This is a genomic window from Janthinobacterium sp. BJB401 (genome assembly GCF_013372745.1).
GTDB lineage: Bacteria > Pseudomonadota > Gammaproteobacteria > Burkholderiales > Burkholderiaceae_D > Janthinobacterium > Janthinobacterium rivuli.
Genome location: NZ_JABXFH010000015.1, coordinates 56,375 through 112,811, shown reverse-complemented (window position 1 = coordinate 112,811; position 56,437 = coordinate 56,375). Strand labels below are relative to the sequence as shown.

Sequence of the window (56,437 nt, the reverse complement as noted above, 5' to 3'; positions counted from 1 at the left end):
GAGGTGTTGACGGGCGGCGCAGCCGCAGGCAAGACTTGCGCGCCGCCAGCGCGCATGGCAAAGCATGGCGCTGGCGGGCAATCCGGGTCAGTAGCCGGTCGCGATCGGAAAGAGGGGAGGGCGCGCAACCGGACTGGCCGCGCGAGACACCGCACCTTGCTCAGCAAGGCACGGAGGAAAGAAAGTTCCGCGTTGCTTGCTGTTTAGCTGCCGAGGCAATCACCGATACAAGATCGGCTACTGTCACTAGAACAAGTACTCACGTGGGACTCCGTAAATGAATAATGAGGGCATCTTATGGATGGGCTGCCCAGGTGTCAACTGAAGAAATCTTAGGTTTCCAAAGTGTAATGTGACAATCTGTGATTTTTTGCCGTTTGGCAATCCATTATGTTTGAGTACGGTGATTGGCTGGAAGTAGCCACGGTAAACTCTATGCAAATACAGAAAAACACATGTCTATGGAATTGATCGTTGGGGCGATAATCGCCGGCCTTGTCGTCATCTTCTTTGTCGGCAAGCACTTTTCTAAAAAGCGGCCCAAAGAAACACATTTCGAATGTGCCCGTTGCGGTACGCTTGCATGCCACACCGATCGAACGATTGAAGCCTGGCGCAACAACAAAACCACGTTCTTCTGCCAGTCCTGCCATATCAAATGGCTACATGCAAGGACGCCACGCGAGCGTGAGCGCGGCACTTCTCCTGCGGGCTCCAGACCGGGATCCAGATCAGGATGTCTTGGCGTTGTTGTGCTGTTTGCCGTCGTTCCGCTTGCTGGCTTTTTATTGGTGCACGCGTATGCCTGACCCAGTTTTCGCGCAGTGAGCCTCGCCGAAAATCATGTGGCCTCCACCTTATGCCACATCAGGCCGCTTGCGCCGCCATCGCCAGCGAATCGGACAATATCTGCCATAGCGCAGCATGTCGCTGCTGCAGCGCGGCGCCACCCGCATAGATCAACTCCACATGCAGGCTGTCGACGATGCCCAGGTAGGCTTGCGCGTACAGGTCGACGTGCTGCGGCGGCAGGGATGGCGCCAGGCGGCCCAGGCTGGCCACGTAATGCCGCTGCAATTGCGCCAGCAAGGCTTCGTAGCCCGTGCCGACTTCGATGCGCAGGGGCGCTGGCGGCAAATACGCCGTGCGCAGCAAGAAGCGCAAATGGGCCGAATCCGCGTAGCGCTGGGCCATGCGGTCGCAGTACACGGCGCCAGCTTGCTGGCCGCCGGGCGTGGCCAGCGCCGCTTCGTCGGCGAAGCACGCATCCATGAAGGCTTGCTCTTCAGCCAGCGCGTCGGCAAACACGTCCAGAAACAGGGCGTCCTTGCCGGCGAAATGCGAATACAGCGAAGCCTTGCGCATGCCCGCCTGCGCGGCGATGTCGCTAAGCGACGAGGCATCGTAGCCGTGCTCCGAAAAGTGGACGACGGCGACGGCACAGATGTTATCGGCCGAAGCCGAGCGTTTTTTCATCATTGGGGTGAGAGTGGGTGAGGCGTCAGTGCGCTCCCAGACTGCTGGCATGGACCGGATGGACGCGCGCAGTGGCCAGGGTCAGCCATGATACCAGCAGGCCGGCCACGGTCAAGAACAGCAGCCATGGCAACGGCCCCCGTTCGGACAGGCTGGCCGCCAGCGGCGTGGCCAAGGACGACAAGCTCATCTGGATGGCGCCCAGCAGGGCGGCCGTGGAACCGAGCGCGCGCTGCTGGGAAACCATGGCCATGGCCATCAGCGCCGCTTCCGCGATGCCCAGACCGAACAGGGCCACGAACATGCCAGGCACGACGGCCATTATTCCCCCTCCCGCCCAGGCACCGAGCAGTGCCAGTCCAGCGCCGCCCAGCATGGCCACGCTGCCCGCCACGCTCAGGCGCGCCACGCCATGCTTTTCCACCAGGCGGGCGCTGGCCATCGCGCCCAGCAGCACGGCCACGCCCGTGGCACCGAAGACCAAGCCGAAATTGCTGGCGGACAGGCCGAAATCGCGCTGGTACACGAGCGATGCGCCACCGATATACGCAAACAGGAAAAAGAAAGCGGCGGACAGGGCCAGCGCGGGCAGCAGGAAGGCGCGGTCCAGTGCGATGCGCGCATAGGTGCGGTGCATGCCTTGCGGTGAAACGCGCTTCTTCAGCGGCAAGGTTTCCGGCAGGAACAGCGCGCTATTGAGCAGGGTCACGGCGCCCAGCGCGGCCAGGGCCAGCATCCCGGCGCGCCAGCCGTAGTGCGCGTCGAGCAAGCCACCCACGGCCGGCGCCAGCACGGGCGCCAGGCCCACGATGGTCATCAACAGGGCAAACAGCCGCGCCGCCTGCACGCCATCGGCCACGTCGCGCACCATGCTCATCACTACAACCAGTGTCAGCGCCGCGCCCAGACCCTGTAAGGTGCGCGCCAGCAGCAGGGTGGCCAATTGATCCGCCTGCGACGCCCAGACGGCCGCAAGTATATACAGGGCGATGCCGGCCAGGAGCGGACGGCGCCGGCCCAGCATGTCGGTCAGCGGACCGCACAGCAGCTGCCCGCCGCCCAGGGCCAGCAGGAAAACGGTCAGGCTCAGTTGCACGTTCGCATACGAGGTGTGCAGCTCGCGCGCCATGGCGGGCATCGAGGCCAGATACATGTCGATGCCGGCCGGACCGAGCACGGCCACGAGGGCCAGGGAAGCCGCCAGCCCGAGACTGGCGGCGGGGAGAGTGGTTTGCTGCTGCATTGCGCTTCCTTCGTGTCGTCAAAAAACGGGGCATGGACGCCGCCGTGTTTTTTATTGTACACTTACTGCCTACCGGTAGGTAGCTTGCTCAATCAATGAAAAGGATGAGAACGATGAAAAAAGAATCAATGGCGGGAGAGCTGGCATGACGGAAGTGGGAATTGCGCTCAGCGGCGTGGCCGTGGCGCTGCTGTTTGCCGCCTGGAGTTCGCACCGCGCCCGCTGCGAACGGCGCGATGTCATCTTGCTGACGATACTCGGCACGACCCTGGGACTGCCGGGCGCCGTCCTGCTGGCGTTGTAGGTCACGTAGGTCGGATTAGCGTAGCGTAATCCGACAACATTGTTGGCGAGGCCGGTGGTGGTGTCGGATTACGCGCTCACGCGCTAATCCGACCTACGATGAAAAAAGGCAGGCCGTGTGGCCTGCCTTCTTGTCGTCGACACGCCCGCCTAAGCGGGCGCGTGGCGCTTACTCTTCTTCGTAAGAGCTGATGGGGGCACAACCGCAGAACAGGTTGCGGTCGCCGTACACGTTGTCGGCGCGGCCGACCGGTGGCCAGTATTTGCGCTGGCGCAGCGAGGCGACTGGGTAGGCGGCGATTTCGCGGCTGTACTTGCGTTCCCAGTTGTCCGACATCAGCACCTGCGCCGTGTGCGGCGCGTTTTTCAATGGGTTGTCGTCGTGGTCGAATTCGCCGCTGGCGACCTTGGCGATTTCAGCGCGGATGGCGATCATGGCGTCGATGAAGCGGTCGATTTCCACTTTCGATTCGCTTTCCGTCGGTTCGATCATCAGGGTGCCCGGCACGGGGAAGCTCATGGTCGGCGCATGGAAACCGAAGTCCATCAAACGCTTGGCCACGTCTTCGTTGCTGATGCCGGTGGCGTCCGTGATCGGGCGCAGGTCCAGGATGCATTCGTGCGCGACCAGGCCGTCGTGACCCGAGTACAGCACGGGGTAGTGCGGCGCCAGGCGGCGCGCGATGTAGTTCGCCGCCAGAATCGCCGTCTCGGTCGCTGCGGTTAATCCCTCCGCGCCCATCATGGCGATATACATCCACGAAATCGGCAGGATGCTGGCCGAACCGAATGGCGCGGCGCTGACGGCGCCGATGCCGGCAGCGTCGCGCTGGTAGCCCGAGGAACGCTGGTTCGGCAGGAATTTCGCCAGGTGGGCGCCCACGCCGATCGGGCCGACGCCTGGTCCGCCGCCGCCGTGCGGGATGCAGAAGGTTTTGTGCAAGTTCAGGTGGGACACGTCGCCGCCAAACGAGCCGGGAGCGGCCACGCCGACCAGCGCGTTCATGTTGGCGCCGTCGATGTAGACCTGGCCGCCGTGCGAGTGGATGATCTCGCACAGTTCCTGGATGCCTTCTTCAAACACGCCGTGGGTCGATGGGTAGGTGACCATCACGCAAGCCAGGTTGGCGCTGTGCTTTTCCGCTTTCGCTTTCAGGTCGGCCAGGTCCACGTTGCCGTTGGCGTCGCAGCTGGTGACGACGACCTGCATGCCGACCATATTGGCCGATGCCGGGTTGGTGCCGTGCGCCGACGACGGAATCAGACAGATGTTGCGGTGGCCTTCGCCGCGCGATTCGTGATACGCCTTGATCACCAGCAGACCCGCGTATTCACCCTGCGAGCCAGCGTTCGGCTGCAGCGAGACGGCAGCGTAGCCGGTCAGCGCGCACAGCATTTCTTCCAGCTGCGAGATCATTTCGCGGTAGCCGACCGTTTGCGCGTCTGGCGCGAACGGGTGGATGTTCGAAAACTCGGGCCAGGTGACGGGAATCATTTCGCTCGTCGCGTTCAGCTTCATGGTGCACGAGCCGAGCGGGATCATGGTGCGGTCCAGCGCCAGGTCCTTGTCGGCCAGGCTGCGCAGGTAGCGCAGCATTTCGTGTTCCGAGTGGTAGCTGTTGAAGACCGGGTGCGTCAGATACGCGCTTTCGCGCGCCAGATTCGCCGGCAACGCGCTGGTCACATTTGCTTCCACGCTGTCCAGGCTTGGTGCGGCAGGTGCGTTGACCAGGCCGTGCGCGAACACTTTCCACAGCAACGCGATATCGTCGCGCGTGGTGGTTTCATCGAGCGACACGCCGACATGGGTGTTGTCGATCTTGCGCAGGTTGACGCCGTGGTGCATGGCCGTCGCGTGCAGTTGCGCCGCATCGGCCACGTTGATGGTCAGGGTGTCGAAGTAGCTGGCGTTGACGACGCCATAACCGAGGGTCTTCAGGTTCGCCGCCAGCACGCCGGTGAACCGGTGCACGCGCTGGGCGATCTGCAGCAGGCCGGCAGGGCCGTGGTAGACGGCGTACATAGAGGCCATCACGGCCAGCAGCACTTGCGCCGTGCAGATATTCGACGTCGCTTTTTCGCGGCGGATGTGCTGCTCGCGCGTTTGCAGGGCCAGGCGGTACGCCTTGTTGCCTTGCGCATCGACGGTCACGCCGACCAGGCGGCCCGACATATTGCGCTTGAATTCATCGCGCGTGGACAGGAAGCCCGCGTGCGGGCCGCCGAAACCGAGCGGCACGCCGAAGCGCTGGCTGTTGCCGACGACGACGTCGGCGCCCCATTCGCCCGGAGGCGTGAGCATGGTCAGGGCCAGCAGGTCGGCCGCGACGATGACCATGGCGCCATTCGCGTGCAGTTTTTCCACGCCGGCGCGGTAGTCGCGCACGACGCCGTTCACGCCAGGGTATTGCAGCAGCACGCCGAAGCAGGCGTCCAGCGATTCGATTTCCGCCGGGTCGAAGGTACGCACTTCGATGCCGATCGGCTGGGCGCGCGTTTGCACCACTTCCAGCGTTTGCGGCAGCACGTCATTGGCGACGTACAGCACGTTCGACTTCGACTTGCCCACGCGCTGGATCAGGGTCATCGCTTCGGCGGCGGCCGTGCCTTCGTCCAGCATCGAGGCGTTCGAGATGCCCATGCCGGTCAGGTCCGTGATCACTTGCTGGAAGTTCAGGATCGCTTCCAGGCGGCCTTGCGAAATCTCCGGCTGGTAAGGCGTGTACGCCGTGTACCAGGCCGGGTTTTCAAAGATGTTGCGCAGCACGACGCCAGGGGTGAACGTGTTGTAGTAGCCCTGGCCGATCAGGGATTTGAGCACCTGGTTCTTGCCGGCGATGGCTTTCAGGCGCGACAGCGCTTCCTGTTCCGGCATCGGCTGCGAGTAAGCACCCAATGGCAGGGCGCCCTTGTTGCGGATGTTGGCCGGCACCAGGGCGTCGATCAGCGCGGCGCGCGATGGATAGCCGAGGGTCGCCAGCATGGCTTGCTGTTCGGTGGCGGAAGGGCCGATGTGGCGGGCGATGAAGGCATCGCGTGCTTCGAGTTGGGTCAGGCTGGTGCGGGTCATGATATAGAGGCCAAAAAAGACTGAAAAACCGGGATGCGGCGCGCGGGCGCGGCGGCGGGGCATAGCTACAAAATTAAATGCAAACGGGCCGCAAACGCGGCCCGTGAGTCAAACGCGATTACGCGCTGGTGGTGGCGCCATAGGCGGCAGCGTCGAGCAAGCCGTCCAGGGCCGACACGTCGGCTGGCTTGATCTTGAACAGCCAGTTGGCGTAGGCGTCGGCGTTGATCGACTCTGGCGAGTTGACGACGTCGTCGTTGACGGCCACGACTTCGCCGGCGATCGGCGCATAGATGTCGCTCGCTGCCTTGACCGATTCCACCACGGCGGCGTCGTCGCCGGCGCCGTAGGTATTGCCCACGGTTGGCAGTTCGACGAAGACGATGTCGCCCAGGGCGTCCTGCGCGTACTCGGTGATGCCGACGGTGATCGTGCCGTCGCCTTCAAGGCGTACCCATTCGTGGGAAGCGGTGTACTTCAGGTCTGCAGGAATGTTCATGTGTGGCTCCAGATGGTAAGTGTTCGTTATTGATTATGTTTATTCGGTCTTGCGGGCGGCTCTAAAACGCTTACGCAGCCAGGATTTTACCGTTACGCACGAAAGGCAGCTTGACGACCGAAGCGGCCAGTTGCTTGCCGCGGATTTCCACGTGCACGCTGTCGCCTACCGCTACGCCGTTGGGCACGCGCGCCAGGGCGATCGCTTCCTGCATGGTCGGGCTGAAGGTGCCGCTGGTGATTTCGCCCGTGGCGTCATTGCCGGCGATGATGACTTTCTGGTGGGCGCGCAGCACGCCGCCTTTTTCACGCAGGATCAGGCCGACGAATTGCGCGTTCTGGCCCTTGGCCAGCAGGGCGGCCTTGCCGATGAAGTCGCGCTCGCTGACCAGGTCGATGGTCCACGCCAGGCCCGCGTCGAGCGGGTTGACGGTTTCGTCCATGTCCTGGCCGTACAGATTCATGCCCGCTTCCAGGCGCAGGGTGTCGCGCGCGCCCAGGCCGGCCGGCTTGACGCCGGCGGCGATCAAGGCGTTCCACAGCGCTTCCACCTGGGTGGCGGCCACGCCGATTTCAAAGCCGTCTTCGCCCGTGTAGCCGGTGCGCGCCAGCATCACTTCGCCGAAGGCCGTATCCTTGATGATGACGACGTTGAACGGCTTGATGGCTTCGGAAGCGGCTTGCGTTTCCGGCAGCACTTGCCATACCTTGGCGCGCGCGTTCGGGCCTTGCACGGCGACGAGGGCCATCGGATCGTTGGCGTTGCGGCGTTCGGTGATCGTCAGGCCGCTGCTGGTGGCGGTGTTTTGCTGCTGCATCCAGGCCACGTCTTTTTCAGCCGTGCCCGCGTTGACGACGAGGCGGAACCAGTTTTCGTTGAAGAAGTAGACGATCAGGTCATCGATGACGGTGCCTTCGGCATTCAACATGCACGAGTACAGCGCCTTGCCCGACACTTGCAGCTTGTCAACATTGTTGGCCAGCAAGCCGCGCAGGAAGGCGCGCACGTTCGGGCCTTCGATATCGACCACACACATATGGGACACGTCGAACATGCCGGCATCGCCGCGCACGGCGTTGTGTTCTTCGATTTGCGAGCCGTAGTTGACAGGCATGTCCCAGCCGCCGAAATCGACCATGCGGGCGCCGAGGGCACGGTGGGCGTTGTTGAGTGGGGTCGCTTTGAGCGTCATGGATTCCTCGGGACGAAGGTAATAGGGGAGTTAACAAAACATAGAATAGCCAAACACGGCTTTCCAGCGTGATCACTGACCCCCCTGTCCTTTGTACCTGAGAGATTACGGGGGCTTGCCCCGTGCGCCCCTTCGGTGGGCCGCCGGCAATAGCCGCGGCCGCTCTCCAGAGTTGAGCTAAAGATGTCGCCAAAGCAACAGCTTCAGTCCGCCTGATCGGTCCTTTTGCCTGAGAGTTTTTGGGTAGTGCCCCTTCGGCGGCAACGCTGGGTTGCCCTCTCCCGATCAAGTGGGAGGAATATATGCCAGCAGGGTGTTTCTGTCAATCTGAAAAGACGTTGCCAAATTGCAGCAAAAGCCCCGGTTTGCGGGGCTGGGAGGGGCGCTGGCCCGCTGCAAAAGGGCGCCCGGCCGCGCGGGAATGCGCTATGATGAAATTCTGGCTTTCTTGCGGGTGCCTGCCATGAACACTACACAAAGCGAGACGCAAAACAACACCGAGCAGCACGGTTACTTTACCCTCTCGGGCGACGTCAACAGCGATATGGTGCGGCGCGTCTTCAACGCCGTGGCCGACATCACGGAAGACAAGCTCACCACCGCGCACATTTTGATACAGTCCAACGGCGGCTATGTCAGCGATGGCATCTGTCTGTACAACTTCCTCAGCAAGTTGCCGCTCGACATCGTCACCTATAACGCGGGCGCCGTGGCCTCCATCGCCGTCACCCTGTTCCTGGCGGGACGGCGCCGCCATGCCAGCGACACGGCCCGCTTCATGGTGCACAAGTCGCATGCGACAGCCTCGCCCGGTTCGCGCCCCGATGCGCTCAGCATCATCGTCGAAGGCTTGCGCGCCGACGACATGCGCACCGAGCGCATCCTGCGCGGCCACGTCAACCTGACGGAAGAACAGTGGCAGGTGCACGCGTATTCCGACCTGCACTTGACGGCCGACCAGGCGCTGGAAGTGGGCATGATCGAATCGATCCGCGACTTTGCGCCGCCCAAGGGCAGGCGCCTGACGAATATCTGACGCCCTCAGGCTGTCCAGGCGGAGGGTGTTGGCGTGGGAATTTTGTAATCGAATGTAATTCTTCGCTGCAGCACAGCAAAAGCCGCGCGGAACAGGGCAGAGTCGTGGCATAGTGCAAGCTGATCATGAAATAAGCGCATGCACGATGACTTGGTGGAATGGGATTTCTTTTGCGGCCGACATGTCCGTGATGGGGCCGGCTGGCGTGGCGATCGCCCTGTGGCTGCTCGTCTCGCGCCAATGGCGTCTGGTGCTCAGCTGGAGCCTGTGGTATGGCGGCGGCCTGGCCCTCGTGGTGCTGTCCAAGCTGGCTTTCATGAGCTGGGGTGTGGGCAGCAGCGCGCTCGATTTTACGGGTTTCAGCGGCCACGCCATGCGCGCCGGCGCCGTGTTTCCCGTGCTGATGTACGTGTTGCTGCAGCGGGCCGAACCGCGCTGGCGCCATGCCGGCGTGCTCGTCGGCGTGGCCTTTGCCGTGCTGGTGGCCATTTCGCGCGTGGTCGTGCATGCGCACAGCGTGTCGGAAGCCGCCAGCGGCTGCGTGCTGGGCCTGGCGCTGGCGCTGGGCTTCATGTGGAATGCCCGCGGCGCCGTCCATTTCGCCGTCAGCCATGCGCTGGCACTGGCCAGTCTGGTGCTGATGGTGGTGCTCAGCTTCAAGGCCGAACCCATGCCGACCGAGCAATGGCTGCAAAAACTCGCCCTGGTGTTGTCCGGCCATGAGCGCGTTTTTTCCCGTGAAGACTGGAAACTGGCGCAGGATGGCCGCCCAGCCCCTTGAGATGGTGCCGGCTGGCACTTGACGCTGCTGTTTTTGGCCAGAAAAGTATCAGGAAATGGTATGATGAACCACTTTTTTGCGGTGAGTGGCCAGGCCTCCACCGTGCACCTGAACTGAGTATGAACCGGGTTCACCCATAATATAACCGCCAGCATAGGCCAGGAACTCTAAAACACGTGCGTCTCTCTTCCATCAAGTTGTCGGGATTTAAGTCTTTCGTCGATCCCACCAATTTCCAGGTGCCAGGCCAGCTCGTGGGCGTGGTCGGGCCGAATGGCTGCGGCAAGTCGAACATCATCGACGCCGTGCGCTGGGTGCTGGGCGAATCGAAAGCGTCGGAATTGCGCGGCGAATCGATGCAGGACGTCATTTTCAATGGCTCCACCCACCGCAAGCCGGCCGGGCGCGCTTCCGTGGAACTGGTGTTCGACAATAACGATGGCAAGGCGTCCGGCCAATGGGGCCAGTACGCCGAGATCGCCGTCAAGCGCACCCTGACGCGCGACGGCACCTCCACCTATTACATTAATGGCCAGCCCGTGCGCCGGCGCGACATCCAGGATATTTTCCTCGGCACCGGCCTCGGCCCGCGCGCCTACGCCATCATCGGCCAGGGCATGATTTCGCGCATCATCGAATCGCGCCCGGAAGAATTGCGCGTCTTCCTCGAAGAAGCGGCCGGTGTCTCCAAATACAAGGAGCGCCGCCGCGAGACGGAAAACCGCCTGCAGGACACGCGCGAGAATTTGCTGCGCGTGGAAGACATCTTGCGCGAACTCAATGCCAACCTGGAAAAGCTCGAAGCGCAGGCGGCCGTGGCCACGCGTTTCCACGCCTTGCAGGCGGACCAGGAAGAAAAGCAGAAACTCTTGTGGCTGCTGCGCAAGAACGAGGCGCAAAACGAGCAGACGCGCTATTTCCGCGAAGTGGAACAGGCGCAGACGGATCTGGAAGAACAGACAGCCAAGCTGCGCAATGTCGAGCTGACCCTGGAGCAGATGCGCCAGGCGCACTTTGCCGTGGGCGACCGTTTGCATACGGCGCAGGGTCATCTGTACCAGACGAATGCGGAAATCGGCAGCCTGGAAGCGCAGATCAAGTTCGTCATCGAATCGCGCGCCCGCCTGCAGGCACAGCTGGCGACCCTGACGGCCCAGCGCGACCAGTGGAACAGCCAAGGCGGCGAATACCAGGAACAGATCGAAGAGGCGGAATTCCACCTCGAAGAGCTGGCCGCGAAGGTGGAGCAATCGCAAATGATGGCCGAGCAGAAGGGCGAGCAATTGCCCGAGCTCGATGCCGCCTGGCGCGCCGCGCAAAACAAGAGTACGGAATCGCGCGCGCGGATTATGCAGGCCCAGCAGCAGCTGGAACTGGAATCGGCGCATCAGCGCAACGCCTCGAACATCCTGGCCAGCCTGTTGACGCGCCGCGAGCGCCTGCAGCAGGAAAAGAACAGCCTCAGTTTGCCCGACAGCAGCCATCTGGAAAACCTGAAACTGCAGCTGGAAGAAAAGCAGCAGACGCTGGAAGAACAGGGTTTCTACCTGGAAGAAGCGCTGGAGCAGCAACCGAAGCTGGAGCAGGAGCGGGCCGAAGCGCAGGCGCAGGTGAATGCCGAAACGGCCGCCAACGCCCAGTTGGAAGCGCGTCTTTCCGCTTTGAAACAATTGCAGGAACGGGTACAGACTCAAGGCAAAGTCCAGCCATGGCTGAAAAAGCACGAGCTCGACACCTTGCCGCGCCTGTGGCAAAAGCTGCAGATCGAAGCGGGCTGGGAAGCGGCCATGGAATCGATCTTGCGCGAGCGCACGTCGGCCTTGCAACTGTCGAATATCGACTGGGCTAAGGCATTCTTTGCCGACGCGCCACCGGCCAAGCTGGCCCTGTACGCGCCTTCCACCGTGGCGCCGCTGCCGCAGCCGGAAGTGCCGGGCCTCAAGCCTTTCCTGAACTTATTGAAACTCAATGATCCGGGCTTGCGCGGCTTGCTGCAGGATTGGCTGCACAACGCCTACGCCGTGGAAGACGCGGCCGAAGCGCTGGCCGAACGCAGCAAATTGCCGCCGGGCGGCTATTTCGTCACGCGCGCGGGCCACGTGGTCACGGCCACCAGCGTGCGCTTCTATGCGGCCGATTCGGAGCAGGAAGGCATGCTGGGCCGCCAGCAGGAAATCGACAATATCGGCAAACAGTTGCGTGCCCAGCAATTGCTGGCCGAAGAGGCGCGCGCCCGTTCCGTGCGGGCCGACGCGGCCGTGGCTACCCTGACGCGCAACCTGTCGGACTTGCGCCTGCGCATACAGCAACTGACATCGTCCGTGCATACCCTGCAACTGGACGTGGTGAAACTGTCGGAAGTGGAAGCGCGCTTCAACCAGCGCAGCACGCAGATCGGCGCGGACCTGGCGGAAATTGCCGCGCAGGAAGCGGAGCAGATGCAGACCAAGCTGGAATCGGAAGAAAAATTCGAACAGCTGGACATGGAGCTGGGCAACTTGCAGGAAGCGCACGAAGACGGCCATACGGACTTCCTGCAGAAGGAACAGCGTCTGGCCGAAGCGCGCGAAGCCTTGCGCGACCTGGAACGAAACGCCAAGGATACGGAATACGCGGAAAAAGCCCACCGCGCGAAGATCGAGGAATTGCGCCGCAACATCGCCACGGCCAGTACGCAGGCCCAGCAAGTGACGGCCAGCCTGCAGGCGGGCGAACTCGAGCTGGCCAACCTGGAAAGTGGCGCGGCCGCCGACGGCTTGCAGGATCTGTTGGAGCGCCGCACGACGCAGGAGCGGGCGCTGGCGGACGCGCGCCACGAACTCGATCAAATTACGCAGCAGCTGCGCCTGTCCGAAGATGCGCGCACGCAATCGGAACGCAGCCTGCAGCCGCAGCGCGACAAGATCATGGAAATGCAGCTCAAGGAGCAGGCCGCGCGCCTGAACCAGGAGCAATTCGCCCAGCAATTGCTGGAGTCGGGCGCCGACGAGGCTGCGTTGACGGAAAAGTTGCACCCGGACATGCGTCCATCGTATCTGCAGGGCGAAGTCACGCGTTTGACGAACGCCATCACGGGCCTGGGCGCCGTCAACCTGGCCGCGCTGGACGAGCTGGCACAGGCGTCCGAGCGCAAAAATTTCCTCGACGCCCAGAATGCCGACCTGACGGAAGCGATCAATACCCTGGAAGACGCGATCCACAAGATCGACAAGGAAACGCGCGACTTGCTGCAAGACACGTTCGACAAGGTCAACCATCACTTTTCCGAGCTGTTCCCGATTCTGTTTGGCGGCGGCCAGGCGAAACTGACCATGACGGGCGACGAGATTCTCGATTCCGGTGTACAAGTCATGGCGCAGCCTCCCGGCAAGAAAAATGCCACCATCCACCTGTTGTCCGGTGGAGAGAAGGCGCTGACCGCGACCGCATTGGTGTTTTCCATGTTCCGCCTGAATCCGGCGCCGTTCTGCCTGCTCGACGAAGTCGATGCACCGCTGGACGATTCGAACACGGAACGCTTCTGCCGCATGGTCAAGCGCATGTCCGACCAGACCCAATTCCTTTTCATTTCGCATAACAAGATTGCGATGGAAATGGCCCATCAATTGATCGGTGTGACGATGCAGGAGCAGGGCGTATCGCGCATCGTGGCGGTGGACATGGAGTCCGCCGCAAATTTTGCAACCGAGGCACAAGCAGCATGACAGACCTTCAAATTACCTTGTTCGGCGCCGGCGGCGTCTTTATCGTCGGCGTTTTTTCGTACAACAAATGGCAGGAATACAAGGCCAAGAAAAGCGTGGAACGGGCCTTTTCCACCGACCACGACGACGTGCTGATGCGCGAGGGCGACGCCCCCGCAGTGGAAGCCCAGGAACCCGTGCTGCGCCAGGAGCCGCGCTTCGATGCGGCGCCCGCCGCCAAGGCCGAACCGTCATTTGGCGCGCCGCCAGCGGCCCCTGTGTCAGACGCCCCCGTGCATGCGGAACCGTCGCTGGCCGATGCCGATCCTGTCCCTGCCACCCCTGCCGCGCCGGCGCAGCAGGAAGTCAGCGCCGCCAGCGAACAGGCGACCAGCCTGGTCGACCCGCTCATCGATTGCCTGCTGCCTTTGTCGCTGGAAGCGCCCGTGCGTGGCGACAAGATCCTGCCCGTGCTGCAAACCCTGCGTCTGGTGGGCAACAAGCCCGTCCACTTCATCGGTTTGCACGTGAATGGCGACTGGGAACCGATCACGCATGGCGGTGTCTACACCAAGATGCAGGGCGGCGTGCAGCTGGCTAGCCGCAGCACGGCCCTGAATGAACTCGAATACTCGGAACTGGTCACGCGCCTGCGCGGCGTGGCTGACGAGATCGGTGCCGAGCCGGAAGTGCCCGACATGATGGAAGTGATGGCCGAAGCGCGCAATCTGCACCGCTTCGTGGCCGGCCATGACGCCCAGCTGGGCGTGAACCTGCACACGAATGGCGCGCCATGGGCCATTTCCACCTTGCTGTTCGCCCTGGAAAAGCAGGGCTTCGACGTGCGTCCGGACGGCCGCTTCGTCATGCCCGATGGCGAGGGCGGCTATCTGTTCTCGCTGTCGACGAATGTCACCTTGGCCGAGGAAACGACGCCGCGTTTGACCCTGCTGCTGGACGTGCCTTGCGTGGCGCCTGCGCGTGACGGTTTTGGCGCCATGGTCGCTTGCGCGAAGGCACTGGTGGGCCGCCTGGACGCGACCATCGTCGACGATTACAACCAGGCCCTGTCCGATGCGGCGCTGGCCGAGATCGCCGGCCAGGTGCAAGAGTTTTACCAGGAAATGGACGCGGCCGACATTCCGGCCGGTTCCACCCGCGCCCTGCGTTTATTTAGCTGAAGAATCCCGCAACAATGACTGATCCGATCAACCAGGACGCCGCCCTGCGGAATGCCGCCCAGCGCGTCCTGGATCTCACCGCCGAACTCAATCGGCATCTGCACGCCTACCACGTGCTCGACAATCCCACCATTCCCGACGCCGAGTACGACAAGCTGTTCGTCGAACTGCAAACGCTGGAAACGGCCCATCCCGACTTGCGTACGCCTGATTCGCCCACCTTGCGCGTGGGCGCGGCGCCGCTGCCGCAATTCGAGCAAGTCACGCACACGGTGCCGATGTTGTCGCTGAACAATGGTTTCTCCGACGACGATATCGTCAATTTCGACCGCCGCGTACGTGAAGGCCTGGGCCTCGATGGGCAGGACGTCGCGTATGCGGCCGAAGTGAAATTCGACGGCCTGGCCATCAACCTGCGCTATGAAAACGGCCTGTTCGTGCAGGCGGCCACGCGCGGCGACGGCGCCACGGGCGAGGACGTGACGGCGAATATCCGCACCATTTCCGGCATCCCTTTGCGCCTGCATGGCGACAAGATTCCTGCACTGCTCGACGTGCGCGGCGAAGTGATGATGTTCAAGGGCGATTTTGCCCGCCTGAACGAACGCCAGCGCGAGGCCGGGCAGAAGGAATTTGCCAACCCGCGCAATGCGGCCGCCGGCAGCCTGCGCCAGCTCGATTCGCGCATTACGGCGCAGCGCAAGCTGCGTTTCTATGCCTACGGCATCGGCGCTCTCGATGGCGCCGCCATGCCGGTGTCGCATTCGGCCTTGCTGGACTGGTACGAAACCCTGGGTATCCCCGTGTCAAAAGAGCGCAAGGTGGTGCAGGGCGCGCAGGGCTTGCTTGCCTACTACGCCGATATCGGCGCGCGCCGTCCCGCCTTGCCGTATGAAATCGACGGCGTGGTCTACAAGGTGAATGCGACGGAAGACCAGCAGGAGCTGGGCTTTGTGTCGCGCGCGCCGCGCTTTGCGCTGGCGCACAAATTCCCCGCCGAAGAGGCGCTGACGCAAGTGCTGGGCATCGATATCCAGGTGGGACGCACGGGCGCCATGACGCCCGTGGCGCGCCTGGCGCCCGTATCAGTCGGCGGCGTGACGGTGACGAACGCCACCTTGCACAATGAAGGAGAGGTTCAGCGCAAGGATATTCGGATTGGCGACACGGTCATCGTGCGCCGCGCAGGCGATGTCATACCTGAGGTGCTGGCGATGGTGCCCGACAAGCGTCCGGAAGGAACTGTTGCCTTCGTGATGCGTGATACTTGCCCGATTTGCGGCTCGCACGTGGTGCGCGAAGAGGGCGAGGCGATTGCCCGCTGCTCGGGTGGCCTGTTCTGCTCGGCGCAGCGCAAGGAAGCGTTCCGCCATTTCGCGGGACGGCGCATGATGGATATCGAAGGACTGGGGGAACGTTATATCGATACCCTGGTCGAACTGGAATACGTGCATGGCCTCGCTGACCTGTACAGCCTGACCCTGGATAAATTGCTGGAAATGAAAGTGCGCGCCGACGAGCGCGATGGTTCGACGCCAGAGACAGTGCAACAAGGCAAGATTCCCACCAAGTGGGCGGAAAACCTGCTGGCCGGCATCGAGGCGAGCAAGCGCCCGCCGCTCGAGCGTTTCCTGTTCGCGCTGGGCATCCGCCACGTGGGCGAATCGACGGCCAAGACCCTGGCCGAGTGGCTCGGTAGCCTGGCGTATGTGCGCAAAGCGCCGGCGGCTTTGCTGCGCGTGCTGCCCGACATCGGCGGCACGGTGGCCGAATCGATTGCCGACTTCTTTGCCGAGGAAAAGAATCAGCAGGCGCTGCAGGCTTTGCTCGATGCCGGTGTCACGCCGCAAGGCGAACATGCGCCCAGCGCCAAGCTGCGCACGCAGCTCGAGGAAATCAAATTGCTGGCAGCCATCGGCATCCCGAAGCTGACGGAGCCGCGCAGCAAGCAGCTGGTGGAGCGGGGCGTGACCCTGGCCAGCCTGGCCGCGCAAGGCGCCAGCTTCCACGCTGGCTTGCCCGCCGCCGTGGCCGAAGCGCTGGCGCAATGGCTGGCCGATGAGAGCAATGTCAAGCTGCTGGTTCAACTGGACGCCCTGCGCAATGAATTACTGTCACAATTACCTGAAATGCCAGCCGCTGGCGGCAAGCTGGACGGCAAGACCTTTGTTCTGACGGGCACCTTGCCCAATATGAGCCGCGACGAGGCCGCGGAGCTGATCGAGGCGGCTGGTGGCAAGGTCAGCGGTTCTGTATCGAAGAAGACAGGCTATGTCGTGGCCGGTTCTGACGCTGGCAGCAAGCTGGCCAAAGCGCAGGAACTGGGCGTGGCCATCCTCGACGAGGCTGGTTTGCTGGCCCTGTTGGCGCAGGACTAACCATTCAACATACTACAAAAGACCCATGAAAAAAATCAGAAAAGCAGTCTTTCCCGTCGCCGGCCTGGGCAGCCGTTTCTTGCCCGCGACCAAGGCGCAACCGAAGGAAATGTTGCCCATCGTCGACAAACCATTGATCCAGTACGCGGTGGAAGAGGCCGTGGCGGCCGGCATCACGGAAATGATCTTCATCACGGGCCGCAACAAGCGCGCCATCGAAGACCATTTCGATACGGCTTACGAGCTCGAGTCGGAACTGGAAGCGGCCGGCAAGCGCCAATTGCTCGACATGGTGCAAAACGTCATTCCCAAGCACATCAATTGCATTTACATCCGCCAGTCGGCGCCGCTGGGCCTGGGGCATGCCGTACTGTGCGCCCGTCCCGTGATTGGCGACGAGCCGTTTGCCGTCTTGCTGGCCGACGACTTCATGGATGTGGAAGAGGGCGTGCGCCCCGTGCTGGCGCAGATGACCGATGTCTTCCAGTATGAAAATTGCTCGCTGCTGGCGGTGCAGGATGTGCCGCGCGCGGAAACCAAGCAGTACGGTATTGTCTCGGCAAAGAATTATCAGCCCGACCTGGAACTGGTCTCGGCCATCGTGGAAAAGCCCGCGCCCGAAGAGGCGCCATCGACCCTGGCCGTGGTGGGCCGTTATGTGCTGACCAGCCGTATTTTTAGCCACCTGGAAAATATCGGAACGGGCGCCGGCGGCGAAATCCAGTTGACGGACGGCATCGCCGCCCTGATGCGCGAAGAGCGGGTGCTGGCTTACCGCTACCAGGGACAGCGTTATGATTGCGGCTCCAAGCTTGGCTACTTGAAGGCAACGACGGCGATGGGCATGAAGCACCCTGAAACGGGCGCGGCCTTCCGCAGTTACCTGCAAGAACTGCAATCGGCACTGGACGCAAAATGACCGTACGTGAAATCCTCAAGATGGGCGATCCGCGCCTGCTGCGCATGGCCGAGTCCGTGCGTGAATTCGATACGCCCGAACTGCATGCCCTGATCGCCGACATGTTCGACACCATGCATGCGGCCAATGGCGCGGGCCTGGCGGCGCCGCAGATCGGCGTCAACCTGCAGCTGGTGATCTACGGCTTCAAACAGAACCTGCGCTATCCTGACGCGCCGCAAGTGCCGGAAACCGTGCTGATCAACCCTGTGCTGACGCCTTTGTCGGAACGTAAGGAAGAGGGTTTTGAAGGCTGCCTGTCCGTGCCCGGCCTGCGCGGCAGCGTGCCGCGCTGGAGCGAGCTGCACTACGAAGGCGTGGACCAGTTTGGCCAGCCCATCAGCCGCGACTGCGACGGCTTCCATGCGCGCGTGGTACAGCATGAGGTGGACCACTTGCACGGCATTTTGTATCCGATGCGTATCGTCGATTTTACGCAATTCGGTTATACCGAGGTGATGTTCCCCGATCTTGACCCAAACGACGACGACTAGGCGCCCGATACTTGTCGACGATAAAACAATGGCCGCGCAGCATGAGCTGGGCGGCCATTCTTAATGCGTGAAGCAAACCTGGCGAACCTAGCGCACCTTGCGGCTGCTGCCCAGGTCATCGAGCAGCATCTTTAATTCATCCTGCATGGCCTCCGTCAGGTTCAGGAAGCGGCAGCCGATCTGCACTTGCTCGCCCAGCAGGAAGGAGCGGAAGGTGCGCGACAGGCGGATTTCCAGGTCGGCGATCATGACCTTGTTCGGTCCCAGTTCCAGGCGCACGCGCGACAGCTTGCGCCCCACGTACAGGCCGATCGTGTCGCGCGGATGGGCGCGCATGCCGATGCCGCCGGCCGAGAAATCATACAGCTGCAATTCATACGGACGTCCCTCGAGCACGAAGGCGGCCAGGTAGTAGACGCCCAGCGGCGTTTCCAGGCGCGTCGATTCGCGCCGTTCCAGCACCAGGCAATGACTGGGGAAGTTGGTCAGGTACACGTTCGGGCGTTCGGGATACGCTTGCCATTCGCCATTGATGGTAAATTGCAGCTTGGCGCTTTGCACCCACGATACAAATGTGGCGCCGCCTTCGGGCAGGGTCGCGCCTTCATTGAGTTCCAGCACGAATTGCGGCAAGTCGTCGTCGACGGACAAAATGCGCGCCATGATGACGTCTTCGCCGCCTGTCGGGTAGATGGAAATGGCGTCGCCGTTGTCAGCCAGGCTGCACAGGGTTTCGCCGATATCCCACGGATCGCTCATATGGTGCGGCTTGGTGCCTGGCGCCATCGGCTCGGCCACGTCAGCCAGGCTAGGCGCGCCTTTGCGCAGGGGATTGGGGATGGGATCGTTCACGACAGCGTATCTCTTTTGTTCTAATGGGGAATAGTGTATAGGTTTAAAGCAATATTTACTAAGTAAATCACAATAATTGTTTTTATATCACTATATTCCTGTTGTAGTCTTGCATGGCACCTTGACGTCGTAGCTTAAAATTGTTCGTCCGCGCTCAGATAACGCCATTGGCCTGTCGGCAAGTCGCCCAGCTTGACCTTGCCGATGCGCACGCGTTTCAGTCCCAGCACTTTCAGGCCCACGGCTTCGCACATGCGGCGGATCTGGCGTTTCTTGCCTTCGCGCAGGGTAAAGCTCAGCTGGTCTTCGTTTTGCCAGCGCACCTTGGCCGGCAGCAGCGGTTTGCCGTCGAGCCACAGGCCGTGGTTGAGCTTTTTCAGCTCGCTGTCGGGCAGGGTGTCGCCCTTGGTGTAGCTCACGCGCACCAGGTATTCCTTGTCGATATCGGTATCGTGGCCGATCAGCTGCTTGGCCACGCGGCCGTCCTGCGTCAGGACCAGCAAGCCGACGGAATCGATGTCCAGTCGGCCGGCCGCCACCAGGCTGCGCAGCTGGGTCGGGTGGAACTGTTCCGGGCTGCGGTCTTCCGCCCAGCGGTTTTCCGCCTTGATCAGGGCCACGGCGGGCGTGTAGCCGTCTTCGGCCTGGCCGCTGACGTAACCGACGGGTTTGTTGATCAGCACGGTGACGCGCTTCGATTGCTCGGCTGCCGCCTGGCGTTCCACGGTGACTTTCTGGCTCGGGTAGACCTTGCTGCCCAGCTCGGACACCACCTTGCCATCCACGCGGACCCAGCCGCGTGCGATCCATTCATCGGCTTCGCGGCGGGAAGACAGGCCCAGTTCGGACATGCGTTTGGACAAGCGTAATAATTCTTCGGTCATGTTGTTTCAGTTTCAGTAAAGTAGGCGCTGCGCGGAAAGTCTACACTTTCAGCGCATCGAGTAAATCGGTTTCCAGCAATATCTGGTTGCGGGCATTGTTGAGCGCGGGGCCGTCGACGAGGAAGACGTCTTCGACCCGCTCGCCCAGGGTCATGATCTTGGCCGTGTGCAAGTTGATGCGGTACTTGGTTAGCACGTTGGCGATCGCATACAGCAAGCCCGTGCGGTCGTTGGCCGCCACCGACAGTAAATAATATTGACCCTTTTCATCGGGCCGCAAATCCACGGTCGGCTGGAAAGGGAAGGTGCGCGACAGGCGCGACAGCCGTCCCTTGCCCGGCGGCGGCAGCGGCGTTTGCGACTGCAGCAGCTCGCCCAGCTCATGCTCGATCAGGCTGATGATGTCGCGGTAGCTCTTGGCGAAGTTCTGCTCGGTGACGAGGAAGGTGTCGAGCGCATAGCCGTTTTTCGTCGTGTGGATCTTCGCGTCGAGGATGCTGAAATTCTTGCGGTCGAAATAGCTGCAGATGCGCGCGAACAGGTCGGGCTGGTCGGGAATGTACACGGCCACCTGCAAGCCTTCGCCGATGGGCGCCAGGCGGCATTTTACCACCGGCAACTTGCTGTCGAGTTTGTCATACAGCGAGCGCGTCTGCCAGGCGATGTCGGACGCGTCGTGGCGCAGGAAATACGCCACATCCAGCTGCTGCCACAGTTTCAGATGGGCATCGGGCGGCAAACCGTACAGGCGCAGGGTGGCCAGCGCTTCCTGCTGGCGGTTTTTGAGTTCGCGGTCGGCCGTGTGCGGCTCGCCGCCCAGCACGCGCAAGGTGATCTTGTACAGGTCTTCCAGCAGCTTGCCCTTCCAGGCGTTCCACACTTTCGGGCTGGTGCCGCGGATGTCGGCCACCGTCAGCAGGTACAGGCCTGTCAGGTGGCGCTCGTCCTTGACCACTTTCGCAAAGGCCTGGACGACGTCGGGATCGGACAGATCCTGCTTTTGCGCCACTTGCGACATGGTCAAATGATTTTCCACCAGGAATGCCACCAGTTCCGTGTCTTCTTCCGACAGACCGTGGTCTTGGCAGAACTGGGTGGCGTCGGCCACGCCCAGCTTCGAGTGGTCGCCGCCGCGGCCCTTGGCGATGTCGTGGAACAGGGCTGCCACGTACAGCAGCCACGACTGCGAGAAATCGGCCATCAGCTGGCTGCAGAACGGGTATTCGTGCGCATGTTCGCTCATCGTGAAGCGGCGCATGTTGCGCACCACCATCAAAATGTGCTGGTCGACCGTGTACACGTGGAACAGGTCGTGCTGCATCTGGCCCACGATGCGGCGGAAATTCGGCAGGTAGCGCCCCAGGATGCTCATCTCGTTCATGCGCCGCAGCGCATGGATGATGCCGACCGGGGCTTGCATGATGCGCAGGAAGAGGGCGCGGTTGACGGGATCCTGGCGGAAGGCGGCGTCGATCTTGAAGCGCGCGTGCCACAGGGCCCGCGTGGCGCGCGAGGTCATGCCCTTCAGGGCCGGGCGCTCCGTCATCAGCACGAAGACTTCCAGCATGGCCGATGGGTATTGCTCGAACGTATCATCGGCGCTGATGTCGATCAGGCTGTTGACTTCATTGAAGCGTTCGTTGATGGGCACGGCCACATCGTCTTGCGGAAACAATCGCGCTTCGATGTTCTGCAGCAAAATCGTGTTGAGCTGGGTTACCGTCTTGGCGGCCCAGTAGTAGCGTTGCATCAGAAATTCGCTGGCGCGGCGCATGTGCGGCCCGCTGCCCGTCGCCTGCAGTCCCAGCGATTCGGCGATCGCCGTCTGCACGTCGAACACGAGGCGGTCTTCGCGCCGGCCTGCGTGCAGGTGCAGGCGCACGCGGATATCCTTGAAGGCGCGTTCCTTTTCCATCAGCTGGCGCGCTTCCGTCAGGGTGATCAGGCCGCCCGTGGCCAGGGTGCGCCACGAGTTCGCCAGGCCGGCCGCCTTGGCCACCCACAGGATCACTTGCAAGTCGCGCAGGCCGCCCGGGCTTTCCTTGCAATTTGGTTCCAGGCTGAAGGCCGTATCCTCGTATTTGGCGTGTCTCTGGCGCATTTCCGCCGTTTTTGCCTGAAAGAACGCCTGCGGGTCCATGGCCGCGTCGTAGCGCTGCTGCAATTGCGCGAACAGGTCCGCGTTGCCGCACACGAGGCGCGCTTCGAGCAAGCTTGTTTGCACCGTGATGTCGGCCTTCGATTCGATCAAACACTCATCGACCGTGCGGATGCTGTGGCCGATTTCCAGGCCCAGGTCCCACAGCAGTTGCACCAGTTCCTCGAGCTTTTCCTGCGTGGCGGCGTCGGGCGCCTGTTGCAGCAGGATCAGCAGGTCGACGTCGGAATACGGAAACAGTTCACCGCGACCATAGCCTCCCACGCCCACCAGGGCCGTGCCGGGCGGCAAGCCGGCCTCCTGCCAGGCACGCGCCAGCACGCCATCGACGCTGTGGCGCAGGCTGCGCAGCAGTTTTTCAGGCTTGCCGTCGGCCTGGAAGGCCGCAATGACGACCTGGCGGTCGGCTTTCAGTTGCTGTTTCAGCTGTTCCCGAATCTGCTTTTTCATCTGGGCCCTGGGGTGGCGGTGCGTGGGATGGAGAATCAGGCTTTGTTCAGGATCAAGGCGGGTGGTGGCGGCATGCCGGGCGAGACGGTCAGCACTTCATAGCCCGTTTCCGTCACCAGTACCGTGTGTTCCCATTGCGCGGACAGGCTGCGGTCCTTGGTTTTGATGGTCCAGCCGTCGTTCATTTCGCGGATTTCGCGGCGGCCCGAGTTGATCATCGGTTCCACGGTAAAAATCATGCCCGCTTCCAGGCGCTCCAGGGTACCTGGCTTGCCGTAGTGCAGCACTTGCGGCTCTTCATGGAAGACCTTGCCGATGCCGTGGCCGCAGAATTCGCGCACCACGCTGTAGCCGGCCTTTTCGGCGTGCTGCTGGATGGCGTGGCCGATATCGCCCAGGTGGGCGCCCGGCTTGATCTGGTCGATTCCCAGCCACATGCATTCATAAGTGATTTCCGACAGGCGCTTGGCCAGGATGGTCGGCGTGCCGACGAGGAACATGCGGCTGTTGTCGCCGTGGTAGCCATCCTTGATGACGGTGATGTCGAGGTTGACGGAGTCGCCGCTCTTGAGGACCTTGTCGCCGGGAATGCCGTGGCAAATGACGTCGTTGACGGAGGTGCAGATGGCTTTCGGGTAGGGCGTGTAGCCAGGAGGACAGTAGTTCAGCGGGGCAGGGATGGTGCCTTGCACGTTGACCATGTATTCGTGGCACAGGCGGTCCAGTTCGCCGGTCGTGACGCCGACCTTGACGAAAGGCGTGATGTAATCGAGTACTTCGGCGCCGAGTTTGCCGGCAACGCGCATGCCTTCGATGTCGGCGGCGGTATTGATACGGATGGTGGACATGGTGTAATTCGCAATCTGCAAGATGTTCGGGTGAAAAGCACAGACGAATCTCAGCGTATGAGGAAAAGTCTGCAAATATGTCGAAATTATAAACGAGGCGCCCGGCATCCGCCGCCTCCATCCTGTGGCTGGCAGGCGTTTTTTGCGGGAAAACCGATGGTCGATACGCGTTGCACCAGCGTGGTGCAACGCTTGCCGTCGCTGCGCGCGCGATTTGCGGCGTGGGCTTGATGAAATGGGCATTTCAGTGTAGAATCCCGGGTTGCTTGAATTCTCTTTTAAGCAATGCAGTAAAACAGTGTCTTTAATTTATATAAACACGCGAATCCGGTCGACAAGGGTGCCTGTATGGTGACTGATCGGATTCCAGACCCAACCCTGGAGTTAATAATGTCCGTAACAATGCGCGAAATGCTGGAAGCCGGTGTCCACTTTGGTCACCAAACCCGTTTTTGGAATCCAAAAATGGCACCGTTCATCTTCGGCCATCGCAACAAGATCCACATCATCAACCTGGAAAAAACCATGGCGATGTACCAGGACGCAATGAAGCACGTGCGTCAACTGGCTGCAAACCGTGGCACCATCCTGATGGTTGGCACCAAGCGTCAAGCTCGCGAAATCATCGCTGCTGAAGCACAACGCGCTGGCGTGCCTTTCGTTGATCAACGTTGGTTGGGCGGCATGCTGACCAACTTCAAAACGATCAAAACCTCGATCAAGCGTCTGAAAGACATGGAAGTGATGATCGAAGACGGTTCGATCGAGAAGCTGTCGAAAAAAGAAGCGCTGATGTTCTCCCGCGAAATGATCAAGCTGCAAAAATCGATCGGCGGCATCAAGGACATGGGCGGCATTCCTGACGCAATCTTCGTCGTCGACGTCGGCTACCACAAAGGTGCGATCACCGAAGCAGCTAAACTGGGTATCCCGGTCATCGGCGTTGTCGATACCAACCACTCCCCAGAAGGCGTGAACTTCGTGATCCCAGGTAACGATGACTCCTCGAAAGCCATCATGTTGTACGCTCGCGGTGTTGCTGATGCAATCATCGAAGGCCGTGCAGCTGCCGGTAACGAAGTTGTTGAAATGGTTAAAGCAGCCGCTGGCGACGAATTCGTCGAAGTTAACGAACAGGCTTAATGGCCAGGCTATCGCAAGATAGCCGTTTGTAAGCACAGCAGTAAGGGAAAAGGGGTGGCAGCAGCTCCCCCTTTTTTTTAACAAAAAAACGATAGTGACCGCTGGCGAGGCATGCATGCCCGGCCGCGACTATCGACTCACCGAATCAGGAGAAACACATGGCAGCGATTACAGCAGCGATGGTAGGCGAATTGCGCGGCAAAACCGACGCACCAATGATGGAATGCAAAAAAGCACTGACCGAAGCCGAAGGCGACATGGCTCGTGCGGAAGAGATCCTGCGCGTCAAACTGGGCGGCAAGGCATCGAAAGCATCGGCACGCATTACCGCTGAAGGCGTCGTGGCAACCTACATCGCCAACGGCGTAGGCGCCCTGGTCGAAGTGAACTCGGAAACCGACTTCGTTGCGAAAAACGACGATTTCCTGGCACTGGCCAACAACGCTGCCCGTCTGGTAGCGGAACACAACCCGGCTGACGTCGCTGCCCTGCTGGCTCTGCCACTCGACGGCAAGACCCTGGAAGACGTGCGCGCTGCCCTGATCGGCAAAATCGGCGAAAACATGACCATCCGCCGCTTCCAGCGTTTCGAAACCAGCGCCAAGCTGGCTTCGTACTTGCACGGTTCGCGCATTGGCGTGATCGTCGAATTCGACGGCGCCGATGAGCAAGTGGGTAAAGACGTGGCCATGCACATCGCTGCCATGAAGCCAGTGTCGCTGTCGTCGAACGAAGTTCCTGCGGAACTGATCGAAAAAGAGCGCTCGGTTGCACAACTGAAAGCCGAAGAAGACGCAGCCAAAGCGGCCGCCGAAGGCAAGCCAGCGCAATCGCCGGAAATCCTGGCCAAGCGCCTGGAAGGTTCCGTACAGAAGTTCCTGAAAGAAGTTTCCCTGCTGAACCAGGCTTTCGTGAAAAACGACAAGCTGTCGGTTGAGCAAATGCTGAAGGCGGCTAACACCAGCGTCAAAGGTTTCGCCATGTACGTAGTGGGCGAGGGCATCGAGAAGAAGCAAGACGACTTCGCAGCAGAAGTCGCAGCACAGATGGCTGCCTCCCAGGGAGCGTAAGTAAAGCGGGCCGAGAGGCCCGTTTTTTTGGCCCGCCCGCACCTGTCGTGCCGGGCGGCGGCATGGGCAGCTTCCTCCCGCCTATCCGGCGCTGCAAGGCGCTGCGCCATGTCATACTCGAATAACCTCATTTATGGAGCCCCAGCTCATGTCAAAACCAGCCTACAAGCGCGTCCTCCTCAAGTTGTCCGGCGAAGCCCTGATGGGCGATGATCCCTACGGCATCAACCGCGCCACGATCGAGCGCATGGTGGCCGATGTGGCCGAGGTGGCGAAGTTGGGTGTGGAACTGGCAATCGTGATTGGCGGCGGCAATATTTTCCGCGGCGTCGCGCCTGGCGCGCAAGGCATGGACCGTGCCACCGCCGACTACATGGGCATGCTTGCCACGGTGATGAATGCCCTGGCCCTGGCCGATGCCATGCGCCACGTCGGCATTACCGCGCGCGTCATGTCGGCCATCGGCATCGAGCAAGTGGTCGAGCCGTACGTCCGCCCGAAAGCCCTGCAATACCTGGAAGAAGGTAAAGTGGTGGTCTTCGCCGCCGGCACCGGCAATCCGTTCTTCACCACCGACACGGCAGCTGCCCTGCGCGGTGCCGAGATCAGCGCCGAGATCGTCCTGAAGGCCACCAAGGTCGACGGCGTGTACACGGCCGATCCGCAGAAAGATCCGAACGCCACCCTGTTCCACACGATTACGTTCGACGACGCCATCGCCAAGCACCTGCAAGTGATGGATGCCACGGCATTCGCCCTGTGTCGCGACCAGAAACTGCCAATCAAAGTGTTTTCGATCACCAAGCCAGGCGCGCTGATGCGCGTCATCATGGGCGAAGACGAAGGCACGCTGGTTCACGTATAAGGGAAGCGGAGCGCCGAGAAACCGCTCATGGCTGCGTTGCAGCGCCTCGCCGTACATTAAGTACTGTCTTCGGCGCTGCGCCTTGCCCTGAACGGTTTTCGGCACTCCCGACTGCGCGAACATTTACACTGCAGTGAATAATTGTAATACCCATTTATTATCAAGATATAGGAGGGCGTATGTCCTTAGCTGACGTTAAAAAGAACACCCAGGAACGCATGACGAAGTCGCTGGAAACACTGCGGGCCGATCTGGCCAAAGTGCGTACCGGCCGCGCCCATACGGGTATCCTGGACCACGTGATGGTCGATTACTACGGTTCGCCGACGGCGCTGACCCAGGTCGCCAACGTGACCCTGATCGATGCGCGTACCATCGGTGTGCAGCCGTACGAAAAGAAGATGGCCAACACCATCGAAAAAGCCATCCGCGACGCCGACCTGGGCCTGAACCCGTCGGCACAGGGCGACCTGATCCGCGTTCCGACGCCGCCGCTGACGGAAGAGCGCCGCAAGGAAATGGTCAAGCTGGTCAAGAGCGAAGCGGAAGACGCGAAGATTGCCGTGCGTAACATTCGCCGCGATGCGAACGAGTCGCTGAAGAAACTGGTCAAGGAAAAAGCCTGCTCCGAGGACGATGAGCGCCGCTCGTCGGAAGAAGTGCAGAAGCTGACGGACAAGTTTATCGCCGACATCGACAAGATGGTCGTCGACAAAGAAAAAGAAGTGCTGACGGTCTAGTTTTCAGTCCTTCGACGCTGCCCGGAAAAGCATGGCTTTTCCGGGCAGTGCTATTTGGCGCATAATAGCTATCTTTTATTTTTGGTATTCTTGTTTTCATGATCTATTCGAGTTCGACAACGGCAGTACCTGAGGTCGGTACGGTGCCGCGCCATGTGGCAATCATTATGGATGGCAATGGTCGCTGGGCAACCAAACGCTTCCTGCCCCGCGTGGCTGGCCACGTCAAGGGCGCCGACGCCGTGCGCGGCATCGTCGAGACTTGCCTCGAACGCGGTGTCGAGTACCTGACCCTGTTTGCCTTCAGTTCTGAAAACTGGCGCCGCCCGGAAGAAGAGGTGTCGATGCTGATGCGCCTGTTCGTCACGATGCTGGAACGCGAAGTGGTCAAGATGCATGCCAACGATATCCGCCTGAAGGTGGTGGGCGACCTGTCGCGCTTCAATGAGCAGCTGCAAACCCTGATCGCCAATGCGGAGCGCAAGACGGCGAACAACACGCGCCTGACGGTGTCCATCTGCGCCAATTACGGCGGCCGCTGGGACATCATGCAGGCAGTCAACAAAATGACGGCCGAGGCGGCAGCCAATGGCCAGCCCGCCGCACACGCTTACACGGAAGAGCAACTGGCGCCGCACCTGGCCATGGCCTACGCACCCGAGCCCGACCTGTTCATCCGCACCGGCGGCGAGCAGCGCATTTCCAATTTCCTCCTGTGGCAACTGGCGTACACTGAGTTGTTTTTCACCGAGACTTTCTGGCCCGACTTCAATGACGAGTGCCTCGACGCGGCAATCGCGTCTTACCAGCAGCGCGAACGGCGCTTTGGCCGTACCAGCGCGCAATTAACTGAAAAGACAAACTGATGCTGAAAACACGGATAATCACCGCCCTGGTCTTGTTGGCGGTCTTGCTGCCGGTTCTGTATCTGAATTATTTCCCCGCCTTCGCCGTGATCGCCACGGCGTTCTTCGGCGCCGCCATCTGGGAAAGTTTCCGCATTTTCAAAAATCGCCAGGCGCTGCTGATTGCCGCCATCTGGACTGCCGCCTTCGCGTATACGTTCTTTGTCGGCAACGGCATGGCGCAGCTCAATTTCTGGTTCGCCCTGTGCGTGGCCATCTGGCTGATCCGCTTCGTGCCCTCGCTGGCGACGGGCTTGCCGCCCACCGAAGGCCTGGGCAATACCTTGCTCAGCCTGGTGTACCCGGTGACCATCGTCGGCTGTTTTGTTGCCATCATCGCCCTGTTCCTGCATAGCCCCTTGTTCCTGCTGTCCGTCATGGCCCTCGTGTGGATCGCCGATATCGGCGCGTACTTCTCGGGCAAGGCTTTCGGCAAGCGCAAGCTGGCGCCAAGCATTTCCCCAGGTAAATCCTGGGAAGGCGCCATCGGCGGCGGCATCGCCGTGCTCGTCATCTCCGCCATCACCATCATGGCCGCGCCATCGCTGCCGGTCTTGCAAGACACCTTCGCCGTGCAGTTGCAATTGCGCCGCGGCTGGCCGGTGGCCTTGCTGGTGCTGCTGCTGATCGTCGCCGCCAGCATCGTCGGCGACCTGTTCGAATCCCAATTGAAGCGCCGCGCCGGCATCAAGGACAGCAGCAACCTGCTGCCTGGCCATGGCGGCGTACTCGACCGTATCGATGCCTTGATCCCGGTCCTGCCATTTGCCGCCCTCGTGGCCAGCTGGCTTTAAGGAAACTCATGCAATACATCACCATCCTTGGCGCGACCGGCTCGATCGGCGTGTCCACCCTGGACGTGCTCGCGCGTCATCCCGAGCAATACAGCGTGTATGCGCTAAGCGCACACAGCCGTGTGGCCGAACTGGCCGCCCAGTGCCTGCAATTCCGTCCCCAGCGCGCCGTCGTCGGCACGGCGGATGCCGCCCTTGAACTGACGCGCTTGCTGCGCGGACAGGGCGTCGATACGCAGGTCGAGTACGGCGTGGAGGCCCTGTGCGCCATCGCCAGCGCGCCGCAAGTGACGGGCGTGATGGCGGCCATCGTCGGCGCGGCCGGCCTGGCGCCCACCCTGGCGGCGGCGCGTGCTGGCAAGAAAGTATTGCTGGCCAATAAAGAAGCGCTGGTGATGTCCGGCCAGCTGTTCATCGATGCCGTGCACGATAACGGCGCCGTGCTGCTGCCGATCGACAGCGAACACAACGCCATCTTCCAATGCATGCCGCACGCCCATGGCCGCGCGCCGGGCGCCGCCGGCGTGGCGAAAATCGTGCTCACCGCTTCCGGCGGTCCCTTCCTCACGCGCGACGTCGAGACGCTGGACGCGGTCACGCCGGACCAGGCCTGCAAGCATCCGACCTGGGCCATGGGACGCAAGATTTCCGTCGATTCGGCCACCATGATGAACAAGGGCCTGGAAGTGATCGAGGCGCACTGGCTGTTCGGCGCGCCGGCCGAGCAGATCGAAGTGCTGATCCACCCGCAAAGCGTGATCCATTCGATGGTGTCGTACATCGACGGTTCCGTGCTGGCCCAGCTGGGCAATCCGGACATGCGCACGCCGATCGCGCACGCGCTGGCGTATCCGCAGCGCATCTCTTCCGGCGTGGCGCAACTGGACCTGGCGCAAGTGGCGACCCTGCAGTTCGAGCGTCCCGATTTCCGCCGTTTCCCTTGCCTGGCGCTGGCGTTCGACGCCTTGCGCGCGGGCGGCACGGCTCCGGCCCTGCTGAACGCGGCCAATGAAGTGGCCGTGCAAGCGTTTCTTGACGAACAGATCGGTTTCCGCCAGATCGACCGGGTCATCGCGCACGTGATCGAGACGGTGCCGCACGCCGCCGCGTCCAGCATCGAAGCCGTGATGGAGCAGGACCGCCTGGCCCGAGCGGCCGCGCAAGCGTACATCGCCCAAAGGCTGGCCGCATGACCTTGATTACCACCTTGCTGGCGTTCATCGTTGCGCTGGGCTCGCTGATAACCTTGCACGAGCTGGGGCATTACCTGGTGGCGCGCTGGTGCGGCGTCAAAGTGCTGCGTTTCTCGATCGGCATGGGAAAAGTGGTGTATTCGCGCAAGTTTGGCAAGGACCAGACGGAGTGGGCGATTTCCGCGCTGCCGCTGGGCGGCTATGTGAGCATGCTCGACAGCCGCGCGCAAGACCTCAGCGATTTGCCGGAAAGCGAATTGCGCCGCGAATTCACGCGCCAGAGCGTGTGGCGCCGCATCGCCATCGTGGCCGCCGGCCCGTTGGCCAATTTCCTCGTCGCCATCGTGCTGTATGCGGGCCTGTTCATGCATGGCATCGAAGAGCCATCGAGTAAACTCGGTCCCGTGGCCGAAGAGACGGCCGCCCATGCTGCCGGCTTGCGCAGCGGCGATACGGTTGAAGCGGTGAATGGCAAGGCCGTGGCCAGCTGGTCCGAGCTGCGCTGGGAATTGATCCAGGCTACCCTCGACAAGCAGCCGGCGCGCATCGAAGTGCGCCGTCCTGACCGCGGCCAGCAGGAAGCGATCTTGCCGACGGCCAGCCTGACGGAAACGGACCTGGAAGGCGACGTGCTGGGCAAGCTGGGCCTGACCCTGGCCCGTTCCGCGCCCACCCTGATGGAAATCATGCCCGGTGGCGCCGCCGCGCGCGCCGGCCTGCAGAAAAACGACCAGATCCTGGCCATCGACGAACAGCCCGTGCACGACGTGGCGGCCGTCATCGCCACCCTGAGCCAGGCGCCGGGCAAGACCTTGCAATTGCAACTCCTGCGCCAGGGCCAGGATCTGACCCTGTCCATCACGCCGGACGCCGTGCCCGGTGCCGGGGCGGAGGGAGCTGTAACAGTTGGTAAGATACAAGCAAAGCTGGGGCAGGTGCCGGATATGATCACCGTGGCCTCCGGACCGTTCGCCGCCGTGGGCAAGGCGTCCACCAAGGTCTGGGATACCAGTGTCATGAGCCTGAAAATGCTGGGCAAAATGATCACCGGCCAGGTCTCGCTGAAGAATGTGACGGGGCCCATTACCATCGCCGATTACGCGGGCCAGACGGCGCGCATCGGCCTGGTAAGCTACCTGAGCTTCATTGCCTTCATCAGTATCAGTCTGGGCGTGATGAATTTGCTACCCATTCCTGTTCTGGATGGCGGGCATTTGCTGTATTATTCGCTGGAAGTTTTGACCGGACGCCCCTTGCCGGAGCGCGTAGGCGAGATTGCCCAGCGCCTGGGGATCGGTTTGTTGCTGACCTTGATGGTGCTTGCCGTCTTTAATGACGTGTTGCGATTGCTGAATTAGGGCGGTGGTTGATGCCATTGCGTGAGTCGCACAAGCAATCTTTTGTGTATGTTGTCCATTGATTTACCCATTGAATAACCCCAATGAAATTACATTCTGCTCGTTTTGCCTTGCCTTCCTTTCGCCGCAGCCTGATCGGCGCCGCCGTCATGGCCATCTGTTCCGGCCACGCGCTGGCCGTCCAGCCATTTACTGTCAAGGACATCCGGGTCGAAGGGATCCAGCGTACCGAAGCGGGCACCGTGTTTGCCTACCTGCCGGTGCGGGTCGGCGAAACGTTCTCCGACGAGAAGAGTATCGCCGCCATCAAGGCCCTGTATGCGACGGGCATGTTCAAGGATGTGCGCCTGGAAGCCGAGGGCGACGTGCTGGTGGTGCTGGTCGAGGAACGTCCGGCCATCGCTTCCGTGGCATTTACGGGTACCAAGGAATTTGAAAAGGATGTGCTGGTCAAGGCATTGAAGGAAATCGGCGTGGGTGAAGCCAAGATTTTCGACAAGGCATCCGTTGACCGCGCGGAACAGGAACTCAAGCGCCAGTACCTGTCGCATGGCCTGTACGGCGTGAAGATCACCACCACCGTCACGCCGATCGAGCGCAACCGCGTCAACGTGGTGTTCGCCGTCGACGAGGGCGACGTGGCCCGCATCAAGCAGATCAATATCGTCGGCAACAAAGCCTTCACCGACAAGGAGCTGCGCGAGCAGCTGGCCTTGAACACGGGCGGCTGGTTCAGCTGGTACACCAAGGCCGATCAATATTCGAAGACCAAGCTGACGGGCGACATCGAGTCGCTCAAGTCCTACTACCTGGACCGCGGCTATATCGAGATGCAGGTCGACTCGACGCAAGTGTCGATCACGCCCGATAAAAAAGACATTTATCTGACGATCAATATCACCGAAGGCGAGAAGTACAAGATCGCCGGCACCAAGTTCGAAGGCGAGATGTTCGGCCGCGAAGAAGAACTGAAAGCCCTGAACCTGATGCGCGAAGGCGAGATCTATTCGGGCGCGCGCCTGACGGCCACGAACAAGCGCATCCAGGACCGCCTGGCCACGTTCGGCTATGCCTTTGCCAACGTCAACGCGAATCCGGAAATTAACCGCGAAAAGCATGAAGTCGGTTTCACCTTTTTCATCGATCCGGGCAAGCGCGTCTACGTGCGCCACATGAATATCGCCGGCAACACCACCACGCGCGATGAAGTCATCCGCCGTGAATTCCGCCAGTTCGAATCGTCCTGGTACGACAGCAACAAGATCAAGCTGTCGCGCGACCGTGTCGACCGCCTCGGCTACTTCAAGGACGTGACCATCGACACGCCGGAAGCGCAGGGCACGACCGACCAGGTCGACGTCAACGTGACGGTGGTGGAAAAACCAACGGGTAACTTCCTGATCGGCGGCGCGTTCTCGCAATCGGAAAAATTCACGCTGTCGGCGTCGATTTCGCAGGCCAACTTCGCCGGTAGCGGCAACACGGTCGGCATTGAACTCAATACCAGCCATTACAGCCGCACCATCGCGTTTTCGCAAACCAATCCGTACTACACGGACGATGGCATTTCGCGCAGTTTTGAAGTCTACCTGCGCACGACGGAACCGCCGGCGCTGAACATCGGCAGCTACAAGATCAAGCAAACCGGTGGCCGCGTCAGTTTCGGCGTGCCGTTCTCGGAAGTCGATACCGTCTTCTTCGGTATCGGCGGCGAGCGCTCGCGCATCGAGACCGATATCACCAGCCCGATCCGCTTCAAGCAGTACGTGGTCGACAATGGCGGCCCGTCCGACGGCATCGGTTCGGCCACGACGAACTCCATTCCGCTGACGGCGGCATGGCAGCGCGACAGCCGCGACAGCGCCCTGACGCCATCGATCGGCCGCTACCAGCGCGTCAACCTGGAGGCTGACCTGATCGGCGACCAGAAGTACTTCCGTGCCATCTACGAGCACCAGTATTTCCGTCCGCTGTTCAGCAAAGTCACCCTGGCGCTGAAGGGCGAGCTCGATTACGGCCACGGCATCGGCAAGCACGTGTATCCGGTCTTCAAGAACTTCTACGGCGGCGGCATCGGTTCGGTGCGCGGCTACCTGAGTTCCTCGCTGGGCGCGGTCGAACCGAGCACCAACGATGCCTTGGGCGGCGCTTCGCGCCTGATCGCCAACGCGGAACTGCAGATGCCATTCCCCGGTTCGGGCAATGACCGCAGCTTGCGCTGGTTCGGTTTCCTTGACGGCGGCCAGGTCTACCAGGAAGGCGAAAAAATGCGTCTGTCGCAATTGCGCTATTCTGCTGGCTTGGGCATCAGCTGGATTTCACCGGTGGGCCCGCTCAAACTGAGCTATGCCAAGCCGCTGAACGCCAAGCCGACGGATCGCCTGGAGCGCTTCCAGTTCCAGATGGGCACCGGTTTTTAACCGGCCATCTGAACCGGGGCGAGAGCTTTTACTTTTTGACCATGGAGTATCATGAACACCGCATCCGCTACCCTGCCCAAGACCCTTGCCGTGATCGCATTGTGCTGGAGTTCGCTGTTGCCGGTGCAGGCGCAGGCTCAGGAGTCGAAGATCGCCTGGATCAGCAGCGAACGTATTTATAACGAATCGAGACTGGCCAAGCTGGCCAGCGCCAAGCTGGCCGAAGAGTTCCGCTCGCGTGAAAAGGCCGTGCAGGAACTGGCCAGCCGCTTCAAGGTCGCCAACGAAGCCCTGGAAAAGGACATGCCGACCCTGAGCGAGGCGGAGCGCGCCAAGCGCCAGCGCGAGTTTTTCGAGCTGGACAAGGAGCTGCAACGCCGTCAGCGCGAGTTCCGCGAAGACCTGAGCCAGCGCACGAACGAAGAGCGCAGCGCCATCGCGGAAAAAGCCAACACCATCATCCAGCAGATGGCGCATATCGAAGGATATGACATCGTGCTGCAGGAAGCCCTGTGGGCCAGCCCGCGCATCGACATTACCGACAAGGTCTTGAAGGCGCTGGACAAGTAATATTAGAATAGAGGTAATTAGATGGGCACTCGACTAGGTGAATTGGTCGAACGCTTCGGCGGGCAGTTGGCGGGCGATCCGAACCTGGAAGTTACAGGCATCGCACCGCTGGCCGACGCCGGCGCTTCGCACATCAGCTTTCTCAGCAATAGCAAATTCCGCGCACAGGCGGCCCAGAGCGGCGCTTGCGCGCTGATACTCACGCCGGCCGACGACGCGCTGATCGGCGACGAGTACGCCGGCGCGCGTATCGTCACCCCGAATCCCTATGTGTATTTCGCGCGCGCGGCGCAGTATTTCGCCGCCCTGCACGAGATCAAGCCGCCCGTGGGTATCCATGCCAGCGCCATCGTCGATGATGGCGCGCAGGTCGACGCGACCGCATCGGTCGGACCGCGCGCCGTGATCGAAGCGGGCGCCGTGATCGGCGCCGGCTGCGTCATCGGGCCTGGCTGCGTGGTGGGACGCGACGCCGTCATCGGCGCCGGTACCCAGTTGTTCGCCAACGTCACCTTCCACGCGCGCTGCGTGATCGGCCAGCGCGGCATCATCCATTCGGGCGCCGTCATCGGCACCGATGGATTCGGCTTCGCCAACGAAGGCGGCGTGTATATCAAGATTCCGCAGACGGGCAGGGTGGTGATCGGTGACAATGTCGACATCGGCGCCAACACCACCATCGACCGTGGCGCACTGGCCGACACCATCATCGAAGATGGCGTCAAGCTCGATAACCAGATCCAGATCGGCCACAACTGCCACATCGGCGCGCACACGGCCATGGCCGGCTGCGTCGGCGTGGCCGGCAGCGCTATCATCGGCAAGTACTGCACCTTTGGCGGCGCCGCCATGGTGCTGGGCCACCTGACCATCGCCGACCGCGTCCACGTGGGCTCGGGCAGCATGGTCTCGCGCTCGATAGCGGAGCCGGGCCAGTACACGGGCTTCTATCCGCTGGCCAAGAACGCCGACTGGGAAAAGAGCGCCGCCATCGTGCGCAACCTGTCAAGCATGCGCGAGAAGATCCGCGCGCTTGAAAAAACAATTAAAACACTGACCACGCAAGACGAAAAATGACTACTGAAAAAAAGACCCTCGACATCCTCGCCATCAAATCGCTGCTGCCGCACCGCTACCCGCTGCTGCTGGTTGACCGCGTGCTGGACTGGGAAGCGAACAAAACCATCACCGCCATCAAGAACGTGACGGTCAACGAAGAGTTCTTCCAGGGCCATTTCCCGCACAAGCCGGTCATGCCTGGCGTGCTGATGATCGAAGCGCTGGCGCAGACGGCGGCACTGCTGTCGTTCCTGTCGATGGGCGTGAAACCGGACGAAAATTCGGTGGTGTACTTCGTCGGCATCGACAATGCGCGCTTCAAGCGTCCTGTCGAACCGGGCGACCAGCTGAAGATGGATGTGGAAATCCTGCGCGTTTCGCGCGGCATCTGGAAGTACAAGGCCGTCGGTACGGTCGACGGCAAGGTCGCGCTGGAAGCGGAACTGATGTGCACCATCCGCAGCGCGCAGGATGCGAGCCAATCTGCGAGCCAGCCAGCGGGGCAGTAATGGCGGCCATCCACTCCACGGCAGTCATCGATCCGAAGGCCGAGCTCGACAGCTCGGTCGAGGTGGGTCCGTACACCATCATCGGTCCGCACGTGCGCATCGGCGCTGGCACGAAGGTTGGCCCGCACGTGGTCATCGACGGCCACACGACGATCGGCAGCGACAACCACCTGTTCCAGTTTTCTTCCATCGGCGCGCAGCCGCAGGATAAAAAATGGGCGGGCGAGGCGACGCGCCTGGACATCGGCGACCGCAACACCATCCGCGAATTTTGCACCTTCAACACGGGCACCGTGCAGGGTGGCGGCGTCACGCGCCTGGGCAATGACAACTGGATCTCGGCGTATGTGCACCTGGCGCACGATTGCCTGGTGGGCAACAACACGATTTTTTCGAACAATGCCCAGCTGGCGGGCCACGTGGAAATCGGCGACTGGGTCATCATGAGCGGCTTTGCCAACGTGCACCAGTTCTGCAAGATCGGCGCGCACGCCTTCGTCGGTATGAGCACCAGCCTGACGCAGGACGTACCACCGTTCGTCCTGTTGAACGGCAATCCGGCGCAAGCCCACGGCGTCAATATCGAAGGCTTGAAACGCCGCGGCTTTACGCGCGAGCAGATCAACGGCATCCGCACCGCGTATAAACTCATCTACCGCTCGGGACTGACCCTGGAAGAATCCAAGGCTGCCCTGTTCGAAGAAGAGGCGGCGTCGTCGCCCGAGGTGGCGCAACACATTCGCGCCATGCGCGAATTCCTTGGCGTGGCGTCGCGTGGCATCGTCCGCTGACCAAGCCAGCGGCCTGCCGGTCGCCAACGTCGCCATCGTCGCCGGCGAGGTGTCGGGCGACCTGCTGGCCAGCCGGCTGCTGTCCGGCCTCGTGCCGCAGCTGCCCGGCGCGCGCTTCCACGGCATCGGCGGCGAGCACATGGCCAGGCAGGGTTTTGTTTCCGACTGGCCGCTCGACAAGCTGACCGTGCGCGGCCTGTTCGAGATCATTCCCCGCTACCGCGAGATCAAAGGCATCCAGAACGCGCTGCGCGACCAGCTGCTGGCCGAGCGTCCCGCCGTCTTCATCGGCGCCGACTACCCGGGTTTCAACCTGGGGCTGGAACAGCAACTGAAGGAAGGCGGTATCCCCACGGTGCACTACATCGGGCCGCAGATCTGGGCCTGGCGCGGTGGCCGTATCAAGAAAATCATCAAGGCCGTCTCGCACATGCTGGTGATCTTTCCGTTCGAGCAAGAGATCTACCGCAAGGCGGGCGTGCCCGTCACCTATGTCGGCCATCCGCTGGCCGAAATGATTCCGTTGCAGCCCGACGAAGCGGCCGCGCGCCGTGCCCTGGGCTTGCCGGAAGACGCGAATGTCGTGACCCTGATGCCGGGCAGCCGCGCGGGCGAACTCAAATACAATACGGTGGCTTTCGTGACCGCCTGCAAATTGCTGCTGGCGCGCGACCGCTCCCTGCGTTTCGTCGCGCCCATGGCCGGCGAAAAACAGCGCCAGTACTTCCTGCAATTGATCGCGGAAGCGGGCTTGCAGGACGTCGAGATACTGCTCACCGACGGTGGCTCGCACACGGCCATCTGCGCCGCCGATGCGGTGCTGGTGGCGTCCGGCACGGCGTCGCTGGAAGTGGCGCTGTACAAGAAGCCCATGGTCATCGCCTACAAGATGATGCGCGCTTCGTGGGAGATCATGCGCCACATGGGCTACCAGCCGTGGATAGGTTTGCCGAACATCCTGGCGCGCGACTACCTGGTGCCCGAGCTGCTGCAAAACGCGGCCAGCCCCGAGGCGCTGGCCGAGGCCATGTGGCAGCAGCTGAGCGACGTGCCGGGCCGTTTGCGCCTGGTGCAGCGCTTCACGGACATGCATCACAGCCTGCTGCGCGACAGCGCGCAGGAAAGCGCGAATGCCGTCATGCAGGTCATCGCCGCACACCGCAAGTAAGCACCGTTTCAATCGCAGTTCCTACCAAAGATTCAACGTGAAAAATATCTATCCCGGCCTGTTTGACGACTTGCCATTCTCGCTCGATGAAATCATCTGTGGCGTCGACGAGGCAGGCCGCGGTCCGCTGGCCGGCCCCGTGTTCGCCGCCGCCGTGATCCTCGACCCGAATCAGCCGATCGACGGCTTGCGCGATTCGAAAAAACTCAGCGAAGCCAAACGCGACCTGCTGGCGCCGCAGATCAAGGCCAAGGCCCTGGCCTGGGCCATCGCCGAAGCGTCGGAAGAAGAGATCGACCGCCTGAACATTTTGCAGGCATCGATGCTGGCCATGCGCCGCGCCGTCGAGGCGCTGGCGACCGTGCCGACCCTGGCCCTGATCGACGGCAACCGCTGTCCCGTGATGCCGATACGCGGCATGGCCATCGTCGGTGGCGACGACAAGGTCGATTCGATTTCGGCCGCCTCGATCCTGGCCAAGACGGCGCGCGACGCGGCCCTGGTGCATCTGCACGCGGCCTATCCCGAGTACTGCTTCGACCAGCACAAGGGCTATGGCACCAAATTGCACCTGGAACGCCTGCACCTGCACGGCGCCTCGCCCGTGCACCGCCGCTCGTTCGCGCCCGTGCGCAACGTGATCGCCCTGTTTGGTGGACAGGAGGTGGCGGCATGAAGACGATTACCTCGCGCGACAATGCGCAATACAAGGATTTGCTGAAACTGGCGGGCAGTTCGCAGGCGCGCCGCAAGTCGGGCCGCACCCTGCTCGATGGCGTGCATCTGTGCCAGTCGTATCTGCAACTGCGCGGCATGCCGGAGCAATGCATCGTCAGCGAAAGCGCCTTGCGTAACCCCGAAGTGATGGAGATCGTCGGCCAGCTGGAAAGCCAGCGCGCGCATGTACTGGGCTTGCCCGACGCGCTGTACAACGCGGTGAGCCAGGTCGAACACGGCGTGGGCGTGATGTTCCTCATCGAGACGCCGGAGCGGGCCGTCACGCAGCCGCTGAGCGTGTCGGCCGTGCTGCTCGATAACCTGCAGGATCCGGGCAACGTGGGGTCGATTTTGCGCAGCGCGGCCGCCGCCGGCATCACGCAGGTGTACTGCAGCGCCGGCACGGCCTTCTGCTGGTCGCCGAAGGTGCTGCGCGCGGCGATGGGCGCACACTTCGTGCTCGACATCTTTGAAAACGTCGACCTGGCGGCGCTCGTTGCCGGCGCGAAGGTGGCGACCCTGGCCACCAGCGGCTACGCCACGCAGCAGCTGTACGACGTCGACCTGCGCCAACCGGTCGCCTGGCTGTTTGGCCATGAAGGGCAGGGCGTCGCCGACGATTTATTGTCGATGGCGACACACCAGGTGGTCATTCCCCACCTGGGCCAGATCGAATCGCTGAACGTGGCCGCCTGCGCCGCCGTGTGCTTCTTCGAGCAGCTGCGCCAGGGCCAGGCCTGAACAGGATAGTCATGTCTTTCCCTGTGCTAGCCGATGGCGCCGCTCGTGACGAGGCCTGGTGGCGCCAGGTGGCCGCGTTGTATCCCGCGCCGCCGGACGCCATCGTCAATCTCGAACACGGCTATTTCGGCGCCATGGCCGCACCCGTGCAAGCGGCGTTCGAGCAGGCCGTGCGCTACACCAACGAGCAACTGAGTCCCTTCGTGCGCGGCGAGTTCACGCGCACGCACGTGGATATCCTGCGCCAGCGCGTCGCGACGCTGATCGGCGCGCAACCGCACGAGATCCTGCTGACCCGCAGCGGCACCGAATCGATGCAGGTGCTGATCACGCAATACCATGGTCTGGCGCCAGGCGATACGGTGCTGTGGAGTAATCTCGATTATCCGGCCATGCGCACGGCCATGCGCTGGCTGGCGCAGCGCCGTGGCGTCACCAGCACGCAAGTCACATTGAGCCTGCCCATCGGCGATGACGAGATCATCGCCCGTTATGCGCAAGCCATGCGCCAGGCCGTCAATCCAAAATTGCTGCTGCTGTCGCAGGTGACGCCGGCCAACGGCCAGCAACTGCCGGTGAAAGCCATCATGGCGCTGGCGCGCGAACACGGCATCGACGTGCTGCTCGACAGCGCCCATGCGCTGGGGCAGGTCGACGTGGACGTGCAAGCCATGGGCGTCGATTTCGCCGGTTTCAATCTGCATAAATGGCTGGGCGCGCCGGCGGGACTCGGTGTCGTGTATATCCGCGCATCGCAGCTGCACAAGATCGAGCCGCATTGTGGCGACGATGATTATCCGCTGGACGATATCCGCAGCCGCCTGCACATGGGCATGCCGCCGATCGGCGCCATCCTGGCCGCGCCTGCAGCGCTGGACTTTCATGCGCGACTGGGCGGCACGCCGGCCAAGACCGAACGCCTGGCCTGGCTGCGCAATTACTGGGTCAGCCGCGCCGCGCAACTGCCCGGCGTGCGCATGTTGTCGCCGCTGGACGCCAGGCGCGGCACGGCGCTGGTCGCCTTTGCCGTTGACGGCATGGACGCGCGCGCACTGCAGCATGCCTTGCTGCAGCGTTTTGGCGTCTTTACCGTGCAGCGCAATATCGGCGCTACCGATGTCGTGCGCGCCACGGTGGCCGTCACGACCACCACCGGTGAACTGGACCAGCTGGTCGCCGCGCTGACGGTGCTGGCCAGCGAGGCGTTCTAGTACTCGCGGCGGTTCGGCTTAATCTCTTGCAAAATGGTCGTGGAGATCTCCTCGATCGACTTGGTGGTCGACGACAGCCAGCGGATGCCCTCGCGTTTCATCATTTTTTCCGCCTCGTTGACCTCGTAACGGCAGTTTTCGATGGCCGCATACTTGCTTCCAGCCCTTCTTTCGTTGCGTATTTCCGACAAACGTTCGGGCGTAATGCTCAATCCGAAAATTTTATTCTTAAATTCCAGTAAGGCGGAAGGCAGCTTGTCGCGCTCGAAATCGTCGGGAATCAGCGGATAATTGGCCGCCTTGATACCGTATTGCATGGCCAGGTACAGGCTGGTCGGGGTCTTGCCAGAGCGCGATACACCCACCAGAATGACATCGGCCGAGGACAGGTTCTTGTGCGACTGGCCGTCGTCATGCGCCAGCGAATAGTTGATCGCCTCGATGCGGTTCTTGTATTCCTCGCTGTCGACGATGTTGTGCGAACGGCCGATGGTATGGGTCGACATCACGCCCAGCTCCTGCTCCAGCGGGGCGACAAAGGTCTGGATCAGGTCCATGTGCATGCCGCTGGACTTGCGGATCACGGCCGACAGGTCGTTCTTCACCAGGGTCGAGAAAATGATCGGGCGCTGGCCGTCAGTGGCGAAAGCTTCGTTGATCTTGCGCGCCGCCTCGTAGGCCTTGTCCATGGTATCGATGAAGGGCAGGCGGATCTGGCGGAAGCGCAGATCGAACTGCGTCAGCACCGAGTGGCCGAACGTCTCGGCGGTGATGCCGGTGCCGTCGGAAACGAAGAAGACGGTGCGGGCCGCGGAGGGCAGAGGAGGGCGTGGTTCTTGTGTCATGGGTTTTCGGATCAAGATTGTGCGTCGTCAATTTGCGCCGCACAAGGTAAAATGGCTGCAACGGTATGATTGTGCTGCACGACGCCAAGAATAACAAGAAGACTGTCTGTGCGCCGCGCGTAAAGATTTCTATCATCAGTAAGGGTGTCATTATGACCAACGCAGTATCGCAACAGCAGGAAGACAAGGACGCGGTGTATGTTGCCTCGTTCGAGCATTTGCGCATGACGGATGTCGAATCCGTCGGCGGCAAGAACGCCTCCCTGGGCGAAATGATCAGCCAGCTGGCGGAAGCCGGCGTGCGCGTGCCCGGTGGCTTCGCCACCACGGCGCAGGCATTCCGCGATTTCCTGTCGTATAGCGCCAATGGCGGCTTGCCGCTGGCCGAACGCATCGCCCAGCGCCTCGAAGGGCTGAACATCGATGACGTGCGCTCGCTGGCGCAAGCCGGTGCCGAGATCCGTCAGTGGATCGTGGAAACGCCGTTCCAGCCACGCCTGGCCGCCGAAATCGACCAGTTCTACGCCAAGCTGGTGGCCGATTCCGATACCGAAATGTCGTTTGCCGTGCGTTCCTCCGCCACGGCGGAAGACTTGCCGGACGCTTCTTTTGCTGGTCAGCAAGAAACCTTCCTGAACGTGGTCGGCATCGACAACGTGCTCGACGCCATGAAACAGGTGTTCGCGTCGCTGTACAACGACCGCGCCATCTCGTACCGCGTACACAAAGGCTTTACCCACGCGGAAGTGGCCTTGTCGGCCGGCGTGCAGCGCATGGTGCGTTCCGACCTGGGCGCGGCCGGCGTGATGTTCACCATCGATACGGAATCGGGCTTCAAGGACGTGGTCTTCGTCACCTCCAGCTATGGCCTGGGCGAAACCGTGGTGCAGGGCGCCGTCAATCCCGACGAATTCTATGTGCACAAGCCGATGCTGGAAAAAGGCAAGTCGCCCGTGATCCGCCGCAATATCGGCTCGAAGCTGCTGAAGATGGAATTTACGAACGAAGCCAAAGCTGGCCGTTCCGTGAAAACCGTCGACGTGCCCGTCGAAATGCGCAACCGCTACTCGCTGAACGACAGCGAAGTGGTGGAACTGGCCAAATACGCCGTCATCATCGAAAACCACTACGGCCGTCCGATGGACATCGAGTGGGGCAAGGATGGCCGCGACGGCAAGCTGTACATCCTGCAAGCACGTCCCGAGACCGTCAAATCGCAGCAAAAGGCGACCGACGTGCAGGAACGCTTCAAGCTGAAAAGCACCGGTACCGTGCTGACTTCGGGCCGCGCCATCGGCCAGAAGATCGGCGCCGGCCCAGTGCGCGTGATTCACGACCCGGCCGACATGGAGCGCGTGCAGCCAGGCGACGTGCTCGTTGCCGACATGACGGATCCGAACTGGGAACCGGTCATGAAGCGCGCTTCGGCCATCGTCACCAACCGTGGCGGCCGTACCTGCCACGCTGCAATTATTGCGCGTGAACTCGGCGTGCCGGCCGTCGTCGGCTGCGGCAATGCCACCGACGTGCTGAAAGACGGCACCTTCGTCACCGTCGTCTGCTCGGAAGGCGACGAAGGCAAGATCTACGACGGCTTGCTGGAAACGGAAGTGTCGGAAGTGTCGCGCGGCGAATTGCCGAAGCTCGACACCAAGATCATGCTCAACGTGGGCAACCCGCAGCTGGCGTTCGACTTCCAGTCCGTGCCGAATGCCGGCGTGGGCCTGGCGCGCCTGGAATTCATCATCAATAACAATATTGGTGTGCATCCGCGCGCGATCCTCGAATACCCGAACATCGACGCCGACCTGAAAAAGGCCGTGGAATCGGTGGCGCGTGGCCATGCTTCGCCAAAAGCGTTTTACATCGACAAGCTGGCCGAAGGCATCGCCACCATCGCCGCCGCGTTCTGGCCGAAAAAAGTCATCGTGCGCCTGTCCGACTTCAAGTCGAACGAGTACAAGAAGCTGATCGGCGGTTCGCGCTACGAGCCGGACGAGGAAAACCCGATGCTGGGCTTCCGCGGCGCGGCGCGCTATCTGTCGGCCGACTTCTCCGAAGCGTTCAACATGGAATGCGAAGCGATGAAGCGCGTGCGCAATGACATGGGCCTGACGAACGTGGAAATCATGGTGCCATTCGTGCGCACTCTGGGCCAGGCCGAGAAAGTCATCGACCTACTGGCGAAAAATGGCCTGAAGCGCGGCGAGAACGACCTGCGCGTCATCATGATGTGCGAAGTGCCGTCGAACGCCATCCTGGCCGACCAGTTCCTCGACCATTTCGACGGCTTCTCGATCGGTTCGAACGACCTGACCCAGCTGACCCTGGGCCTGGACCGCGATTCCGGCATGGAATTGCTGGCCGCCGACTTCGACGAACGCGATCCTGCCGTGAAAGCCCTGCTGGCCCTGGCCATCAAGGCGTGCCTGGCACGCGGTAAATACATCGGCATTTGCGGCCAGGGTCCTTCCGATCATCCTGACTTCGCCGTCTGGCTGATGGAGCAGGGCATCGAATCGATGTCCCTGAATCCCGACTCGGTGATCGACACCTGGCAAAAGCTGGCTGCGCTGAAAGCGTAAGCATCTTTATCGCCCTCTGAAAACCCGCTGCCGCTCACCTGGCAGCGGGTTTTTTTATGCCCGTCACGCGGCGCACGGCAGTATTCGATGGGCTTGCGCCAGATCAGCTAAAATGATTCCACCAATACATTGAAACGGGAGTTCTCATGGCAAGCAAGAAACCGAGCAAAGTGGCAAAGATCGACATCGGCATTTCCGAGGCGGACCGCGCGCAGATCGCGGAAGGCCTGTCCGGCCTGCTGGCCGACAGCTACACCTTGTACCTGATGACCCATAATTTTCACTGGAACGTCAAGGGGCCGATGTTCAACACCCTGCACCTGATGTTCATGACGCAATACACGGAGCAGTGGGCCGCGCTGGATCTGATCGCCGAGCGCATTCGCGCCCTTGGCTATCCGGCGCCGGGTACCTACAAGGAATTCGTCAAGCTGGCCTCGATCAAGGAAATCGACGGCGTGCCGCCAGCGCTGGACATGGTCAGCCACCTGGTGTCGGCGCAGGAAGCGACCGCGCGCACGGCGCGCCGCCTGTTCCCTTTGCTGGAAAAGGCCAATGACCAGCCGACGGCCGACCTGATCACGCAGCGCCTCGATTTGCACGAAAAAACGGCGTGGATGCTGCGCAGCCTGCTGGAAGAGTAATGCCGGGCCTGCGGCGCTAATTCGTCCCTGCCTATTGACGCCATCAGGAATTGCGTTAGACTGCTTGTATATAGGTGTTTGGCAAGAATAATATCAGGCAGTCATACGCATTAAACCCCGTCGCTTATATAGGCTGCGGGGTTTTTTATTTTCGGATTCGCAAAGATGGAGGCATCATGGCTGAATGGGTAGGCTGGTTTGTGGCGGCAGGCGCGGTATTGATCCTTGAGCTGTTTACGGGCACGTTTTATTTGCTGATGATCGCCATCGGCATCAGTGCCGGAGGACTGGTGGCGCTGGCGGGCGGCAATGGTGGCTGGCAAGCCCTGACGGCGGCCATTGTGGGCGTGGCGGCCACCCTGTTATTGCGGCGCAGCCGTTTTGGCAAGGCGGCGCGGCGCGATGCGGCGCAGGACCCGAATGTGAATCTCGATATCGGCCAAAGCGTGGCGGTCGCGCATTGGGTCGATGGCGCGGCGCGCGTCATGTACCGCGGCGCCTTGTGGGATGTGGAACTGATTCCCGGCAGCGATACGCAGGCCGGTCATTACACCATACGTGCCGTGCGTGGCAGCCGTTTGATTGTTGAATAACCTGGAGAGTAGATTATGGAAGTAAGCACTGGAAGCGTGTCGCTGATCTTGTTATTGCTGGCATTGGTATTTGTCTTCAAGACGGTCAATGTGGTGCCGCAGCAGCATGCCTGGGTGGTGGAACGCTTGGGCAAGTTCCATGCGGTATTGGGCCCTGGCCTGAATATCGTCGTGCCTTTTGTCGACCGCATCGCCTACAAGCACGTGCTCAAGGAAATCCCGCTCGACGTGCCGCCGCAGGTGTGCATTACGCGCGACAATACGCAATTGCAGGTCGATGGCATTCTGTATTTTCAGATTACCGACGCCATGCGTGCTTCATATGGCTCGTCGAATTATATTGCCGCCATTACGCAACTGGCGCAAACGACCTTGCGTTCCGTGATCGGTAAAATGGAACTCGACAAGACATTTGAAGAACGCGACCATATCAATACGGCCATCGTGAATGCCATCGATGAATCGGCGGCGAATTGGGGCGTCAAGGTATTACGCTATGAAATCAAGGATTTGACGCCACCCAAGGAAATCCTGCATGCGATGCAGGCACAGATTACGGCCGAACGCGAAAAGCGCGCCTTGATTGCCGCTTCGGAAGGGCGCAAGCAGGAGCAGATCAATATCGCCAGCGGTGAGCGCGAAGCTGCCATTGCCCGCTCCGAAGGCGAAAAGCAGGCGTCGATCAACCGTGCCGAAGGCCAGGCCACGGCCATCGTCGCGCTGGCGCAAGCCAGCGCCGAAGCGCTGCGCCAGGTGGGCGCGGCCATACGTGAGCCGGGCGGGGAAGATGCCGTCAATCTGAAAGTGGCAGAGCAGTATGTGGGCGCGTTCGCGCAATTGGCGAAAACAAATAACTCGATTATCGTGCCGGCCAATCTGGGCGATATGAGCGGCTTGATCGCCACCGCGATGCAGGTGGTGAAAACGCAGAAGCCGAAAGGCGGCGTGGCGATTCCCTGATTGCCGCTGGATGGGTGAATAGCAAATCCGTAGCAAGTTTGTCGTCAAAAAACTGCCCGCCGTATCGCGGGCAGTTTTCATTTGCGCTACTGGAATATATGTCGGCAGCCGGGCTCGAGTATCTGCGCTTGAATCCATAACGTTGAAATATTTTCTTTATGCTATGCTGTGCGCACTTTGGGGATTATATGCTGTCGTGCGACGCTTATCTTTTTGATTGAAGTAGAATCTGCTGCGCATGCGTGGCGATGATTGCGCCGATATCCGCGACGGATGCTTGGGAGGTGTTTGGGTAGCCGATGCTGAATTGGCGATAGTATTGCTCCCATGTATATTTTGAATTGCCATTTATAATTACTATAAATTGCAATGAAACAAAAAGTACTGCAAAATAAATACTGTCGATGGTGCTGCATTGAATCGCCGCCGCCCAAAGCAGGGACGCTTGCGCAGACTGTTTGCGCGCGATGGATGTTCCAGGGATTGAAGGTTTGCAGCGCTCGAAAGCCAGGGAAGTCGGTTTTTTGGTAAAAGAATTGTAAAAAACAATCAAATCTGAAGAAAAATCACCTCAGTCGCGTTACAATTGGATAGAATTTAACTGTTCAGTTATATTTTTCAACTCACACAAGGAAATATCATGGATCTGTCCAGCTTATCCCTGTCCGAACTGCGTACCTTGCAGGACGACATCAAGAAGCAAATGAAGAAACGCGAACAGGACGATCTGTCCAAAGCGCGCGAGCAAATCCTGGCAATTGCCCAAAGCGTTGGCGTTTCCGTCAAAGATCTGGTTGGCACGGGTATCCGCGCTAAAACCGGCACGGTCGCAGTACGCTATCGCAATCCTGATGATGCGACGCAGCAATGGACTGGCCGTGGCCGTCAACCGAAATGGGTCAAAGAGTGGACCGATGCGGGCAAATCGCGTGATCTGCTGAAGGTGTAATGTAATACGCCATTCATTCGGATGCTTGTCCTGTGGAGTAGTACAGGTGTAGTACAAGGCAGCATGCAAGCATCCGGAACTTTCCTGATTTATCGTCTTTGGCCAGACAGGCAAAGCGGATTCGCATCGATTATCTCCCCGGTATTTTCGCCAATACCAGTCTTATTTCCGCCGTATCTCTTTCCTTCTCCTGTTTTCATCCCGTCGCGCCATGCTTTTCATTTGCTGCAGGCACCGGCAAAATAAAACCCGGCATATAGCCGGGCTTGATGGTGTTGGCGCAGCACGCTGCGCGTAGTGCCGTATCAACGGCGGTGCGACTTCATTGCCGCCTGGACTTCGCGCGCGCCATCGCGGTCGCGTTCCGCTGCCCGCTTGTCGTGTTGCTTCTTGCCCTTGGCCAGGCCGATTTCGCATTTCACGCGGCCGCCCTTGTAGTGCAGGTTGAGCGGCACCAGGGTATAGCCGGAGCGTTCCACCTTGCCGATCAGTTTATCCATTTCCGTGCGGTGCAGCAGCAGCTTGCGCGTGCGTACGGCTTCCGGGTGGATGTGGGTGGAGGCGGTCGGCAGGGCGCTGATATGCGCGCCGAACAGGAAGAGCTCATCGCCGCGGACGACGACGTAGGCTTCCTTGATTTGTACGCGGGCGTCGCGGATGGCTTTGACTTCCCAGCCTTCCAGCACGATGCCGGCTTCGTAGCGATCCTCGATAAAGTAGTCGTGGAAGGCTTTTCTGTTGTCTGCTATGGTCATGAGATGGTAAATGTGCGCGGGTCGGTTAAACTACTGTCTCGCGCAAGCGCGATAAAATCAAATGTATCCAACATCATAGCAAATGGTTCTTCAATGGCAGTAGTACATAAATCAGTTTTTCTCGGCTATAGCGCCGAACAAATGTTCGCGCTGGTGGCGGCGGTAGAGGATTATCCCAAATTCCTGCCCTGGTGCGGTGCGGTCGAGATTCGCGAGCGGGGCGAGAACACGGTCGTCGCCAGCGTGGGCATACATTACCACGGCGTGCGCCAAAGCTTCACCACGTCCAACGAGAACGTGCCGCCGACTTCCATCAAGATGAAGCTGGTGGACGGTCCTTTCAAGACCCTCGACGGCGTGTGGACCTTCAAGGCCCTGCGCGAAGATGCCTGCAAGATCGAACTGGACCTGCACTACGAGTTTTCCAGCCGCGTGCTCGAGCAGATCATCGGTCCCGTCTTCGGCATGATCGCCAACAGCATGGTCGATTCCTTCTGCAAGCGCGCGGAGACGGTGTATGGCTGAGGCCAACATCGAAGTGCAAGTCTGCTACGCCTTGCCTGACAGCAGCTTTCTGCGTGCCTTGACGGTGCCTCCAGGTACCACCATCGGGCAGGCGGTAGAGCAGAGCGGCTTGCTGCGGGAAATCCCCGCCATCGACCTGGCCGTGAACATGGTTGGCATCTATGGCAAGAAGAAGTCGCTCGATACCATCCTGCGCGAGCATGACCGGGTGGAAGTGTACCGGCCTTTGCAGGCGGACCCGAAAGAAGCGCGCCGGCGCCGGGCTGGCGGCAAGCCTGCCAAGGGCTGAGCGGGCAGGGGCGGCGGCAGCCTGGTCGCTGCCAGCCGAGCGCCATTTTTTGCTATTTTCAAATATCTTTTCTATGCTGCAAGGACGGAGGGTGCTTTTTTCTGTATAATCTGCTTTTGCGCCAATAGGAAATGCTATGCGTCTACTTCAAAAAGCACTCACATTCGATGACGTGCTGCTCGTCCCAGCCTACTCCAACGTTCTGCCCGCCGATACGTCCCTCAAAACTCGCCTGACCCGCAATATCACCCTGAATATTCCCTTGCTGTCCGCAGCCATGGACACGGTGACGGAAGCCCGTCTGGCCATCGCGATGGCCCAGGAAGGCGGCATCGGCATCATCCACAAGAATTTGAATCCGAAGGACCAGGCGCGTGAAGTGGCCCGCGTGAAGCGTTTCGAAGCTGGCGTGTTGCGTGATCCGATCACGATTCCACCGGAAATGAAAATCCGCGACGTGATCGCGCTGACGGAACAATACGGCATCAGCGGTTTCCCTGTCGTCAAGGGCAAGGAAGTCGTCGGCATCATTACCAACCGCGATTTGCGCTTTGAGCAGGAACTCGACGCGGAAGCCTCCGCCAAGATGACCCCGCGCGAAAAGCTGGTGGTCGTCAACGAAGACGCCGATACGGCCGAAGCCAAGCGCCTGATGAACAAGCACCGCCTCGAGCGCGTGCTGGTCGTCAACGACGCGTTTGAACTGCGCGGCCTGATCACCGTCAAGGATATCCAGAAGTCGACCTCGCACCCGTTCGCGTCGAAAGACAGCCAGGGCAAACTGCTGGTCGGCGCTGCCGTCGGCGTCGGTGCCAAGGATGAAGAACGCATCGACCTGCTGGTCGCTGCCGGCGTCGACGTGCTGGTGGTCGACACGGCCCACGGCCACTCGCAAGGCATCCTCGACCGCGTACGCTGGATCAAGACCAAGTACCCGCAAGTGGAAGTGATTGGCGGCAACATCGCTACCGCCGCTGCCGCCAAGGCGCTGGTGGAATACGGCGCCGATGCGGTCAAGGTCGGCATCGGCCCTGGCTCGATCTGCACCACGCGTATCGTCGCCGGTGTGGGCGTGCCGCAAATCACGGCCATCTCGAATGTGGCCGAAGCGTTGGAAGGCACGGGCGTGCCATGTATCGCAGACGGCGGTATCCGCTTCTCGGGCGATATCTCGAAAGCGCTGGCCGCTGGCGCCTCGACCGTCATGATGGGTTCCATGTTTGCCGGTACGGAAGAAGCACCGGGCGAAGTGATCCTGTACCAGGGTCGCAGCTACAAATCGTACCGTGGCATGGGTTCGCTGGGCGCGATGTCCGATGGTTCGGCTGACCGCTATTTCCAGGACGCCACCATGAAGGCCGACAAGTTCGTGCCTGAAGGTATCGAAGGCCGCGTTGCTTACAAGGGTAGTGTGCTGGCGATCATCTTCCAGCTGGTGGGCGGCGTGCGTCAATCGATGGGTTACTGCGGTTGCGCCACCATCGACGAACTGCGCGAAAAAGCGGAATTCGTGGAAATCACCTCGGCCGGTATGCGCGAGTCGCACGTCCATGATGTGCAGATCACGAAAGAAGCGCCAAATTATCGCTCCGAGTAAGCGGCAACGAAAGTCCAGACCGGCGCCCAGTGCGCCGGTTTTGCAATTGACCTTGAATAAAGCTCCGACCATGCATTCTAAAATCCTCATTCTCGATTTCGGTTCCCAAGTCACCCAGTTGATCGCCCGCCGCGTGCGCGATTCCGGCGTGTTTTCCGAAGTCTTCCCGTATGACGTCAGCGACGAATTCGTGCGCAACTATGGCGCCGCCGGCGTGATCCTGTCGGGCAGCCACAATTCCACGCTGGACGGCGACTCGCCGCGCGCGCCGCAAGCCGTGTTCGAGCTGGGCGTGCCCGTGCTGGGCATCTGCTACGGCATGCAAACCATGGCGGCTCAATTGGGCGGCAAGGTGGAAAACGGTCTGGTGCGCGAATTTGGCTACGCCGAAGTGCGCGCCCGCAGCCATACGAAGTTGCTCAATGGTATCGCCGACTTCGTCACCGACGAAGGCCACGGCATGCTGAAAGTGTGGATGAGCCATGGCGACAAGGTGCTGGAAATGCCGCCAGGCTTCAAGCTGATGGGCAACACCCCGAGCTGCCCGATCGCCGCCATGGCCGATGAAGAGCGCCAGTTCTACGGCGTGCAATTCCATCCGGAAGTGACGCACACGGTGCAGGGCAAGGCTATGCTCGGCCGTTTCGTGCATGAAATCTGCGGCTGCAAGTCGGACTGGAACATGCCTGATTACATCAGCGAAGCGGTGGAAAAAATCCGCGCGCAAGTGGGCACCGATGACGTCATCCTGGGCCTGTCCGGCGGCGTCGATTCGTCCGTCGCGGCAGCGCTGATCCACCGCGCCATCGGCGATCAGCTGACCTGCGTCTTCGTCGACCACGGCCTGCTGCGCCTGGACGAAGGCAAGATGGTAATGGACATGTTCGCCAAGAACCTGGGCGTGAAAGTCATCCGCGTCGATGCGGAAGAGCAGTTCATGGGCCACCTGGCCGGCGTGACCGACCCAGAGCAAAAGCGCAAGATCATCGGCCGCGAATTCGTCGAAGTGTTCCAGGTCGAATCGGGCAAGCTGGTCAATGCCAAATGGCTGGCGCAAGGCACGATTTACCCGGACGTCATCGAATCGGCCGGCAAGGGTAAAAAAGGCCAGACCATCAAGAGCCACCACAACGTGGGCGGCTTGCCGGACACCATGAAGCTCAAGTTGCTGGAACCGTTGCGCGAACTGTTCAAGGACGAAGTGCGCAAACTCGGCGTGGCCTTGGGCTTGCCGCATGACATGGTCTACCGCCACCCATTCCCGGGCCCTGGCCTGGGCGTGCGCATCCTCGGCGAAGTCAAGAAAGACTACGCCGACCTGCTGCGCCGCGCCGACGCCATCTTCATCGAAGAACTGCGCAACACGCCATATGAGCCGGTCGTCGTTCCTGGCTTCGACCAGGATAGCGTGCCGACCAACTGGTACGAAGCGACGAGCCAGGCGTTTGCCGTCTTCCTGCCCGTCAAATCGGTGGGCGTGATGGGCGATGGCCGCACCTACGAATACGTGGTGGCCCTGCGCGCCGTGCAAACGCAAGACTTCATGACGGCCCACTGGGCGCACCTGCCGCATAGCTTGCTGGGCAAGGTCTCCAATCGCATCATTAATGAAGTGCGCGGCATCAACCGTGTCGTCTACGATATCTCGGGCAAGCCGCCGGCGACCATCGAGTGGGAATAGTCTCCCATCCGGCAGCGTAAGCTAATACCGGATCAATGAAGCAGCTAAGCCTCTGATTCTCAGTTTTTTTAAACGCCAGTCGCAAAACCGCTGGCGATATCTGCATGGACTACGCAGTCTGCCCCAAACTGACCAGGCGGCCCAGCGTTTCCTGCGCATTCATGCTCTTGGCCAGCGAAACCGCGCTCATGCCGCGGCTGTCCACGGCATCAATGCGGGCGCCGTGTTGCAGCAGCAGGTCGAGGATGGGCAGGCGGTTGAACATGGCGGCCATCATCAAGGGGGTCTTGCCGTCCGGGCTGGCGCCTTCCACCTTGGCGCCGTGCTGCAGCAGTAGCTCTGCGATGTCCAGGTAGCCTTTGTAGGCCACGCCGGCCAGCGGCGTCTGGCCCTGGTCGTTGGGCACGTTGGCGTCTGCGCCCGCTGCGAGCAGCAGGCGCGATGTTTCCAAGTGGCCATGGTAGCTGGCCAGCATGATCAGGCTGTCGCCTTTTTCGTTGCGAAAGTTCACTGGCACGCCCTGGGCTACCATGGCGCCCAGTTGCTGCGTGTCGCCTTCGCGCACCAGGGCGAACAGGCCCTGGATGAATTCCAGCGTCTCGGCATCCATCGTTGTAGGGATTTTTCGTGCGTCGTTGGTCATCGTGTTCTTTCCGCGAAGGTGGTTAATGCCATAAGTCTACTATGCGGCCGTTGCCAGCGCCTTTTGCCGCGCGGCCAGCGCCGCGCCGATGAAGAGGGCGATGGCCGAGGCGATCAAGCCCCGTTCCAGGCCGGCCGGGCCATCGGCGATCCAGCCGACGACGATGGGGCCGGCGATCTGGCCCAGCGCAAACACCGTCGTGTAGGCGCTGATGCCAGCCGTCCAGGATTGTGGCGGCAGGTTATGCCGCACCAGGGCCGTGGTCGACGCCACCACCGACAGGAATACTGCGCCGAAGACGAGGCCTGAAAGGAACACGACGGGCGCAAAGCTCGTCAGCGCGGGCAGGATGGTCACTGCGCCCAGCACGCCATTCAATATCGCCAGCGATTCGCCGCCCTTGTAGCGGTCCAGCATGCGCGCCCAGATGCGCGACGACGCCACCACCGCCAGCCCCAGCAAGGTGTAGAACACGGTAATCAAGGTGGCGCTCATGCCTTGCTGCTTGAGCAGGGCGATGACGAAGGTCATGTAGCCGATATAGCCGACGCCAAACATGAAATAGCCGGCCAGGCTGGGGGCAAAGTCGCGCCAGGCGAAGGGGCGCGGCGTGTCGACGGCGCGCGGCGCTTCGCCGATCGCCTTCGCCGGCAAGGCCATGATGGCAGTGGCGAGCAGGCAGGCGATGCCCAGTGCCAGCCAGGGCCACTGCCAGGCATGCGCAGCGCCGTGCTCTTGTGCAGCGGCCAATGCGGCCGGCACCAGCAGGGCAGACAAAGCAATGCCGAAACCCGTACCGCCGTAATACAGCCCGATGTAGAAGCCGGCGCGCTGGTTGTGCATGGAACCGAGCCGCGCCGCCAGCACGCCGCCGGCGATGAACATGAAGGCGCTGGCCACGCCCGCGCACACGCGCTGCAGGAACAGGGTGGCCGTGTCGCTGACGAGGCCCGACATCAGCATGAAGATGCTCGCCAGCACGGAACCGATGATCAGCAAGCGCCACACGCCCAGGCGGCGCATCAGGGCGGGCGTGGCCAGGGCGCCGAGAAAATAGCCGAGCGCATTGAAGGTGTTCATGGCCCCGGCCAGCAGGTAGGACCAGCCCAGGTCGGCGCGCATGGGCGGCAGCAGCAAGCCGTAGGAAAAGCGCGACAGGCCGAGGGCGACGGCGGCGCCCAGCGAGAGCGCCAGCGCCGTGGCCAGCGGATGGGCCGGGGAATGATCGTGTGTCGGCATGGCCTTGGGATCCGTCTATGTGAACAGCGTGGCGTTGGCGCCGGGGCAGGCCGGCGGGCGAGGTCTGTGTGGGACAGTGGCATAGGGCGCTGACGACACGCTTTTTTACTATCAAGTTAATGAATTGGCGCTGGGAAGTCAAGCAGGGCCACGCCTGTGTATGGCGGGCAATCATGCAATCCTTGCCATCGTTACTTTTGGAGAGAATTGTGAGACATGCAATACCATATAATTGCCATTAGGAAATTAACTTGCTAAAAATCAATTTTGCAGGTGGCTCCTGATCTTCCATCTCATAAGGGCACTATGAACAAGAATAAACCCGGCGCGTTGTTGATTGCAGCGCTGATTGGCACGGCGTTGGCTGGCTGCGCTTCCGAATCCTCGCAAGCTTTGGCTGTCCCTACGGTTGCCAGCGCAGCCCGTCCCTACGTTGGTCCACGCACGCTGATCGCTGTCGGCAAGTTCGACAATCGCTCGAATTTCATGCGCGGCATCTTTTCCGATGGCGTCGACCGCCTGGGCAGCCAGTCGAAAACGATTTTGATTGCGCACCTGCAGACGTCCAACCGTTTCAACGTGCTCGACCGCGACAACATGGCAGAACTCAAGCAGGAAGCCGAGTTCAAGAAGCAAGGCCAGAATATCAAGGGCGCCGATTTCGTCGTCACGGGCGACGTGACCGAATTCGGCCGCAAGGAAGTGGGCGACAAGCAATTGTTCGGCATCATGGGCCGCGGCAAGACGCAAGTGGCCTATGCCAAGGTTACCTTGAACGTCGTCAATATCGCGACCTCGGAAGTCGTGTACTCGGCTGGCGGCGCCGGCGAATACAGCCTGTCGAACCGTGAAGTACTGGGTTTTGGCGGCACCGCCAGCTATGACGCCACCCTCAACGGCAAAGTCCTGGACCTGGCCATGCGCGAAGCGGTCGAGCGCCTGGTGGCTGGCGTCGAAGCGGGCGCACTGCGCAAACAATAAGGTATCCCATGAAAACAATGATGAACAAGGGCGCAGCCCTGCTGGCGCTGCTCGCCTGTGCCGCCCTGACCGGTTGCGCCACGCAATCGAAGACCCTGTACCAATGGGAAGGCTACCAGCCGCAAGTGTATGAATACCTGAAGGGTGAAAGCCCGGAGCAGCAGATCGCCGCCATGGAAAAAGACTTGCAAGTGATCGGCGCCAAGGGCAATCACGCGCCGCCGGGTTACCACGCCCACCTGGGCATGCTGTACTCGATCGCGGGCAAGCCGGAGCAGGTCGCCGCGCAGTTCGAAGACGAGAAAAAACTGTTCCCGGAATCGACGCCGTACATGGACTTCCTGTTGGGTAAATTGAAAAAAGGCGAGAAATTATGATGTCGCGCATGTTGAAAATGGCCCTGTGCCTGGGTCCCGCCATCTTCATGGTCGGTTGCGCCACCAAGCAGGCGGCATACGATTACACCGCCTTCAAGGCAGCTAAGCCCCGCTCGATCGTGGTCTTGCCGCCGTTGAACAATTCGCCGGAAGTCAATGCCGGCAACAGCGTCTACGCGCAAGTGACCTATCCGCTGGCCGAAGCGGGCTACTATGTGCTGCCGGTGGCCGTGGTCGGTGAAACCTTCAAGCAGAACGGCTTGACGAACGCCGCCGATATCCACGGCGTCGATGCGAAAAAGCTCAACGAGATCTTTGGCGCTGATGCGGGCCTGTACGTGACGATCTCCAAGTACGGCACGACCTACGCCGTGATCGACAGCGTGACGGTGGTCTCGGTCGATGCCAAGCTGGTCGACCTGAAGACGGGCGCCTTGCTGTGGCAGGGCGCGGCCAGCGCGTCGAGCAACGAAGGCAACAACAGCGGTGGCGGCGGCCTGGTCGGCATGCTGGTGACGGCGGCCGTCAAGCAGATCATCAACACCAGCACCGATGCCAGCCATCCGCTGGCTGGCACGGCGAATGCGCGCATGCTGTCGGCCGGCGTGCCGAATGGCCTGCTGTACGGTCCCCGTTCGGAACGCTACCTGGCACAGTAATCGTAATACCAGGCCTTGCGCTGTGCAGGGCCTGACACATATTGCTTGTTTGTAAATATATAAAATAGTATATTCATCGGATATTTCCAACCCAACCTTTAAGGAATGATATGAAAATCAAGGCTATTTTCTGTGTTGGCGCGGTATCCCTGCTGGCTTTTCTGCCCGTATCGCAAGCGGCCCAGCCTGGCGAGGCGCTCGCTGCGGCGGCACCGCTATCGAATGGCGTGGCGCTGTATCCCCAAGAAGGCAATATCCCGCCGTTCCGCGGTTCCGGCTCCAAGTAAGGCCGCCGCGGCCGCCCATGCGGCGCGGCGCCGCTCAAGGTAAGATGGTGGCATTTTCAAGACATTGAGAGGCCCGGGTGCGCGTATT

At 61.1% G+C, this 56,437-nt stretch carries 54 protein-coding genes and 2 riboswitches (1 of these 56 only partly in view); of the genes, 40 read left to right on the top strand and 14 right to left on the bottom strand.

All coding sequences use genetic code 11. From position 1 onward, the window contains the following. The first annotated feature begins 455 nt into the window (after positions 1 to 455). The gene (locus tag HWE17_RS12600) at positions 456 to 809 is read left to right on the top strand and encodes a hypothetical protein (RefSeq protein WP_158300152.1); all 354 of its coding nucleotides are present in this window, start codon (positions 456 to 458) and stop codon (positions 807 to 809) included. 58 nt (positions 810 to 867) lie between these two features. Here HWE17_RS12600 and HWE17_RS12595 read toward each other — a convergent pair whose 3' ends face one another. Then, entirely contained in the window at positions 868 to 1,479 is a 612-nt protein-coding gene (locus HWE17_RS12595) for a TetR/AcrR family transcriptional regulator (protein ID WP_176388959.1), read from the bottom strand. Between the two features lie 22 nt (positions 1,480 to 1,501). After that, positions 1,502 to 2,719 carry a Bcr/CflA family efflux MFS transporter gene (locus HWE17_RS12590; protein WP_176388958.1) on the bottom strand — a complete coding sequence of 406 codons (1,218 nt, stop codon included), beginning with the start codon at positions 2,717 to 2,719 and terminating at the stop codon, positions 1,502 to 1,504. Positions 2,720 to 2,864: 145 nt separating this feature from the next. Here HWE17_RS12590 and HWE17_RS12585 point away from each other — a divergent pair, with 145 nt between their 5' ends. Next, positions 2,865 to 3,023, top strand: a complete 159-nt coding sequence (locus tag HWE17_RS12585; protein ID WP_176388957.1) for a hypothetical protein — start codon at positions 2,865 to 2,867, stop codon at positions 3,021 to 3,023. Positions 3,024 to 3,191: 168 nt separating this feature from the next. Here the strand turns inward: HWE17_RS12585 and gcvP are convergent, their stop codons facing one another. The 3 genes from gcvP to gcvT form a co-directional block, all read right to left on the bottom strand. Further along, positions 3,192 to 6,092 (bottom strand): aminomethyl-transferring glycine dehydrogenase, encoded by a 2,901-nt coding sequence (gene gcvP / locus HWE17_RS12580; protein WP_176388956.1) that lies wholly within the window; start codon positions 6,090 to 6,092, stop codon positions 3,192 to 3,194. A gap of 118 nt (positions 6,093 to 6,210) precedes the next feature. After that, positions 6,211 to 6,591: a glycine cleavage system protein GcvH gene (gene gcvH / locus HWE17_RS12575; RefSeq protein WP_035818129.1), complete on the bottom strand. Its 381-nt coding sequence runs from the start codon at positions 6,589 to 6,591 to the stop codon at positions 6,211 to 6,213. Positions 6,592 to 6,661: 70 nt separating this feature from the next. Beyond that, the gene (gene gcvT, locus HWE17_RS12570; protein ID WP_176388955.1) at positions 6,662 to 7,783 is read right to left on the bottom strand and encodes a glycine cleavage system aminomethyltransferase GcvT; all 1,122 of its coding nucleotides are present in this window, start codon (positions 7,781 to 7,783) and stop codon (positions 6,662 to 6,664) included. Positions 7,784 to 7,857: 74 nt separating this feature from the next. Further along, positions 7,858 to 7,963: riboswitch (glycine riboswitch) on the bottom strand. A gap of 27 nt (positions 7,964 to 7,990) precedes the next feature. Beyond that, positions 7,991 to 8,077: riboswitch (glycine riboswitch) on the bottom strand. Positions 8,078 to 8,246: 169 nt separating this feature from the next. Between gcvT and HWE17_RS12565 the strand changes: the two genes are divergently transcribed. From HWE17_RS12565 to def, 7 genes are all read left to right on the top strand, one after another. Then, positions 8,247 to 8,819: an ATP-dependent Clp protease proteolytic subunit gene (locus tag HWE17_RS12565; protein WP_035826947.1), complete on the top strand. Its 573-nt coding sequence runs from the start codon at positions 8,247 to 8,249 to the stop codon at positions 8,817 to 8,819. Between the two features lie 145 nt (positions 8,820 to 8,964). Further along, positions 8,965 to 9,600 (top strand): phosphatase PAP2 family protein, encoded by a 636-nt coding sequence (locus HWE17_RS12560; RefSeq protein ID WP_235211646.1) that lies wholly within the window; start codon positions 8,965 to 8,967, stop codon positions 9,598 to 9,600. A 176-nt stretch (positions 9,601 to 9,776) separates the two neighbouring features. Beyond that, positions 9,777 to 13,304 carry a chromosome segregation protein SMC gene (smc, locus tag HWE17_RS12555; RefSeq protein WP_176388954.1) on the top strand — a complete coding sequence of 1,176 codons (3,528 nt, stop codon included), beginning with the start codon at positions 9,777 to 9,779 and terminating at the stop codon, positions 13,302 to 13,304. Beyond that, positions 13,301 to 14,464: a cell division protein ZipA C-terminal FtsZ-binding domain-containing protein gene (locus tag HWE17_RS12550; protein WP_176388953.1), complete on the top strand. Its 1,164-nt coding sequence runs from the start codon at positions 13,301 to 13,303 to the stop codon at positions 14,462 to 14,464. The genes smc and HWE17_RS12550 overlap by 4 nt, the downstream gene beginning before the upstream one ends. A 14-nt stretch (positions 14,465 to 14,478) precedes the next feature. After that, complete coding sequence (gene ligA / locus HWE17_RS12545; RefSeq protein ID WP_176388952.1) at positions 14,479 to 16,842, top strand: NAD-dependent DNA ligase LigA; 2,364 nt, start codon at positions 14,479 to 14,481, stop codon at positions 16,840 to 16,842. Positions 16,843 to 16,867: 25 nt separating this feature from the next. Then, positions 16,868 to 17,761, top strand: a complete 894-nt coding sequence (galU, locus tag HWE17_RS12540; RefSeq protein ID WP_035818146.1) for a UTP--glucose-1-phosphate uridylyltransferase GalU — start codon at positions 16,868 to 16,870, stop codon at positions 17,759 to 17,761. Then, entirely contained in the window at positions 17,758 to 18,294 is a 537-nt protein-coding gene (def, locus tag HWE17_RS12535) for a peptide deformylase (protein ID WP_176388951.1), read from the top strand. The genes galU and def overlap by 4 nt, the downstream gene beginning before the upstream one ends. An 87-nt stretch (positions 18,295 to 18,381) precedes the next feature. Here def and HWE17_RS12530 read toward each other — a convergent pair whose 3' ends face one another. The 4 genes from HWE17_RS12530 to map all read right to left on the bottom strand — a co-directional run bounded on the left by HWE17_RS12530 (position 18,382) and on the right by map (position 23,486). After that, on the bottom strand, positions 18,382 to 19,146 hold the full coding sequence (locus HWE17_RS12530) for a PilZ domain-containing protein (RefSeq protein ID WP_176388950.1): 765 nt from the start codon (positions 19,144 to 19,146) through the stop codon (positions 18,382 to 18,384). 134 nt (positions 19,147 to 19,280) lie between these two features. Continuing rightward, positions 19,281 to 20,030: a pseudouridine synthase gene (locus HWE17_RS12525; protein ID WP_099379868.1), complete on the bottom strand. Its 750-nt coding sequence runs from the start codon at positions 20,028 to 20,030 to the stop codon at positions 19,281 to 19,283. Between the two features lie 40 nt (positions 20,031 to 20,070). Next, a complete protein-coding gene (locus tag HWE17_RS12520; RefSeq protein WP_176388949.1) occupies positions 20,071 to 22,638 on the bottom strand; it encodes a [protein-PII] uridylyltransferase in 2,568 nt (855 codons plus the stop codon). Positions 22,639 to 22,673: 35 nt separating this feature from the next. Continuing rightward, complete coding sequence (gene map, locus HWE17_RS12515; RefSeq protein WP_035826955.1) at positions 22,674 to 23,486, bottom strand: type I methionyl aminopeptidase; 813 nt, start codon at positions 23,484 to 23,486, stop codon at positions 22,674 to 22,676. A gap of 390 nt (positions 23,487 to 23,876) precedes the next feature. On the opposite strand from map, the gene rpsB reads away from it, so the two are divergent. The 17 genes from rpsB to HWE17_RS12430 all read left to right on the top strand — a co-directional run bounded on the left by rpsB (position 23,877) and on the right by HWE17_RS12430 (position 40,740). Beyond that, on the top strand, positions 23,877 to 24,629 hold the full coding sequence (rpsB, locus tag HWE17_RS12510) for a 30S ribosomal protein S2 (protein WP_010397614.1): 753 nt from the start codon (positions 23,877 to 23,879) through the stop codon (positions 24,627 to 24,629). 158 nt (positions 24,630 to 24,787) lie between these two features. Then, a complete protein-coding gene (gene tsf / locus HWE17_RS12505) occupies positions 24,788 to 25,699 on the top strand; it encodes a translation elongation factor Ts (protein WP_034752260.1) in 912 nt (303 codons plus the stop codon). A gap of 148 nt (positions 25,700 to 25,847) precedes the next feature. Next, entirely contained in the window at positions 25,848 to 26,564 is a 717-nt protein-coding gene (gene pyrH / locus HWE17_RS12500; protein WP_035818156.1) for a UMP kinase, read from the top strand. A 179-nt stretch (positions 26,565 to 26,743) separates the two neighbouring features. Continuing rightward, positions 26,744 to 27,304 carry a ribosome recycling factor gene (gene frr, locus HWE17_RS12495; RefSeq protein WP_034784152.1) on the top strand — a complete coding sequence of 187 codons (561 nt, stop codon included), beginning with the start codon at positions 26,744 to 26,746 and terminating at the stop codon, positions 27,302 to 27,304. 98 nt (positions 27,305 to 27,402) lie between these two features. Further along, the gene (uppS, locus tag HWE17_RS12490; RefSeq protein ID WP_035818158.1) at positions 27,403 to 28,170 is read left to right on the top strand and encodes a polyprenyl diphosphate synthase; all 768 of its coding nucleotides are present in this window, start codon (positions 27,403 to 27,405) and stop codon (positions 28,168 to 28,170) included. Further along, positions 28,170 to 29,003 (top strand): phosphatidate cytidylyltransferase, encoded by an 834-nt coding sequence (locus HWE17_RS12485; protein ID WP_176388948.1) that lies wholly within the window; start codon positions 28,170 to 28,172, stop codon positions 29,001 to 29,003. Before uppS ends, HWE17_RS12485 begins: the two co-directional genes overlap by 1 nt. 8 nt (positions 29,004 to 29,011) lie before the next feature. Continuing rightward, a complete protein-coding gene (gene ispC, locus HWE17_RS12480) occupies positions 29,012 to 30,196 on the top strand; it encodes a 1-deoxy-D-xylulose-5-phosphate reductoisomerase (RefSeq protein ID WP_176388947.1) in 1,185 nt (394 codons plus the stop codon). Continuing rightward, the gene (rseP, locus tag HWE17_RS12475; protein WP_035818163.1) at positions 30,193 to 31,554 is read left to right on the top strand and encodes an RIP metalloprotease RseP; all 1,362 of its coding nucleotides are present in this window, start codon (positions 30,193 to 30,195) and stop codon (positions 31,552 to 31,554) included. The genes ispC and rseP overlap by 4 nt, the downstream gene beginning before the upstream one ends. Positions 31,555 to 31,637: 83 nt before the next feature. Continuing rightward, complete coding sequence (gene bamA / locus HWE17_RS12470; protein WP_035818165.1) at positions 31,638 to 33,974, top strand: outer membrane protein assembly factor BamA; 2,337 nt, start codon at positions 31,638 to 31,640, stop codon at positions 33,972 to 33,974. A 51-nt stretch (positions 33,975 to 34,025) separates the two neighbouring features. After that, entirely contained in the window at positions 34,026 to 34,544 is a 519-nt protein-coding gene (locus tag HWE17_RS12465; protein WP_051958405.1) for an OmpH family outer membrane protein, read from the top strand. 21 nt (positions 34,545 to 34,565) lie between these two features. Further along, entirely contained in the window at positions 34,566 to 35,621 is a 1,056-nt protein-coding gene (gene lpxD, locus HWE17_RS12460) for a UDP-3-O-(3-hydroxymyristoyl)glucosamine N-acyltransferase (RefSeq protein WP_176388946.1), read from the top strand. Continuing rightward, positions 35,618 to 36,112 carry a 3-hydroxyacyl-ACP dehydratase FabZ gene (fabZ, locus tag HWE17_RS12455; protein WP_035818168.1) on the top strand — a complete coding sequence of 165 codons (495 nt, stop codon included), beginning with the start codon at positions 35,618 to 35,620 and terminating at the stop codon, positions 36,110 to 36,112. Before lpxD ends, fabZ begins: the two co-directional genes overlap by 4 nt. After that, on the top strand, positions 36,112 to 36,903 hold the full coding sequence (gene lpxA, locus HWE17_RS12450; RefSeq protein WP_099402253.1) for an acyl-ACP--UDP-N-acetylglucosamine O-acyltransferase: 792 nt from the start codon (positions 36,112 to 36,114) through the stop codon (positions 36,901 to 36,903). Before fabZ ends, lpxA begins: the two co-directional genes overlap by 1 nt. Further along, a complete protein-coding gene (gene lpxB / locus HWE17_RS12445; protein WP_099402503.1) occupies positions 36,887 to 38,071 on the top strand; it encodes a lipid-A-disaccharide synthase in 1,185 nt (394 codons plus the stop codon). Before lpxA ends, lpxB begins: the two co-directional genes overlap by 17 nt. Before the next feature lie 37 nt (positions 38,072 to 38,108). Beyond that, positions 38,109 to 38,747, top strand: coding sequence for a ribonuclease HII (gene rnhB / locus HWE17_RS12440; protein WP_070304017.1), 639 nt, complete (start codon positions 38,109 to 38,111; stop codon positions 38,745 to 38,747). Next, a complete protein-coding gene (locus HWE17_RS12435) occupies positions 38,744 to 39,529 on the top strand; it encodes an RNA methyltransferase (RefSeq protein WP_176388945.1) in 786 nt (261 codons plus the stop codon). The genes rnhB and HWE17_RS12435 overlap by 4 nt, the downstream gene beginning before the upstream one ends. A gap of 11 nt (positions 39,530 to 39,540) precedes the next feature. Further along, positions 39,541 to 40,740, top strand: coding sequence for an aminotransferase class V-fold PLP-dependent enzyme (locus HWE17_RS12430; protein WP_176388944.1), 1,200 nt, complete (start codon positions 39,541 to 39,543; stop codon positions 40,738 to 40,740). Here the strand turns inward: HWE17_RS12430 and HWE17_RS12425 are convergent. Further along, on the bottom strand, positions 40,737 to 41,585 hold the full coding sequence (locus HWE17_RS12425; protein WP_035818186.1) for a pyruvate, water dikinase regulatory protein: 849 nt from the start codon (positions 41,583 to 41,585) through the stop codon (positions 40,737 to 40,739). The two genes, HWE17_RS12430 and HWE17_RS12425, sit on opposite strands and share 4 nt — an antisense overlap. Positions 41,586 to 41,737: 152 nt before the next feature. Between HWE17_RS12425 and ppsA the strand changes: the two genes are divergently transcribed. From ppsA to HWE17_RS12405, 4 genes are all read left to right on the top strand, one after another. Beyond that, the gene (ppsA, locus tag HWE17_RS12420; protein WP_035826959.1) at positions 41,738 to 44,170 is read left to right on the top strand and encodes a phosphoenolpyruvate synthase; all 2,433 of its coding nucleotides are present in this window, start codon (positions 41,738 to 41,740) and stop codon (positions 44,168 to 44,170) included. A 146-nt stretch (positions 44,171 to 44,316) separates the two neighbouring features. Continuing rightward, positions 44,317 to 44,814 carry a Dps family protein gene (locus HWE17_RS12415; RefSeq protein ID WP_176388943.1) on the top strand — a complete coding sequence of 166 codons (498 nt, stop codon included), beginning with the start codon at positions 44,317 to 44,319 and terminating at the stop codon, positions 44,812 to 44,814. Between the two features lie 176 nt (positions 44,815 to 44,990). Continuing rightward, positions 44,991 to 45,407 carry an NfeD family protein gene (locus HWE17_RS12410; RefSeq protein ID WP_035818188.1) on the top strand — a complete coding sequence of 139 codons (417 nt, stop codon included), beginning with the start codon at positions 44,991 to 44,993 and terminating at the stop codon, positions 45,405 to 45,407. Between the two features lie 15 nt (positions 45,408 to 45,422). Beyond that, complete coding sequence (locus HWE17_RS12405; protein ID WP_035818190.1) at positions 45,423 to 46,367, top strand: SPFH domain-containing protein; 945 nt, start codon at positions 45,423 to 45,425, stop codon at positions 46,365 to 46,367. A gap of 205 nt (positions 46,368 to 46,572) precedes the next feature. On the opposite strand, the gene HWE17_RS12400 is transcribed toward HWE17_RS12405, so the two are convergent. Continuing rightward, on the bottom strand, positions 46,573 to 46,920 hold the full coding sequence (locus tag HWE17_RS12400; protein ID WP_176388942.1) for a hypothetical protein: 348 nt from the start codon (positions 46,918 to 46,920) through the stop codon (positions 46,573 to 46,575). A gap of 87 nt (positions 46,921 to 47,007) precedes the next feature. Here HWE17_RS12400 and HWE17_RS12395 point away from each other — a divergent pair, with 87 nt between their 5' ends. Next, on the top strand, positions 47,008 to 47,316 hold the full coding sequence (locus HWE17_RS12395) for an H-NS family nucleoid-associated regulatory protein (RefSeq protein ID WP_035818192.1): 309 nt from the start codon (positions 47,008 to 47,010) through the stop codon (positions 47,314 to 47,316). A 305-nt stretch (positions 47,317 to 47,621) separates the two neighbouring features. On the opposite strand, the gene smpB is transcribed toward HWE17_RS12395, so the two are convergent. Then, complete coding sequence (gene smpB / locus HWE17_RS12390; RefSeq protein ID WP_034752217.1) at positions 47,622 to 48,071, bottom strand: SsrA-binding protein SmpB; 450 nt, start codon at positions 48,069 to 48,071, stop codon at positions 47,622 to 47,624. 93 nt (positions 48,072 to 48,164) lie between these two features. Here smpB and HWE17_RS12385 point away from each other — a divergent pair, with 93 nt between their 5' ends. The 4 genes from HWE17_RS12385 to guaA all read left to right on the top strand — a co-directional run bounded on the left by HWE17_RS12385 (position 48,165) and on the right by guaA (position 52,163). Further along, entirely contained in the window at positions 48,165 to 48,596 is a 432-nt protein-coding gene (locus HWE17_RS12385; RefSeq protein WP_035818194.1) for a type II toxin-antitoxin system RatA family toxin, read from the top strand. Then, complete coding sequence (locus tag HWE17_RS12380) at positions 48,589 to 48,885, top strand: RnfH family protein (RefSeq protein ID WP_176388941.1); 297 nt, start codon at positions 48,589 to 48,591, stop codon at positions 48,883 to 48,885. The genes HWE17_RS12385 and HWE17_RS12380 overlap by 8 nt, the downstream gene beginning before the upstream one ends. Positions 48,886 to 49,021: 136 nt before the next feature. Further along, on the top strand, positions 49,022 to 50,482 hold the full coding sequence (gene guaB / locus HWE17_RS12375) for an IMP dehydrogenase (protein WP_035818200.1): 1,461 nt from the start codon (positions 49,022 to 49,024) through the stop codon (positions 50,480 to 50,482). A 70-nt stretch (positions 50,483 to 50,552) separates the two neighbouring features. Further along, a complete protein-coding gene (gene guaA / locus HWE17_RS12370; RefSeq protein ID WP_035818203.1) occupies positions 50,553 to 52,163 on the top strand; it encodes a glutamine-hydrolyzing GMP synthase in 1,611 nt (536 codons plus the stop codon). A 109-nt stretch (positions 52,164 to 52,272) separates the two neighbouring features. On the opposite strand, the gene HWE17_RS12365 is transcribed toward guaA, so the two are convergent. Both HWE17_RS12365 and HWE17_RS12360 read right to left on the bottom strand, forming a co-directional pair. Further along, entirely contained in the window at positions 52,273 to 52,806 is a 534-nt protein-coding gene (locus HWE17_RS12365; protein WP_035818222.1) for an ankyrin repeat domain-containing protein, read from the bottom strand. A 39-nt stretch (positions 52,807 to 52,845) separates the two neighbouring features. Then, entirely contained in the window at positions 52,846 to 54,045 is a 1,200-nt protein-coding gene (locus HWE17_RS12360; protein ID WP_035818224.1) for a YbfB/YjiJ family MFS transporter, read from the bottom strand. A 306-nt stretch (positions 54,046 to 54,351) separates the two neighbouring features. On the opposite strand from HWE17_RS12360, the gene HWE17_RS12355 reads away from it, so the two are divergent. The 5 genes from HWE17_RS12355 to HWE17_RS12335 form a co-directional block, all read left to right on the top strand. Continuing rightward, a complete protein-coding gene (locus tag HWE17_RS12355) occupies positions 54,352 to 55,026 on the top strand; it encodes a CsgG/HfaB family protein (protein ID WP_051958413.1) in 675 nt (224 codons plus the stop codon). Between the two features lie 8 nt (positions 55,027 to 55,034). Continuing rightward, a complete protein-coding gene (locus tag HWE17_RS12350) occupies positions 55,035 to 55,403 on the top strand; it encodes a DUF4810 domain-containing protein (RefSeq protein ID WP_225240994.1) in 369 nt (122 codons plus the stop codon). A 47-nt stretch (positions 55,404 to 55,450) separates the two neighbouring features. Next, positions 55,451 to 56,062, top strand: coding sequence for a DUF799 domain-containing protein (locus HWE17_RS12345; protein WP_225242261.1), 612 nt, complete (start codon positions 55,451 to 55,453; stop codon positions 56,060 to 56,062). 110 nt (positions 56,063 to 56,172) lie between these two features. Further along, positions 56,173 to 56,349, top strand: coding sequence for a hypothetical protein (locus HWE17_RS12340; protein ID WP_161784140.1), 177 nt, complete (start codon positions 56,173 to 56,175; stop codon positions 56,347 to 56,349). 77 nt (positions 56,350 to 56,426) lie between these two features. Next, a protein-coding gene (locus tag HWE17_RS12335; protein WP_099403404.1) for a response regulator transcription factor crosses the window boundary here: on the top strand, positions 56,427 to 56,437 show its beginning. Its footprint extends 655 nt past the window's final position; only the first 11 of its 666 coding nucleotides appear in the window; it begins with the start codon at positions 56,427 to 56,429; its stop codon lies off the right edge, out of view.

Coding starts and splice junctions, on each gene's coding strand:
- HWE17_RS12560 (WP_235211646.1), top strand. CDS start 8,965: ATGACTTGGTGGAATGGGATTTCTTTTGCGGCCGACATGTCCGTGATG.
- HWE17_RS12595 (WP_176388959.1), bottom strand. CDS start 1,479: ATGATGAAAAAACGCTCGGCTTCGGCCGATAACATCTGTGCCGTCGCC.
- HWE17_RS12565 (WP_035826947.1), top strand. CDS start 8,247: ATGAACACTACACAAAGCGAGACGCAAAACAACACCGAGCAGCACGGT.
- rpsB (WP_010397614.1), top strand. CDS start 23,877: ATGTCCGTAACAATGCGCGAAATGCTGGAAGCCGGTGTCCACTTTGGT.
- def (WP_176388951.1), top strand. CDS start 17,758: ATGACCGTACGTGAAATCCTCAAGATGGGCGATCCGCGCCTGCTGCGC.
- map (WP_035826955.1), bottom strand. CDS start 23,486: ATGTCCACCATCCGTATCAATACCGCCGCCGACATCGAAGGCATGCGC.
- HWE17_RS12465 (WP_051958405.1), top strand. CDS start 34,026: ATGAACACCGCATCCGCTACCCTGCCCAAGACCCTTGCCGTGATCGCA.
- HWE17_RS12525 (WP_099379868.1), bottom strand. CDS start 20,030: ATGACCGAAGAATTATTACGCTTGTCCAAACGCATGTCCGAACTGGGC.
- HWE17_RS12425 (WP_035818186.1), bottom strand. CDS start 41,585: ATGACACAAGAACCACGCCCTCCTCTGCCCTCCGCGGCCCGCACCGTC.
- HWE17_RS12600 (WP_158300152.1), top strand. CDS start 456: ATGTCTATGGAATTGATCGTTGGGGCGATAATCGCCGGCCTTGTCGTC.
- gcvP (WP_176388956.1), bottom strand. CDS start 6,092: ATGACCCGCACCAGCCTGACCCAACTCGAAGCACGCGATGCCTTCATC.
- pyrH (WP_035818156.1), top strand. CDS start 25,848: ATGTCAAAACCAGCCTACAAGCGCGTCCTCCTCAAGTTGTCCGGCGAA.
- guaB (WP_035818200.1), top strand. CDS start 49,022: ATGCGTCTACTTCAAAAAGCACTCACATTCGATGACGTGCTGCTCGTC.
- HWE17_RS12340 (WP_161784140.1), top strand. CDS start 56,173: ATGAAAATCAAGGCTATTTTCTGTGTTGGCGCGGTATCCCTGCTGGCT.
- ispC (WP_176388947.1), top strand. CDS start 29,012: ATGCAATACATCACCATCCTTGGCGCGACCGGCTCGATCGGCGTGTCC.
- lpxA (WP_099402253.1), top strand. CDS start 36,112: ATGGCGGCCATCCACTCCACGGCAGTCATCGATCCGAAGGCCGAGCTC.
- HWE17_RS12485 (WP_176388948.1), top strand. CDS start 28,170: ATGCTGAAAACACGGATAATCACCGCCCTGGTCTTGTTGGCGGTCTTG.
- ppsA (WP_035826959.1), top strand. CDS start 41,738: ATGACCAACGCAGTATCGCAACAGCAGGAAGACAAGGACGCGGTGTAT.
- HWE17_RS12520 (WP_176388949.1), bottom strand. CDS start 22,638: ATGAAAAAGCAGATTCGGGAACAGCTGAAACAGCAACTGAAAGCCGAC.
- HWE17_RS12590 (WP_176388958.1), bottom strand. CDS start 2,719: ATGCAGCAGCAAACCACTCTCCCCGCCGCCAGTCTCGGGCTGGCGGCT.
- HWE17_RS12585 (WP_176388957.1), top strand. CDS start 2,865: ATGACGGAAGTGGGAATTGCGCTCAGCGGCGTGGCCGTGGCGCTGCTG.
- HWE17_RS12415 (WP_176388943.1), top strand. CDS start 44,317: ATGGCAAGCAAGAAACCGAGCAAAGTGGCAAAGATCGACATCGGCATT.
- HWE17_RS12380 (WP_176388941.1), top strand. CDS start 48,589: ATGGCTGAGGCCAACATCGAAGTGCAAGTCTGCTACGCCTTGCCTGAC.
- HWE17_RS12550 (WP_176388953.1), top strand. CDS start 13,301: ATGACAGACCTTCAAATTACCTTGTTCGGCGCCGGCGGCGTCTTTATC.
- HWE17_RS12345 (WP_225242261.1), top strand. CDS start 55,451: ATGGTCGGTTGCGCCACCAAGCAGGCGGCATACGATTACACCGCCTTC.
- HWE17_RS12405 (WP_035818190.1), top strand. CDS start 45,423: ATGGAAGTAAGCACTGGAAGCGTGTCGCTGATCTTGTTATTGCTGGCA.
- HWE17_RS12350 (WP_225240994.1), top strand. CDS start 55,035: ATGAAAACAATGATGAACAAGGGCGCAGCCCTGCTGGCGCTGCTCGCC.
- ligA (WP_176388952.1), top strand. CDS start 14,479: ATGACTGATCCGATCAACCAGGACGCCGCCCTGCGGAATGCCGCCCAG.
- HWE17_RS12395 (WP_035818192.1), top strand. CDS start 47,008: ATGGATCTGTCCAGCTTATCCCTGTCCGAACTGCGTACCTTGCAGGAC.
- frr (WP_034784152.1), top strand. CDS start 26,744: ATGTCCTTAGCTGACGTTAAAAAGAACACCCAGGAACGCATGACGAAG.
- rseP (WP_035818163.1), top strand. CDS start 30,193: ATGACCTTGATTACCACCTTGCTGGCGTTCATCGTTGCGCTGGGCTCG.
- HWE17_RS12410 (WP_035818188.1), top strand. CDS start 44,991: ATGGCTGAATGGGTAGGCTGGTTTGTGGCGGCAGGCGCGGTATTGATC.
- HWE17_RS12430 (WP_176388944.1), top strand. CDS start 39,541: ATGTCTTTCCCTGTGCTAGCCGATGGCGCCGCTCGTGACGAGGCCTGG.
- uppS (WP_035818158.1), top strand. CDS start 27,403: ATGATCTATTCGAGTTCGACAACGGCAGTACCTGAGGTCGGTACGGTG.
- fabZ (WP_035818168.1), top strand. CDS start 35,618: ATGACTACTGAAAAAAAGACCCTCGACATCCTCGCCATCAAATCGCTG.
- HWE17_RS12365 (WP_035818222.1), bottom strand. CDS start 52,806: ATGACCAACGACGCACGAAAAATCCCTACAACGATGGATGCCGAGACG.
- HWE17_RS12385 (WP_035818194.1), top strand. CDS start 48,165: ATGGCAGTAGTACATAAATCAGTTTTTCTCGGCTATAGCGCCGAACAA.
- bamA (WP_035818165.1), top strand. CDS start 31,638: ATGAAATTACATTCTGCTCGTTTTGCCTTGCCTTCCTTTCGCCGCAGC.
- gcvH (WP_035818129.1), bottom strand. CDS start 6,591: ATGAACATTCCTGCAGACCTGAAGTACACCGCTTCCCACGAATGGGTA.
- guaA (WP_035818203.1), top strand. CDS start 50,553: ATGCATTCTAAAATCCTCATTCTCGATTTCGGTTCCCAAGTCACCCAG.
- lpxD (WP_176388946.1), top strand. CDS start 34,566: ATGGGCACTCGACTAGGTGAATTGGTCGAACGCTTCGGCGGGCAGTTG.
- HWE17_RS12435 (WP_176388945.1), top strand. CDS start 38,744: ATGAAGACGATTACCTCGCGCGACAATGCGCAATACAAGGATTTGCTG.
- HWE17_RS12355 (WP_051958413.1), top strand. CDS start 54,352: ATGAACAAGAATAAACCCGGCGCGTTGTTGATTGCAGCGCTGATTGGC.
- tsf (WP_034752260.1), top strand. CDS start 24,788: ATGGCAGCGATTACAGCAGCGATGGTAGGCGAATTGCGCGGCAAAACC.
- galU (WP_035818146.1), top strand. CDS start 16,868: ATGAAAAAAATCAGAAAAGCAGTCTTTCCCGTCGCCGGCCTGGGCAGC.
- HWE17_RS12360 (WP_035818224.1), bottom strand. CDS start 54,045: ATGCCGACACACGATCATTCCCCGGCCCATCCGCTGGCCACGGCGCTG.
- smpB (WP_034752217.1), bottom strand. CDS start 48,071: ATGACCATAGCAGACAACAGAAAAGCCTTCCACGACTACTTTATCGAG.
- gcvT (WP_176388955.1), bottom strand. CDS start 7,783: ATGACGCTCAAAGCGACCCCACTCAACAACGCCCACCGTGCCCTCGGC.